Source organism: Pasteurella testudinis DSM 23072, assembly GCF_900176075.1.
In the GTDB taxonomy this organism is placed as follows: domain Bacteria; phylum Pseudomonadota; class Gammaproteobacteria; order Enterobacterales; family Pasteurellaceae; genus Chelonobacter; species Chelonobacter testudinis.
Map to the genome: position 1 here is coordinate 1 of NZ_FWWV01000012.1, position 40819 is coordinate 40819.

At 46.8% G+C, this 40819-nt stretch carries 42 protein-coding genes and 3 tRNA genes; 13 read left to right on the forward strand and 32 right to left on the reverse strand.

Features of this window, described 5'->3' with window-relative positions:
• Window positions 1–550 precede the first annotated feature (550 nt).
• Both pyrE and rph read right to left on the reverse strand, forming a co-directional pair.
• Window positions 551–1192 carry an orotate phosphoribosyltransferase gene (pyrE, locus tag B8880_RS05835; protein WP_084256688.1) on the reverse strand — a complete coding sequence of 214 codons (642 nt, stop codon included), beginning with the start codon at window positions 1190–1192 and terminating at the stop codon, window positions 551–553.
• An 8-nt stretch (window positions 1193–1200) separates the two neighbouring features.
• Window positions 1201–1920: a ribonuclease PH gene (gene rph / locus B8880_RS05840; protein ID WP_084256689.1), complete on the reverse strand. Its 720-nt coding sequence runs from the start codon at window positions 1918–1920 to the stop codon at window positions 1201–1203.
• Window positions 1921–2051: 131 nt separating this feature from the next.
• Here rph and B8880_RS05845 point away from each other — a divergent pair, with 131 nt between their 5' ends.
• On the forward strand, window positions 2052–2915 hold the full coding sequence (locus B8880_RS05845; RefSeq protein WP_084256690.1) for a YicC/YloC family endoribonuclease: 864 nt from the start codon (window positions 2052–2054) through the stop codon (window positions 2913–2915).
• 42 nt (window positions 2916–2957) lie between these two features.
• Here the strand turns inward: B8880_RS05845 and B8880_RS05850 are convergent, their stop codons facing one another.
• The 3 genes from B8880_RS05850 to epmB form a co-directional block, all read right to left on the reverse strand.
• Window positions 2958–3362: an MliC family protein gene (locus B8880_RS05850; RefSeq protein WP_084256691.1), complete on the reverse strand. Its 405-nt coding sequence runs from the start codon at window positions 3360–3362 to the stop codon at window positions 2958–2960.
• 74 nt (window positions 3363–3436) lie between these two features.
• The gene (locus B8880_RS05855) at window positions 3437–4582 is read right to left on the reverse strand and encodes a LysM-like peptidoglycan-binding domain-containing protein (RefSeq protein WP_244165609.1); all 1146 of its coding nucleotides are present in this window, start codon (window positions 4580–4582) and stop codon (window positions 3437–3439) included.
• A 113-nt stretch (window positions 4583–4695) separates the two neighbouring features.
• A complete protein-coding gene (gene epmB, locus B8880_RS05860; RefSeq protein WP_084256692.1) occupies window positions 4696–5709 on the reverse strand; it encodes an EF-P beta-lysylation protein EpmB in 1014 nt (337 codons plus the stop codon).
• A gap of 63 nt (window positions 5710–5772) precedes the next feature.
• Between epmB and efp the strand changes: the two genes are divergently transcribed.
• Window positions 5773–6339 (forward strand): elongation factor P, encoded by a 567-nt coding sequence (gene efp / locus B8880_RS05865; RefSeq protein WP_084256693.1) that lies wholly within the window; start codon window positions 5773–5775, stop codon window positions 6337–6339.
• A 45-nt stretch (window positions 6340–6384) separates the two neighbouring features.
• On the opposite strand, the gene folA is transcribed toward efp, so the two are convergent.
• The 3 genes from folA to B8880_RS05880 are packed head-to-tail and all read right to left on the reverse strand — an operon-like array spanning window position 6385 to window position 8152.
• A complete protein-coding gene (gene folA, locus B8880_RS05870; protein WP_084256694.1) occupies window positions 6385–6870 on the reverse strand; it encodes a type 3 dihydrofolate reductase in 486 nt (161 codons plus the stop codon).
• Window positions 6871–6891: 21 nt separating this feature from the next.
• The gene (locus tag B8880_RS05875) at window positions 6892–7359 is read right to left on the reverse strand and encodes a threonine/serine exporter family protein (RefSeq protein ID WP_084256695.1); all 468 of its coding nucleotides are present in this window, start codon (window positions 7357–7359) and stop codon (window positions 6892–6894) included.
• Window position 7360: 1 nt separating this feature from the next.
• On the reverse strand, window positions 7361–8152 hold the full coding sequence (locus B8880_RS05880; RefSeq protein ID WP_084256696.1) for a threonine/serine exporter family protein: 792 nt from the start codon (window positions 8150–8152) through the stop codon (window positions 7361–7363).
• 104 nt (window positions 8153–8256) lie between these two features.
• Here B8880_RS05880 and proB point away from each other — a divergent pair, with 104 nt between their 5' ends.
• Entirely contained in the window at window positions 8257–9405 is a 1149-nt protein-coding gene (gene proB, locus B8880_RS05885) for a glutamate 5-kinase (RefSeq protein ID WP_084256697.1), read from the forward strand.
• A gap of 68 nt (window positions 9406–9473) precedes the next feature.
• Window positions 9474–10736, forward strand: coding sequence for a glutamate-5-semialdehyde dehydrogenase (gene proA, locus B8880_RS05890; RefSeq protein WP_084256698.1), 1263 nt, complete (start codon window positions 9474–9476; stop codon window positions 10734–10736).
• Between the two features lie 61 nt (window positions 10737–10797).
• Here proA and rhaM read toward each other — a convergent pair whose 3' ends face one another.
• The 5 genes from rhaM to rhaB all read right to left on the reverse strand — a co-directional run bounded on the left by rhaM (window position 10798) and on the right by rhaB (window position 15813).
• A complete protein-coding gene (rhaM, locus tag B8880_RS05895; RefSeq protein WP_084256699.1) occupies window positions 10798–11112 on the reverse strand; it encodes an L-rhamnose mutarotase in 315 nt (104 codons plus the stop codon).
• An 18-nt stretch (window positions 11113–11130) separates the two neighbouring features.
• A complete protein-coding gene (gene rhaT / locus B8880_RS05900; RefSeq protein ID WP_084256700.1) occupies window positions 11131–12165 on the reverse strand; it encodes an L-rhamnose/proton symporter RhaT in 1035 nt (344 codons plus the stop codon).
• Window positions 12166–12255: 90 nt separating this feature from the next.
• On the reverse strand, window positions 12256–13074 hold the full coding sequence (rhaD, locus tag B8880_RS14580; protein ID WP_084256701.1) for a rhamnulose-1-phosphate aldolase: 819 nt from the start codon (window positions 13072–13074) through the stop codon (window positions 12256–12258).
• A 15-nt stretch (window positions 13075–13089) separates the two neighbouring features.
• Window positions 13090–14337 (reverse strand): L-rhamnose isomerase, encoded by a 1248-nt coding sequence (locus B8880_RS14585; RefSeq protein WP_084256702.1) that lies wholly within the window; start codon window positions 14335–14337, stop codon window positions 13090–13092.
• A gap of 18 nt (window positions 14338–14355) precedes the next feature.
• Entirely contained in the window at window positions 14356–15813 is a 1458-nt protein-coding gene (gene rhaB / locus B8880_RS05915) for a rhamnulokinase (protein ID WP_084256703.1), read from the reverse strand.
• Window positions 15814–16049: 236 nt separating this feature from the next.
• Between rhaB and rhaS the strand changes: the two genes are divergently transcribed.
• Entirely contained in the window at window positions 16050–16862 is an 813-nt protein-coding gene (gene rhaS / locus B8880_RS05920; protein WP_159460727.1) for an HTH-type transcriptional activator RhaS, read from the forward strand.
• A 51-nt stretch (window positions 16863–16913) separates the two neighbouring features.
• On the opposite strand, the gene B8880_RS05925 is transcribed toward rhaS, so the two are convergent.
• Window positions 16914–17348, reverse strand: coding sequence for a GNAT family N-acetyltransferase (locus B8880_RS05925; RefSeq protein ID WP_084256705.1), 435 nt, complete (start codon window positions 17346–17348; stop codon window positions 16914–16916).
• A 196-nt stretch (window positions 17349–17544) separates the two neighbouring features.
• Between B8880_RS05925 and tpiA the strand changes: the two genes are divergently transcribed.
• The gene (gene tpiA, locus B8880_RS05930) at window positions 17545–18312 is read left to right on the forward strand and encodes a triose-phosphate isomerase (RefSeq protein ID WP_084256706.1); all 768 of its coding nucleotides are present in this window, start codon (window positions 17545–17547) and stop codon (window positions 18310–18312) included.
• 70 nt (window positions 18313–18382) lie between these two features.
• Here the strand turns inward: tpiA and B8880_RS05935 are convergent, their stop codons facing one another.
• The 8 genes from B8880_RS05935 to B8880_RS05970 all read right to left on the reverse strand — a co-directional run bounded on the left by B8880_RS05935 (window position 18383) and on the right by B8880_RS05970 (window position 22314).
• Complete coding sequence (locus B8880_RS05935) at window positions 18383–18862, reverse strand: YchJ family protein (RefSeq protein WP_084256707.1); 480 nt, start codon at window positions 18860–18862, stop codon at window positions 18383–18385.
• Between the two features lie 60 nt (window positions 18863–18922).
• Window positions 18923–18999, reverse strand: a tRNA-Arg gene (locus B8880_RS05940).
• 63 nt (window positions 19000–19062) lie between these two features.
• Window positions 19063–19139 (reverse strand) — tRNA-Arg (locus B8880_RS05945).
• 10 nt (window positions 19140–19149) lie between these two features.
• Window positions 19150–19239, reverse strand: a tRNA-Ser gene (locus B8880_RS05950).
• A gap of 130 nt (window positions 19240–19369) precedes the next feature.
• Window positions 19370–21388, reverse strand: coding sequence for a DNA helicase Rep (rep, locus tag B8880_RS05955; RefSeq protein WP_084256708.1), 2019 nt, complete (start codon window positions 21386–21388; stop codon window positions 19370–19372).
• 3 nt (window positions 21389–21391) lie between these two features.
• The gene (locus tag B8880_RS05960) at window positions 21392–21604 is read right to left on the reverse strand and encodes a YceK/YidQ family lipoprotein (protein WP_084256709.1); all 213 of its coding nucleotides are present in this window, start codon (window positions 21602–21604) and stop codon (window positions 21392–21394) included.
• Window positions 21605–21653: 49 nt separating this feature from the next.
• The gene (locus tag B8880_RS05965) at window positions 21654–21968 is read right to left on the reverse strand and encodes a helix-turn-helix domain-containing protein (RefSeq protein WP_084256710.1); all 315 of its coding nucleotides are present in this window, start codon (window positions 21966–21968) and stop codon (window positions 21654–21656) included.
• Window positions 21958–22314, reverse strand: a complete 357-nt coding sequence (locus B8880_RS05970; protein WP_084256711.1) for a type II toxin-antitoxin system RelE/ParE family toxin — start codon at window positions 22312–22314, stop codon at window positions 21958–21960. Before B8880_RS05970 ends, B8880_RS05965 begins: the two co-directional genes overlap by 11 nt.
• A gap of 210 nt (window positions 22315–22524) precedes the next feature.
• Here B8880_RS05970 and B8880_RS05975 point away from each other — a divergent pair, with 210 nt between their 5' ends.
• Window positions 22525–22821, forward strand: a complete 297-nt coding sequence (locus B8880_RS05975) for a hypothetical protein (RefSeq protein WP_084256712.1) — start codon at window positions 22525–22527, stop codon at window positions 22819–22821.
• A 42-nt stretch (window positions 22822–22863) separates the two neighbouring features.
• Here the strand turns inward: B8880_RS05975 and B8880_RS05980 are convergent, their stop codons facing one another.
• Both B8880_RS05980 and B8880_RS05985 read right to left on the reverse strand, forming a co-directional pair.
• On the reverse strand, window positions 22864–23592 hold the full coding sequence (locus tag B8880_RS05980; RefSeq protein WP_084256713.1) for a nitroreductase family protein: 729 nt from the start codon (window positions 23590–23592) through the stop codon (window positions 22864–22866).
• A 217-nt stretch (window positions 23593–23809) separates the two neighbouring features.
• Entirely contained in the window at window positions 23810–24973 is a 1164-nt protein-coding gene (locus B8880_RS05985) for a mandelate racemase/muconate lactonizing enzyme family protein (RefSeq protein ID WP_084256714.1), read from the reverse strand.
• A gap of 169 nt (window positions 24974–25142) precedes the next feature.
• Here B8880_RS05985 and B8880_RS05990 point away from each other — a divergent pair, with 169 nt between their 5' ends.
• Entirely contained in the window at window positions 25143–26084 is a 942-nt protein-coding gene (locus B8880_RS05990) for a LysR family transcriptional regulator (RefSeq protein ID WP_084256715.1), read from the forward strand.
• Between the two features lie 72 nt (window positions 26085–26156).
• Here the strand turns inward: B8880_RS05990 and rplS are convergent, their stop codons facing one another.
• The 4 genes from rplS to rpsP are packed head-to-tail and all read right to left on the reverse strand — an operon-like array spanning window position 26157 to window position 28160.
• Window positions 26157–26504 carry a 50S ribosomal protein L19 gene (gene rplS / locus B8880_RS05995; protein WP_084256716.1) on the reverse strand — a complete coding sequence of 116 codons (348 nt, stop codon included), beginning with the start codon at window positions 26502–26504 and terminating at the stop codon, window positions 26157–26159.
• Between the two features lie 36 nt (window positions 26505–26540).
• Window positions 26541–27287, reverse strand: a complete 747-nt coding sequence (gene trmD / locus B8880_RS06000; protein WP_084256717.1) for a tRNA (guanosine(37)-N1)-methyltransferase TrmD — start codon at window positions 27285–27287, stop codon at window positions 26541–26543.
• A gap of 53 nt (window positions 27288–27340) precedes the next feature.
• Entirely contained in the window at window positions 27341–27865 is a 525-nt protein-coding gene (gene rimM, locus B8880_RS06005; protein WP_084256718.1) for a ribosome maturation factor RimM, read from the reverse strand.
• Window positions 27866–27911: 46 nt separating this feature from the next.
• Window positions 27912–28160: a 30S ribosomal protein S16 gene (gene rpsP / locus B8880_RS06010; protein WP_084256719.1), complete on the reverse strand. Its 249-nt coding sequence runs from the start codon at window positions 28158–28160 to the stop codon at window positions 27912–27914.
• 282 nt (window positions 28161–28442) lie between these two features.
• Between rpsP and B8880_RS06015 the strand changes: the two genes are divergently transcribed.
• The 4 genes from B8880_RS06015 to B8880_RS06030 all read left to right on the forward strand — a co-directional run bounded on the left by B8880_RS06015 (window position 28443) and on the right by B8880_RS06030 (window position 35006).
• Window positions 28443–28811: a YbaN family protein gene (locus B8880_RS06015; protein ID WP_084256728.1), complete on the forward strand. Its 369-nt coding sequence runs from the start codon at window positions 28443–28445 to the stop codon at window positions 28809–28811.
• A gap of 87 nt (window positions 28812–28898) precedes the next feature.
• Complete coding sequence (ushA, locus tag B8880_RS06020; RefSeq protein ID WP_084256720.1) at window positions 28899–30560, forward strand: bifunctional UDP-sugar hydrolase/5'-nucleotidase UshA; 1662 nt, start codon at window positions 28899–28901, stop codon at window positions 30558–30560.
• A gap of 84 nt (window positions 30561–30644) precedes the next feature.
• Window positions 30645–32477, forward strand: a complete 1833-nt coding sequence (locus B8880_RS06025; protein ID WP_244165611.1) for a protein-disulfide reductase DsbD — start codon at window positions 30645–30647, stop codon at window positions 32475–32477.
• Between the two features lie 198 nt (window positions 32478–32675).
• Entirely contained in the window at window positions 32676–35006 is a 2331-nt protein-coding gene (locus B8880_RS06030; protein ID WP_084256722.1) for a TonB-dependent receptor, read from the forward strand.
• Between the two features lie 92 nt (window positions 35007–35098).
• On the opposite strand, the gene B8880_RS06035 is transcribed toward B8880_RS06030, so the two are convergent.
• The 4 genes from B8880_RS06035 to pyrG all read right to left on the reverse strand — a co-directional run bounded on the left by B8880_RS06035 (window position 35099) and on the right by pyrG (window position 40425).
• Window positions 35099–36562 carry a catalase gene (locus tag B8880_RS06035; RefSeq protein ID WP_084256723.1) on the reverse strand — a complete coding sequence of 488 codons (1464 nt, stop codon included), beginning with the start codon at window positions 36560–36562 and terminating at the stop codon, window positions 35099–35101.
• 289 nt (window positions 36563–36851) lie between these two features.
• Window positions 36852–37259, reverse strand: a complete 408-nt coding sequence (locus tag B8880_RS06040) for a DUF2251 domain-containing protein (RefSeq protein WP_084256724.1) — start codon at window positions 37257–37259, stop codon at window positions 36852–36854.
• Window positions 37260–37349: 90 nt separating this feature from the next.
• Window positions 37350–38651 carry a phosphopyruvate hydratase gene (gene eno / locus B8880_RS06045; protein WP_084256725.1) on the reverse strand — a complete coding sequence of 434 codons (1302 nt, stop codon included), beginning with the start codon at window positions 38649–38651 and terminating at the stop codon, window positions 37350–37352.
• 142 nt (window positions 38652–38793) lie between these two features.
• On the reverse strand, window positions 38794–40425 hold the full coding sequence (gene pyrG / locus B8880_RS06050; RefSeq protein WP_084256726.1) for a glutamine hydrolyzing CTP synthase: 1632 nt from the start codon (window positions 40423–40425) through the stop codon (window positions 38794–38796).
• A gap of 195 nt (window positions 40426–40620) precedes the next feature.
• Here pyrG and B8880_RS06055 point away from each other — a divergent pair.
• Window positions 40621–40819 (forward strand): transposase family protein (locus tag B8880_RS06055; RefSeq protein ID WP_143933407.1); only part of this gene is annotated, 199 nt, incomplete at its 3' end.

Sequence of the window (40819 nt, forward strand, 5' to 3'; positions counted from 1 at the left end):
AACAAGAGCCCTTAGTAGTGATGCTAAGGGTTTTTTGCGTTTGGCGGATGGAAAAATAAGGAAAGGGCAAACAAGAAGAAAAGGAAAAGTCAAAGTACTGTTGATCGCCCTTTGATGTTGTTGCCGTTAATTTGATAATTCAAGCTCAAAAAAAACCGCACTTCAAACCCAGAAATAAAAGTGCGGTGAAAAAGGGGACGTTGAACGAGATTTCGTTTTCCGTCCCTGAGAAAAAGTTATGTTAATTCAGTTTGGCATACCGGATAGAAACGTTCTGATAAAGAGCGTTTGCAAGAGAAGGTTGCCATATATTGCTTTCCGAGAAATAAAAATTAAAAATAAATTACGCTTTATTTATATAATATCAAAACCAATTATTCAATGTTTTTCATAAGTATTGGCTAATGAATAGTTCTTATTGATATTTTAAATTCAATAAAATTGTAATTTTATTAAATAAATTTTAATTTTTGGAGTGAAATGAAAGAGAAAAAAGATTTGGATACTTTATCCAAATCTTAATCCGGTATTGAAAACATGAAAAGTGCGGTTAGACACCGTATTGTTGTTGGTATTGGCGCATCGCCGGTAGGTATTGTTGATATGCGGGATTGGTTGCCAAGAATTGCAATAAATCATGCAAGTTGATGATTGATAAAACTTGGCACTGGTAGTCGCGTTCAACCTCCTGAATGGCGGACAGCTCACCTTTCCCTCTTTCCTGTCGATTCAATGCGATCATAACCGCACTTAAACGGGCATGATTGGCGGCGATTAACTGCATTGACTCGCGAATTGCCGTGCCGGCGGTAATCACATCATCGACTAACAGCACATTGCCTTGTAACGGGCTGCCGATTAAATTGCCGCCTTCGCCGTGATCTTTGGCTTCTTTGCGGTTAAAACAGACCGGCTTGTCGCAGTCGAACAGATTGGCTAAGGCGATTGAAACGGTGGTTGCAATCGGAATGCCTTTATAAGCCGGACCGAATAGCACGTCATATTTGATTCCCGACGCTTGAATTGCCGCCGCATAAAACTCACCTAAGCGCGCCAGATCTTTGCCGGTGTTAAACAACCCGGCATTGAAAAAATAAGGACTTACACGGCCGGATTTTAAGGTGAATTCACCGAATTTCAAGACATTGCGGCTGAGGGCGAATTCAATAAATTGTTGTTTATAATCCTGCATAAATCACCTTAATTATCGTTTAAGGCCGCACGCTGCACGGCAAAAATCTGTGCGATTCCGCCCTGTGCCAACTCGAGTAACTGCAGCAGTTCTTGATGGCTGAACGGTTCGCCTTCCGCCGTGCCTTGCACTTCAATCATGCGCCCGTCCTCTGCCATGACCACATTCATATCGGTTTCGGCAGCGGAATCTTCCACATATTCCAAATCGCACACCGCCGTGCCGTCAACAATACCGACGGAAATTGCCGCCACCAAGCCTTTAATCGGATTGGTTTTTAAATCGCCATTGGCGAGTAAGGTGTTGACCGCATCAATCACTGCCACGCACGCACCGCTGATTGCCGCCGTGCGCGTGCCACCATCGGCTTGAATGACATCACAATCAACCGTGATTGTCCGCTCGCCAAGTGCGGTCAAATCGATCATGGCGCGCAATGAACGACCGATCAAGCGTTGAATTTCCAAGGTACGCCCGCCTTGCTTACCACGCGCGGCCTCCCGTTGCATTCTGACATTGGTCGAGCGCGGCAGCATACCGTATTCCGCCGTGATCCAACCTTGCCCTTGACCTTTTAAAAAACGCGGCACGTTGTTTTCCAAGCTGGCGTTACACAACACTTTGGTATCGCCAAACTCAACCAATACCGAGCCTTCGGCGTGTTTGGTGTAGTGACGGCTGATTTTTATCGGGCGGGTGGCTTGCAAAGGGCGGTCATTCGGACGCATTGGGATTCTCCATTTTTTATTCAGATAATTTATTTTCGTGCAGATTCTAACATGGAACCGCACTTTGCACACGACAGCATGCGTAAGAATCGGTAGAATAGCGGCGTTTAATCATCAAAATAGGAAAAAATATGATTTACAGTATGACCGCTTTCGCCCGTTTGGAGCTGAAGCAGGAGTGGGGCAATGCCGTATGGGAAATTCGTTCTGTCAACCAACGCTATCTGGAAAATTTTTTCCGCCTGCCGGAACAGTTTCGCGGCTTGGAAAATAATCTGCGTGAAAAAATCCGCCAACGGATTACGCGCGGAAAAGTGGAGTGCAATCTGCGTTTGGAATTGAAACAGCAGACCGCACTTGAGTTGCAATTGAATCAGTCGTTAGCGCAGCAGGTGCTGAAATCGCTCCAATGGCTGAAACAGCAAACCGGTGAAGGGGAGATCAATTTAACCGACGTATTGCGTTATCCGGGCGTGGTCGAAACGCCGGAGCAAGATCTGGAGCAAATTGCGCAAGATCTGCTAAACGGCTTTGATCAACTGCTTGATGATTTTATCGCCATGCGTGGGCGCGAAGGGCAGAAATTGCAAGAGATTATCCAACAACGCTTGCAGGCGATCAACGTTGAAGCGGACAAAGTGCGGTCGCAAATGCCGCAGATTTTGCAGTGGCAACGGGATAAATTGCAACAACGTTTTGACGAAATCCAATTGCAAGCCGATCCGCAACGGTTGGAGCAGGAAATGGTTTTATTAGCGCAACGGGTTGATGTGGCGGAAGAGCTGGATCGTCTGCAAATGCACGTTAAAGAAACCACGTCTATTCTGAAAAAAGGCGGCGCAGTCGGGCGTAAATTGGATTTTATGATGCAGGAACTGAACCGTGAATCCAACACCCTTGCCTCAAAATCAATCAATGCGGATATCACCAATTCGGCGGTGGAATTAAAAGTGTTGATTGAACAAATGCGCGAACAGATTCAGAATTTGGAATAAGTTGAGAAAGTGCGGTTATGCTGCTGAGGCATAACCGTAGAATTATTCTTTTACACAGCCACTCACAATCACTTCGCCCAAACTGTTGCTCAATACCGCACTTTCGGCTTTTTCCCACCAATTCCATTGGATATTGGCATAGCGTTTGCCGCTGTCGGAGACAACCGGTTGCAGATGTTGGCTGACGCCGTTCAACGTCAGTTGAATGGAAGGGTTTTTCGAGTGTTGCTTAATCGCCAACGCATTCAGCACAATGACTTTGATTTGCGTATCGTTTTCACAATGGTAAAGATATGCCTGATTGCTGCTCGGCAGCGTTTTGTTTGACGCTGTTGAGCCGGAAGTGCTTTGTTGTTGCGGCGCAGTCAGGCTGTTAATCGTGCTGGCGGACGTGTGGCAGGCGGTTAAGAAAATGATACCGGCGCCGAATAAAATGGTCTTGATCATGGAATAATCCTCATTGTGGCACGAAGAAATTCAAGTAAAAACGCCATTATCAGGAAGACAATGGCGTTTGATGATTATTTTTTATAGTTATAACTGCCGTCGCTGTTGCGGCTGAAGGTGCTGCCGTTTTGCAAGGTTAAGCGGCTGACCCGACCTTGTGAATTCAGTTGAATCGTCACTTTATCGCCCGGTTTGAAACTACTTAACGCTTTTTCACCGCCGTTGGCTTTGGTCATGGCGTTGACATCGGCAATGTTCAGGTTGTTGTTGCGGAACACCTGCATTAAGGTGACGCCTTGCGGAATCGTCAGGGTACGGCTGGAAGCCGGAGCGCTATCTGCGGCACTTTTGGCCGGAGCCGTTGTTTTCGGCTGGGTAGTGGTTCTTGTTTGCGCTGTTGTGGCGGCGGTCGTTCTGTTCGGTTCTGCTTTTCGGACAGGCTCTTTCACTGCCGTGCTACGTGTCGGTGCTGCTGTTGTTTGAGGTTGAGCCGTTGGTGTTGCTTGAGCGGCCTGTTGTGTTTGCTGCGCTTGTTGCTGCGCCAGTGTGGCTGCCGCCGCAGTATTGCTGACGGTTTCAGACAATGAAGCGCTGCTATTATCGCTTTGACTTGGTGCCGTAGCATTGATATTGCTGTCCGGCAGTAGGATATTTGTCTCCGAACCCGACTCGACAGGCTGGTTAACCATTTCTTCTTCCGATTGGTTTAACGGTTGGAACTCAATCGGTAACGAATTGGCATTTTGTGCCTGCAATGCATCGACGGTGGTGGTGGAACTTGGTTTCAACCAAAAGAAAATCAGCAGCACTAAAATTAGTGCCAGCAACGCAATAAACAGACGGCGGTGTTTAGCCGGCAAACGGTTGAGCAGTTCCCAAGTTTCCGGTTTTTTCAAGCGCTGGCTTAACGGCTCACGAGCGGTTGTTTCGCTGTTTTCATTCAGCTTTTCAACGCTGTCGTGTGTTGCGGCCTGTGCGGTATTTTCCGTGTCTGCGGGCGTTTGTGCAGATTGTTGTGGATTCGTCGGGTTCACGCTTTCCTCCTTGTGTTCACGTTTTGGCAACAGCCCTTTGGCTTTATCCAAAAATGAAGGTTTTTCTTCAATCGGTTTTTTGGGCGTAATTGGCTCCATATTGCTGAATTCGAATTTTAACTGGTTTTGTTTTTCGTTAGATGATGCGCCGGCATCGCCTGTTTTTGCCTGATTATCAGAAGTCACTTTACACCTCAAATGTAAAAATATGTTTTTATCAATAAAAATATCTGTCTATTCTAAAGGAATTAGACAAAATAAAAACCGTTTTTGCTGGAATTCAGTGCGAATTTTTTTGATTAAGGCGTTAACAGGGTTTTATTCGGCTCGCCGGCAATTTCGCGGGCTAATTTCGGCACCAGATAGCCGCTGCTGATTTTTTGCAGCTCGCGGTAAATTGCCAGCGCCTGTTGATCGTCAAGATAAAAATGGGCGGCACCTTGCACTTTGTCCAACACATGCAGATAGTACGGCAAAATACCGGCGGCAAACAGTTTATCGCTTAACTGTTTCAAGGTGGCGGCGCTATCGTTGACGCCTTTTAACAGCACTGATTGATTGAGCAATAACACATTTGCCGTGCGCAACGGTGCCAAATAATCCGCCAAAGTGCGGTCGATTTCATTCGGGTGATTGATGTGGGTGACTAACACCTTATGCAGGCGTGACTGTGCTAAACGTTGGCAAAGTGCGGTCGTAATCCGTTGCGGAATCACCACCGGCAAGCGGGTGTGGATACGCAGGGTTGTGACATGCGCAATCTGTTCAAGTGCGGTCAGCAGCCAGTCCAATTCATGATCTTTCGCCATCAACGGATCGCCGCCGGAAAAAATCACTTCTTCTATTTCCGTATGAGCGGCAATATAGTCAAGTGCGGTTTGCCAGTTCTGTTTATTGCCTTTGTTGTCTTGATACGGAAAATGGCGGCGGAAGCAGTAGCGGCAGTTCACCGCGCAACCGCCTTTTACCATTAACAGTACGCGGTTATGGTATTTATGCAGCAAATTCGGTACCGCACTTTGTTGCTCTTGCAGCGGATCACGGCTGAAGCCGTCCGCCTGAAAAAACTCCTGTTGCGACGACATCACTTGCAGGAAAAGCGGATCTTGCGGATTGCCTTTTTCCATTTTGTCGACAAACGATTGCGGCACGCGCAACGGGAATAAACGGCGCGCAAGGATATCGTTTTTAAACCGCTCTTTCGGCAGATTGAGCTGTTCCAGCAGTTTTTCCGGATCATTTATGGCGGTTGCGAGGTAATCTAGCCAGCTTAACGCTTCTCTAATCGGGGTGTTTTGGGTTATCATATGCAAGTTTTATTAAAAATTTTATGTGGTCTTGATTTCAGATCACTTTTTTCAAGTAATGAGGACATTATGGCAACCTATTCTACCAGTGATTTCAAACCGGGTCTTAAATTTATGCAAGACGGCGAACCTTGCGTGATCGTCGAAAACGAATTCGTGAAACCGGGCAAAGGACAAGCGTTCACCCGTACCCGTATCCGTAAATTGATCTCCGGCAAAGTGTTGGACGTGAACTTCAAATCCGGCACCAGCGTTGAAGCGGCGGACGTGATGGATACCAACCTGACCTTCTTGTATAAAGACGAAGATTTCTGGCATTTTATGAACAACGAAACCTTTGAGCAATTGTCAGCGGACGCCAAAGCGGTGGGCGACAACGACAAATGGTTGTTGGATCAAGCGGAATGTATCGTCACTTTATGGAACGGCGCGCCGATTTCCGTTACGCCACCGAATTTTGTTGAGTTGGAAATCGTCGATACCGATCCGGGTCTGAAAGGCGACACTGCCGGAACCGGCGGCAAACCGGCAACCTTAAGCACCGGCGCCGTGGTGAAAGTGCCATTGTTCGTACAAATTGGCGAAGTGATCCGTGTCGATACCCGTTCCGGCGAATACGTTTCACGCGTAAAATAATCTGTTGATTTAACATAGAAAACCGAGCAGATGCTCGGTTTTTTATTATCTTATTTTTTCTAACACCATAAAACGGCAGGCGTAGGCATTTTTCTCATCGGCAGGTACGATTTCTTCCTCAGCGATCTTCCATTGGTCTAAGTCAATTTCCGGAAAAAAAGTATCGCCCTCAAGTGCGGTTTGGATTTCGGTTAAATAGAGTTTATCGGCTAATGGCAAACTTTGTTTAAACAGTTCACCGCCGCCGATAATCATCACTTCTTCCGCCGCACGGCAGAACTCAAGTGCGGTTTGCAGGCTGTCCGCCCACTGTACCCCTTCATACACGAACGGCTGGCGCGACAGCACAATATTGCTGCGGTTCGGCAACGGGCGACCGATCGACTCAAACGTTTTGCGCCCCATAATCACCGGTTTGTTTAAGGTATTGCGTTTAAACCAAGCCAAATCGCGCGGCAAATGCCACGGCATTTGGTTATTTTTGCCAATAACGCGGTTTTGCGTGAACGCCACGATTAAGCTGATTTGCATAAACTTCCTTACTAAAAATGGCTAGATAACAGGCCGTTGGCGATAAAACAATAAGCCGGGCAATGCCAAACCGAATGCCAGCGCCCCAAGAATAAAACCGGATTTGACAAAATTATCAACGGCTTGTTGGAACAGGGCTTCAGAATAGCCGATATGGTGGATTTGCACAACGGCGATCATCGCTTTATAGGCGAATACGCCCGGAATCATCGGGATAATCGCCGCGACGGTGAACACTTTCGGGTGGGCGAGATAGCGCTGCGACAGATAGACGCCGATAAAGCCGATTAAGGCGGCGGCGAAAAAAGTGGCGAAAACCAACGGCATATCGACCGTAAGTAATAACAGCTTGCGAAAACCATGCCCCAACGCACCCAATAACGCACAATATTTCAGTGCGTTTTGCGGCACGTTGAACAATAACGCGAAACCGACCGCCGGAATGGCGGCGAAAAACATATCGTCCAGCAGGGTAAGTAGGAGATTCATCTTAACCTCCCCATTGCTGAATATTCAGCAAACTTAAGGCGAACACAATGCCGATACAGGCGCCGAAGGTCAGCACCGTCGCCAATGCCCAGCGCCCGATGCCCATATTGGTATAACCTTTCAGAATGTCGGACAAGGCGTTGATAAACGGAAAACCGGGCACCAACAGCAACACGCTGGAGGCAATCGCAATTTGCGAATCGTTACCGAGGTTAAAGCGCAGCGATAAGCCGGAAATGCAGGTCGCGACAAAGGCGGTGCAGGCAAACACAATTATCGGATTGTAGTGGCGTGCCGCCAATTCCTGCCGCACAAACATTGCCGCACACGCCGCCAAAAAGGTGATAAAGCAGATTAACGCATCGCCGCCGGCAAGGTGGGCGAACGAGGCGCAGGACAGCCCGACCATAAACAGCACATAATAACGGTTGTATTTGAACGGTTTAATCGCTTGCAGTTTTTTGCGCACGGTGTAGCTGTCATAAATTTTATGTTCGGCGGCAATCACAATATGCTGCACTTCGGTAACGACATGCATATTAATGCCGCGATCCTGATTGCGCCGTGCGGTGGTAATGCAATGCCCTTGATGTAAGGTGGTTAGCACCACCGCATTGGCGGTCAGCGCCACCTCGACGCTTTCCACTCCGAGCGCCTGCCCCAGACGGGAGGCGATTTGACTGACCAGCGTACTTTCCGCACCGTGTTGCAACAGTAAAAGTGCGGTATGCACGCACAGGCGGGTGATTTCCTGCTGTTCGGCATGGTCGAGATTTGAATGTCCAGACGCCATAATTTCTCCGTGTAGGGTGACGGTAAGCTGATTTAGTAAATGATTTTTCCGCCGATTAATGGTAACGTAACCCTCGTTTATCCATTTATTCTAGATCAATCATTATGCAAAAACATTCGCATTCTGCTACCGGAGAGAAAAAAATAGCGCGCGCTAAAACCATTGTATTGAAATTCGGCACTAGCGTTTTAACCCAAGGGTCGCCGAAACTGAACCGCCCGCATATGCTGAATATCGTGCGCCAATGTGCGTTGCTGCAACAACAGGGCTATCGGGTGGTGATCGTCACTTCCGGTGCGATGGCGGCGGGACGGAATTATTTGAACCATCCGCAGCTGCCGCCGACCATTGCCTCCAAGCAATTATTGGCGGCGGTGGGGCAGAGCCAATTAATTCAAACTTGGGAGCAACTGTTTGAAATTTATGGTATTTATATCGGGCAAATGCTGTTAACCCGTGCCGACTTGGAAGATCGCGAGCGCTTTTTAAACGCCAGAGATACCTTGAACGCACTGTTAGACAACAACATTATCCCGATTATCAACGAAAATGACGCGGTGGCGACCGCTGAAATCAAAGTGGGCGATAACGATAATTTATCGGCGCTGGTGGCGATTTTAGCGAATGCCGATCAGCTTTATCTGCTGACCGACCAACAGGGGCTGTTGGACAGCGATCCGCGTGCCAATCCGAAGGCGCAGCTGATTGCCGAAGTGGATAAAATTACCGATCATATCCGCTCGATTGCCGGTGGTAGCGTGTCCGGCTTGGGCACCGGCGGCATGAGCACCAAAATCACCGCCGCCGATATTGCCACCCGTTCCGGCATCGAAACCATCATCGCGGCGGGCGGACGCGATAATGTGATTGTCGATCTGGCGCACGGTGAAGCCATCGGCACTAAATTTACCGCACAATTATCGCCATTACAACGCCGCAAACAGTGGTTGTTTGCCGCGCCGTCAGCCGGCACTTTGGTGATCGATCAAGGGGCGCAAAGTGCGGTATTGGAAAAGCAACGTTCGTTGCTGCCTGCCGGAATCGTGCAAATCGAAGGGCGGTTCGCGCGCGGCGAAGTGGTACGCATTCGCACGCTGCAAGGAAAGGATATTGCGATTGGCGTGGCGTGTTACAACAGTGACGCACTGGCGCTGATCAAAGGCAAAAAATCGGCGGATATTGCCACGATTATTGGTTATGAGTATGGTTCAGTGGCGATCCACCGTGACGATATGGTGATTCTCTCGGTCTGAAATTTGTGGTAATGTCGTTGGAAAGGCTCGCTGAAGCCCGATGAGAATACAAAATAAAGGACAGAAAAATGACAACCGATTTAGTGGAAATGGGCAAACAAGCCAAGCAAGCGGCGTTTGAGTTGGCGCAATTATCCGGCGCGGAAAAAAATCAGGCGTTACAGGTAATTGCCGATCAGTTAGAAGTAAGAGTGGCGGAAATTTTGGCGGCGAATGCGCTGGATATTGCCGCCGCCGAAGCGCAAGGAATCAGCGCGGCGATTATCGATCGTCTGCTGCTCACGCCGGAGCGGTTAAAAGGGATTGCCGATGATGTGCGCCATGTGATTTCGCTTGCCGATCCGGTCGGGAAAGTGATTGACGGCGGCACGCTGGACAGCGGACTTTCGATTCAACGGCTGCGAGTGCCGTTGGGTGTGGTGGCGACCATTTATGAAGCGCGTCCGAATGTGACGATTGACGTTGCCTCGCTGTGTTTAAAAACCGGCAATGCGGTGATTTTGCGCGGCGGCAAAGAAACGCGCAATACCAATGAAGTGTTGTTACAAGTGGTGCAAGCTGCGCTGCAACAAGCCGGCTTGCCGGCAAGTGCGGTACAGGCGATTATCGATCCCGACCGCACTTTGGTTATGCAGCTGCTGAAACTGGATCGCTATGTGGATATGGTGATTCCGCGCGGCGGCGCAGGGCTGCACCAACTGTGCAAAGAGAATTCGACCATTCCCGTGATCGTTGGCGGCATCGGCATTTGCCATCTGTTTGTCGAACAAAGTGCGGATCGCACTCGCGCCTTGGCGTTAATCGACAACGCCAAAACCCAACGCCCAAGCGCCTGCAATTCTTTAGAAACCTTACTACTGCAACGCAGTATCGCCGCTGAATTTATACCGCACTTGGTACAATATTTGGCAAGTAAAAACGTCAACTATTTCGCCGACCAACAGGCGTTGCCGATATTGCAAAAGTGCGGTGCCAATGTTAGCGCGGTCAGCGATGACAGTTTGCGTAATGAAGCGTTGTGTAACAATATGAATGTGGTGATTATCGAGGATATTAATCAAGCGATTGCCCATATTCAAGAGTATGGCAGCCACCATTCCGACGGTATTTTGACCGAATCGCAAGCCTTGGCGCACCAGTTTGTCAAGCAAGTGGATTCGGCAACGGTGTATGTCAATGCCAGCACCCGTTTCACCGACGGCGCACAATTCGGCTTGGGCGCAGAGGTGGCGGTCAGCACGCAAAAACTACACGCCCGCGGCCCGATGGGCTTGGAAGCCCTAACCACTTATAAATGGGTGTGTTATGGGGATTATTTGAGCCGTAGCTAGTAAAAGATAATAAACCACCTCTTAACTTGAAGTGGTTTATTTTATATATAGTGCTGTTATCTTACTCCAGATAAAATACTTGCTCTAATTCTTGGGCTATAGGACTATTGTCCGGATTGGATGGCATGATGTCTTTCATAAAATCCCACCACTTTTGACAAGCTGTTGTTTGTGCTACCTGATCCCAACGTTCTTCTGACTCAATTTCGACATAACCGAACAATAAATTACGCTTTTTATCTAAGAATATTGAATAATTGTGAGCGCCGTGTTCCTTAAGTTCTTTGACTAACTCAGGGAAAATTTCATTATGACGTTTTTTATATTCTGCATAGCAATCGGGATTGACATGCATTAAGATACCTTTTCTTATCATTGTGTAATCCTTATGAACTTAGTTTGCCATACCTAAACCAACAATATTGGCGGCTAATACGATGATTAAACAGCCGATACAAAGTACACGCACTGGTTTAGTGCCCGTGTTCTTCCACTCTTTGAGGATTAACCCGACGATACCGCCGCATAGGACATAAAAACTCATATGTAACATCCAGCTCATAAAGCCGTAATCAGCAGGAATATTCGCATGTCCCCAAGCGTAAAAGAAAAATTGGAAGTACCACATAATTCCACCAAGAGCAGCAAATAATGCATTACTGATTAATAGGTTTTTAGTTACGCTCATATCTTTGCGGAAAGACAGTTCTGGTTTAATGATTAAACGAATAATACAATAACCAAGATTGATAATTGCGCCTCCTCCCATAATCACAACATAGCTTGGTAAAGCAACATAAAGTGGATCAACCCCCAGTTGAGCAGCAGATTCATGCATTGGCACTGCCGCTGCCATTGCAAATGACATACCTGCCGAGAAAATACCGCACATAATCGCTAAAATTAACCCCTTTTTTAAATTGAATTCTTCGGCTGCAATACCGCTAACGCGCTCTTTCAGCAATCCGGCATAGGAAACAACCCCAACCCCAATCAAAGCAACCAAAACGCCGATTAATGTCATTTTTCCACCGGTAGAGGCCAATAACTCTTCAAATCGCCCTTGTAAAATTGGAGTCATTAAGGTACCGAAAATTAGGGTGATACCGATAGCAATACCAATTCCCATCGACATGCCAAGATAACGCATCGTTAATCCGTAGCCGATATTGCCAATACCCCACATGGCACCGAATAGGAATACCGGGATTAATATATTGCTGCCAAATGAAGCATAGTAGGCGGAAAAATCAGGTAATAGCCAATAACTGATTCCCCAAGGCAGCAGTATCCAAGAAAATAGACCGGCGACTGCCCACATTGTTTCCCAAGACCAGTTTGTTACTTTTTTTAACGGTGCATAGAAGCAGGCTGCAGAGGTTGCACCAATAAAATGCCAAAATATACCTAAAAAAATTGAACTACCCATGTGGCTTCTCCTTTAAAAGATGAGATTTTTACACCGCACTTTTATGTGAGAACGAATTAAAAAGTGCGGTTAATTTTTCGAAAGATAGAACTACAAGACTCCGTCCATTGGTATTACGTCGAAACGTTCTGCCAATAGCTTGAACTCATCCTTGGTAATACCTTGTTTGCGCCCGCCCATAGCCATTACTTTGACTAAAATTTCTGCTGACTTTTCAGCCGTATCAATTAAGCCGAATGCTTCATCTAAAGTTGCGCCAGAGCCAAATACACCGTGGAATGCCCAGAGGACAAGTGAGTGAGATTTCATTTTTTCAGCAGTGGCATAACCGATTTCATCTTTCCCCGGTACGAGCCAAGGCAATATGCCTATTCCCTCGGGAAATACCACTAAACATTCGGTGCTCATTTGCCATAGTTCGTGAGTAAAGACTTTGCTATCTAATGGCAAAACATAAGTCAGTGCGATCAAATTTGTGGCATGGCAGTGCATAACAACGCGATCTTTACCGTCTGTTTTTTGCATTCTTACGATATGGGATTGTAAATGGGCTGCTAATTCGGAGGTTGCGACGCCTCCGTTGATTAATCCCCATTCAATGTAATAACCCTTACCCTGTTCATCTACCCGAACAACAGCAAGGTTATCGGCTGGATCTAAAATGATATTGCGGAAAAATTTACCCGAGCCGGTTACGATAAAATACTGTCCTGCCAATGCAGAGACATCTTGTGTTAATGCAATATGATGAGGTTTAGTATTAAATTCAGACAGGTAAGGTTCTACATCACTATCGAGTAAGCGTAAACTGACGTTACCACCGTTACGCTCATCCCAACCTTTTAGCCACATATCGTGAGTTGCCTTGATCATGCCTTGCACAAACCATGATGAAATAATATTTTGCATAGTTTTTTTCCTTTATTAACGTTGGTTCAATACGTTATTTTCATAACGATGAATATCCGCCAACCAACGGCTACCGACAGGTACGTTATGGCGTTCACAGTAAATATTCCAAACTGCCTGCCAAGGAAGTGACTTTTCTTCTTCTAATAGTGCTAAACGAGTGGTGAAATCACGTTTTTCTTCAGCTTGACGAAGAGCGGTAATCGGCTCTAATAAGGCTTTTAATAACGCTTTTTTCATATTTCTAGTACCGATAACCCAAGCGGCAATCCGATTAATCGAAGCGTCAAAGAAGTCCAATCCGATGTGAACACGGTTAAATAGTTTGTTGCGAATAATTTCATTGGCGATAGCTTGAGTTTCATCATCAAGCAGTACAACATGATCGCTATCCCAACGGACTGGGCGGCTAACATGGAGTAAAAGGTGTTCTACAAACGGCATAACGGCAGAAATTTTATCTGAAATGGTTTCCGTCGGATGATAGTGTCCCGCATCTAAGCAAAGTGCGGTTTTACGCGAAGTTGCATAAGCGACATAAAATTCATTCGAACCGACGGTATAGGACTCTAACCCAATACCAAACAGCTTGCTTTCAACTGCATCTAAATGATATTTAGGATCAATTTTTTCTTTGATAATTTCATCTAAAGATTCGACTAAACGTTGACGTGGGGCGGCTTTATCAATGACAAGATCCTTGCTGCCATCAGGAATCCAAATATTCATTACGGAAGCCGTACCTAATTCTTTACCAAAATATTCGGATATTTTTCGACTTGCTTTGCCATGTTCAATCCAAAAATTGCGAATATCTTTATCCGGGTGAGATAGTGTTGCTTCAGCACTTAACGGATGTGAGAAATAAGTTGGATTGAAATCTAAGCCCATTTGGTTTTGTTTTGCCCATTCCACCCAGTTTTTAAAATGTTCAGGCTTGACTTCATTCCGTTCAACTTTATATTCGGCTTCCAAATAGGAAGCGTGTAAATTTAAACGTTTTGCTCCCGGAATCAAGCTGATAGCTAAATCAAGATCAGCTCTTAATTCACCCGGTGTTCTTGCTTTACCCGGATAATTACCTGTCGCTTGAATCCCGCCGGTTAAATCTCCGCCGAGCTGTTCAAAACCGCCAACATCATCCCCTTGCCAGCAATGAATGGAAACCGGAAGTTGATCTAATAATGTCATTGCCGCTTCGGTATCAATGTCAAAGTCAGCAAATTGTTGTTTTGCAAGTTCATAGGCTTGTTGAGTGCTCATAATAACGTCCTCTTTTCGTTAATTTAGTTGGGAAAATTCTTGCCATTTGCGTTTTACGAAATCGGAATCAGCAAAGTGCGGTTGAAATTTAAAATGTTTTAATGGGAAGTTCTTGGTTACAATATTGCGGAATTCTTTTACGGTATGAATTTGATCTAATGCCATTAATTGGCAACCAATATTGCCTAGCACAGAGGCTTCAATCGGACCGGCAATAACATCTATACCGCAAATATCAGCACATAATTGGTTAAGAAATGCATTTTGACTTCCTCCGCCGACGATATGTAAATGCGATATAGGATGATGTTGTAATTTGGCAAGTTCTTCTGCTACTTGGCGATATAGCATGGCTAAGCTGTCAAAAATACAGCGCGCTAATTGCGCTGTTGTGGTAGGGATTGGTTGATTATGTAATTGGCAATATTGTTGGATGGCTTCAACCATTGAATTTGGGTTTAAGAAAACATCATTATTTGGATTAATTACACTGCGGAATGCTTGTTCTTGACTTGCTTGCTGCACTAATGCAGGAATATCGGTAATTTGGCGTTCGGTACATAAACGTTGGAACAACCATAATCCCATAATATTTTTTAAAATGCGGTAGTGACCATCAATTCCGCCTTCATTTGTAATATTTGCATTCATTGCATGGCTGTCATTACAAACTTGTTTACGATCAAGCCCCATTAATGACCAAGTGCCGGAACAAAGATAGGCACTATATTCATCAGATAATGGGCTGGCGATAACCGCACTTGCGGTATCATGGCTGGCAACGGACATAACTGATATGATTTGATTATTTTGTTGCCAATTACCAATTTTATGACCAGGGTGGCGAATTTGCCCGAACCAACTTATCGGAATATTTAAATAATCTAAAAGTTCGGTGTCCCAATTATCGGTATTGACATTTACTAGTTGTGTTGTGGTGGCATTGGTGTATTCACGATTAAGTACGCCGGTTAAACGGTAGTTCAAATAATCAGGTATCATGATAAAATCAGTGACATCCTCTAACCAATTTGGTTTATCGTTCATCATGGCTTTGAGTTGATAAAGCGTATTGAAGGTAAGGAATTGAATGCCTGTTTTTTGATAAATCTTTTCTTTACTCAAATCTTGTTGCACTTGCTGCATAATGCCTTCGGTTCGAGCATCTCTATAGGTATAACTATCACCTAGAATTTCGCCATGTTTATTGAGTAATACATAATCAACCCCCCAAGTATCGATGCCGACACTATGAAGCGTGATATTCTTCTCAAGAATTTTATTTAACCCCGTAATGATTTCGTGTTCTAAATAAAGTAAATCCCAACAATCATGTCTATTTCGATGATGAAGTTGATTTTTGAAACGATGAATTTCTTGCAGGCTGATTTGTTGGCTTTCCATTTGATAGGTAGCCAACATAACGCGACCGCTAGATGCGCCTAAATCAACTGCAGCAATATTCAAATTTGCCATATACCCCTCCTTCCTTTGTTAGATTTAGTCTAGATAAAGGTAGTCGGATGAACATTAATTTAGCTGCCGGTTTTAGAAAAATTTGGCAAAATATTCAAAGTGTATGTGCGAGAGATCACGAATTTGAAAAGTAGTCTTGGATAAGTTTGAAATCAGCTGGTGCATTGATTAGATATTGGCATAATTTATTGCAAGTGATTTTTTGAAATTTAAGTTTTTAAGGGGGAATAATGATAATGAAGTTATATGCAAAAGAATTTTTTCATCAAAGTTCTCAACCGCTTAGTATCGAGCCTAGAGCGCCACAAGATAATTTTCCTGAGCATACACATCATGATTTTGACGAGATTGTCCTAGTGACAAATGGTAAGGGGCGACATATCTTTAATGGTTACCCGCAAGAGTTGTATGCGGGTATGGTTTTATATGTAGAAGCGAAAGATCACCATTTATATGAAAATGTAAGTGGATTGCATTTAACTAATATCCTGTTTCGCTCGTTAGATAATTTTCATTTTATTCATAATATTAATCCATTATTAAAGACGATTAAACCTGAAAAGTCTAATTATCAAGTGATTAATAAAAAACAGTTAGTAAATCTATTGCCTTTGATTGATGTATTATCAGATTCATCAAAATATAATATTATCGAGCAAGAAAGTTATTTTTTCCAATTATTATCTTTATTACAACGCAATCAATTTAGTGATCATGGAATTGGCACCGTAATGGAGAAAGGCACACAGCTACTACATTATCTAGCTCACAATTTTAATGAACCGATAAACTGGGAACAACTTGCTGAACAATTTTCTTTGTCACTTCGTAGCTTACATCGGTATATTAAAGATCAAACAGGTGAGACACCACAAATTTACTTAAATAGATTACGTTTATCTTATGCCTATTATCAAATTCGCTATACTGATCAGGCGATCACTGATATTGCATATGACAGTGGTTTTAATGACAGCAGTTATTTCTCCACTTGTTTTAAGCAAGAGTTTAAATTGTGTCCGAGGAAATTAAGAGCGGTTAATTATTAATTATATTGCCAAAAAGCATATATTGAAGTGCTTTTATACCTTATGATATTTTTATAGTTTAACCTCAAACACCCCTTTATTCGGGTTGAGTTTAAAGCCTTGTTCATGCCAAAATTCGCGTTGGTTCGGCGCACTTTCCACCACCAATAAACTACTTTGGGTGAAACTGACAAACTCGCGGCTTTTGCGCAGTAATTCTTGTGTAATTGTTTGCTGTTGGCGGCTGTCGGAAACGAAAATATCGGTCAGTTGCCAATAACGTTGCAGGCGTAGCGAGGAGAGGCGGGGATAGAGTTGGACAAAGCCGACGGCTTGTTGTTGATCATTGACGGCAAGAAACAGAATACTTTCGCTGAAGCGGATGCGGTTTGCCAAAAAACTCAGCGCCCGTTCCGCATTTTCGCTCATTCCTTGTTGGCGGCGGTATTGTTCAAACAGCGGTAAAATCAACTCAAGGTTCCATAACTCGGCTTTAAAGATCCGCATAATTGCCTCTAAATTAATCAATTATTTTCGGAATTGTAGCGTTTTTATAAGCAATAATCATCTGTTGTTAAAGAAAAAACGCTAAAAAAGTAAAAAATGCAAAATTTTTTGGCGGATAAAAAGCAATTCAAAGCCAATTTTGCTATAGTGAAGGCACTTTTTTATTAATTAACCTTAAGTTTGCAAGGAGCAAAAAATGGCACGTCGTCCTTTAGTTATGGGTAACTGGAAATTAAACGGCAGCAAAGCAATGACCCGTGAATTGATCGCCGGTTTGAAAGCCGAATTAGCCGATGTGAAAGGCTGTGACGTTTCGATTGCGCCGCCGGTGATGTATCTGGCGGAAGCGGAAGCGGCATTGCAAGGCAGCAACATCGTGTTAGGTGCGCAGAACGTGGATACCAACGTTTCCGGCGCTTACACCGGCGATATTTCCACCGAGATGTTAAAAGATTTCGGTGCGAAATATATCATTATCGGCCACTCCGAGCGCCGTACTTATCACAAAGAAAGCGATGAATTTATTGCCAAAAAATTTGCGGCGTTGAAAGCGGCCGGTTTAATTCCGGTATTGTGTATCGGTGAAACCGAAGCGGAAAACGAAGCCGGTCAAACCGAAGCGGTGTGCGCGCGTCAAATTGATGCGGTACTGAACAGCTTAGGTGCGGAGGTGTTTAACGGTGCGGTAATCGCATATGAGCCGGTGTGGGCGATCGGTACCGGCAAATCGGCTACGCCTGCGCAAGCGCAAGCGGTACACAAATTTATCCGTGATCACATTGCCAAACAAGACCAAGCGGTTGCTGAGCAAGTGATTCTGCAATACGGCGGTTCGGTGAACGATGCCAATGCGGCGGAACTGTTTACCCAGCCGGATATCGACGGCGCACTGGTCGGCGGTGCTTCGCTGAAAGCGGCGGCGTTTGCGGTGATCGTGAAAGCGGCGGAAAAAGCGAAAAACTAAGTTAACCGCACTTTAGCCTAAAAAATAAAAACCGAATTCACTGGGATTCGGTTTTTTGTTGCCTGAATATTTAGAGAACAAATGGCGCACAGCATTGTTTAAATTTTTTACTTGAGCCGCATAGGCAGGGCTGTTTCATACTTGGATAGCGTTCTTGTGTCGGGTCAAGAAAATACCAACGTTGATTAATCCAAACAAAAGTGGAAAGCTCGTGATGTGCTTGTCGCCCTGCGGCGGTTTGATAAAACGCCTTGAATTCCACTTGCGCATGAATTTTGCCGATTTTCGGCTGGTGCTGCACAATCTCAAGCCCTGTCCATTGGGTTTGCTGCGCCCAGTGTAACATCGCCGCTTGATTCAAGTGCGGTTGTTGCGCCGGCACGGTGGTGGCAACCAAATACGCTATTTTTTGCAATACATAAGCCGCATAGCGTGAACGCATCAGTTGTTCGGCGGTTTGCGCAATGCTTGTTTCTTGATGTAATGGTTGACAGCAATCTTGATAGGATTGCGCGGATTGGCAAGGACAGGGTAAATCAGCACAAGTCATCAGAATAACATTATCAATAAACGGGAAATTTGCTGAAAAGCGAGAATTAAGAAGAAAAAATGGCGCATCCGAGAGGATTCGAACCTCTGACCGCTCGGTTCGTAGCCGAGTACTCTATCCAGCTGAGCTACGGATGCGTCGTTTGATATGTTAAACCTGTCATTTTTCCTTTGGCAAATTAACGAGAGTAAGCGTTAAAATGGCGCATCCGAGAGGATTCGAACCTCTGACCGCTCGGTTCGTAGCCGAGTACTCTATCCAGCTGAGCTACGGATGCGCAGAACAAATGGCGGTGAGAGAGGGATTCGAACCCTCGATACAGTTTCCCGTATACACCCTTAGCAGGGGTGCGCCTTCAGCCTCTCGGCCATCTCACCGCAATCGGTTTGAGCGCACATAATACGGTTTTCGGAAAATATGTCAATTGCTTTTTTAACCGAAACCGCACTTTTACCTTTTTTCGCATTCGTTTGCTTGATTTGCAAACAATTCTTGTCGAAAGTGCGGTCAGCTTTTGCGCTTTAACAGCGCTTTTAAATTGGAAACATGGCTGCTGGTTTTTTGCTCGATTTGCTGGCTGGTGAGCGGCGGTTTATCCCGCTCCCATTGCAGATCATCTTGCGGCAGTTCGAGTAAAAAGCGGCTGGCTTCGGGACGGATTAACTCGCCGTATTGCCGCCGTTCCTTGCATAACGAAAAAGTCAGCTCCTGCTGAGCACGGGTGATGCCGACATAGGCTAAGCGCCGCTCTTCTTCCACGTTGTCTTCGTCGATACTGGTCTGGTGCGGCAAAATCCCTTCTTCCATGCCGACCAGATAAACATACGGAAATTCCAAGCCTTTTGAGGCGTGCAGCGTCATCAGTTGCACCTGATCGCTGTCGTCATCGTCTTCGCCGCGTTCCAGCATATCGCGCAGGGTTAAGCGTGTTACCACCTGATTTAACGTCATGGCGTCGTTATATTCATCACCGCGCAACATACCGGCGACCCACTCGAACAGCGTGGCGACGTTTTTGCTTTGCATTTCCGCCTGTGCCGGGCTGGCGGCGTGTTCAAACAGGTATTCCTGATATTGCAAGGCGGATAACATCTCGCGCACCGCACTTTCCGGCTCGCTGCGCAGCGCTTGATCGTTCAGCTCGACAATCCAACGGGCGAAATTTTGCAACGCTTGATAAGCGCGCGGTGTCAGGCGTTGAATCAGTTCAAATTCGAAAACGGCGGCGAACAGGCTGATCTGTTTCTCTTGCGCCAGTTGTCCCAATTTTTCTAAGGTTGCGGTGCCGATTTCGCGTTTCGGGGTGTTCACAATGCGCAGAAATGCCGCATCGTCATCTTGATTCACCACCAAGCGCAGATACGCCATCATGTCCTTGATTTCCGCCCGTGAAAAAAATGACGTGCCGCCGGAAATTTTATACGGAATGCGATTCTGCATCAGCATTTTTTCCAGCAAACGCGATTGGTGGTTGCCACGATACAAAATGGCATAATCTTTATATTGGGTTTTGCGGATAAAACGGTGCGCCACCAGCTCGGCAACAATCCGTTCCGCTTCGTGTTCTTCGTTTTTCGCTTCGATTACCTGTAGTTTTTCGCCGTTATCCAAGGTGGAAAACAGTTTTTTATCAAACACATGATCGTTGTTATCGATCAAAATATTGGCGGCGTGCAAAATACGTTGGGTCGAGCGGTAATTTTGTTCTAATTTAATCACTTCCAACTGCGGGAAATCGTCACGCAGGCGGATCATATTTTGCGGACGCGCGCCACGCCACGAGTAGATCGACTGATCGTCATCGCCGACCACGGTAAAACGCGCCTGTTCGCCGACCAGCAGTTTGATCAGCTCATATTGGCTGGTGTTGGTGTCTTGGTATTCGTCCACCAACAGATAGCGGATTTTCTCCTGCCAGCGCAGACGAACGTCGGGATATTGTTGAAACAGCAAGGTCGGCAGCATAATCAAATCATCAAAATCGAGTGCATTGTAAGCACGGATTTGAGTGTGATATTGCTCGTAGCACAACGCAAATAAAATCTCTTTTTGCCCGTCGGCAATGCCTTTGGCACGTTCCGGCAGAATCAGATCGTTTTTCCAGTTGGAAATGGTATGCAGCAATTCGTTCAACAGATCTTTATCGCCCTTTAAATACGGTTCGGTCAGCTCTTTCAGCAGCGCCAGTTGGTCGTGTTGATCGAACAGGGTGATGTTGGCTTTATAGCCCAAAGTGCGGTATTCGCGTTTGATAATATCGAAGCCGAGCGTATGAAAAGTGGAAACCGTCAAGCCTTTACTGGCTTGTTTGCCGATCGAGTGCGCCACCCGCTCTTTCATTTCACGGGCGGCTTTGTTGGTGAAAGTTACCGCCGCGATCTGTTTCGGCAGATAACCGCACTTTGCAATCAGATGGGCGATTTTGTTGATAATCACCCGAGTTTTGCCCGAACCGGCGCCGGCAAGCACTAAGCAAGGCCCGTTGACATATTCGACGGCGTTTTGTTGTTGCGGATTGAGTTTCATCGGTTAATCCTGCGCAAGGGCATAAGGCAAAAGTGCGGTATCCAAAATAAACGACAGCGGCAGATCCAAAATCGGCAAGCCCCAACTTTTCGCCATTTCATAATCGTATTTCACGCCGGCATAGGCGCTATAGGGCTGGCTAGGATTGATCAAAGCCACAATCGTGCCGCAGCCGCCGAGAGACAGACAAAATAGTAGTAAAATCAGTTTATACATAGCGGTTTATCTTTGTTCAAAAACGGTATTATAAAGCAAAGTGGCTTTTTTAGCGTATTGAAAGATGCGCAGAGCGGTTGGTTTTTGCCAACATCATTAATAAACTGTCGAGGGTAAATTTTCCGATTTTCCGATTGACCATATCTGAAATCCTAGGGCGGCTGACGCCTAAAATTGCAGCGGCTTCAGCTTGTTTTAATTGATTTTCCCGAATCCAGTCGTCCATTGCCTCAACAAGCAGCAGTTTCATTTCGATAATAGCCCGACTATGCGCTTTTAAGGTTGCCGCTTCACCGGCGGAAAAGCCGAGATCAAGAAAAATATTGCCGTTGGCAGGGGTAATATGGCTAATTTTAGTGTCCATTTTCTATCTCCAGTAGAGCGTGATAACGTTTTTTAATTATATTGAGATCTTGTGGGCTCGTTTTTTGTGTTTTTTTCTGAAATACATGTAAAACGTAAATCCGTTCAGCGAATTTAGCGACATAAATTAATCGAAATGCGCCATGATTATCACGTTGTCGAATTTCAATGATGCCATGACCAAGATTTGACATTGGTTTGTAATCTCTAGGACTTAATCCTTGTTGCACAAGATCCAAATCGTGACCTAGCTCTGCTTTTATGCTATTGGGAAAGCGCCTTAACGTGTCTAATGTTGTTCCCAGCCAGGCAATATCTTTCCGTCCATTTCGCTTTTTGTATAAAATTTTATACCTTTATTCACTCAATACGCAAGTCAGTAAAGATTATTTATGGCTTCAAATAAAGTATTGGGCTGAAAAAGTGCGGTTTAGCTTCCATAAATGGACTTTAAAGCGGTTAAAACATGAAAGCAGATTCGGCGAGATAAGTACTTAAGCATTACTTAATTTCTTTCTGGTTTAATGTAGGCTAAGTTAATCGGAAAGGAGATAAAAATGAAAAATATTCAATCTTGGCTGCAAAACGGTAAGCAAAAAATGGCGGCGATGTGGCAGGCGCAGGTCGAGAAATTGCAAAAGAGCGGTCTTGCGGCAAAATTGCTTGGCGTGACGGGATTGGCGCTGACAATGGTGTTGCTGTTTACTTTTGGCGCGGTAGTATTTGTGTTGTCGGGATTGTTGCTGTTGATTGCCGCCGTGCAGCTGTTATTGGGTAAACAACCGGAGTTGGTGCCGAATGAGGTGATTATTGAGACCACGGCGGTGGAAAAGGAGCTCTACAAGTCGCCTTAATCAGCAACGGATTGGCTAAACCGCACTAAAGTGCGGTATGACTTAAATCTGACGATAAACCTGTGTAAACGGCAGGCGGAAGCGATCGCCCCAGATGCCTCTGTTTCCGTCACGGATACCGCAGACTACGATCATATTGATTTCGGCGCCGCGTGGTAATTTGAGGATCCGCTTGACCATGCGGCTGTCGAGCCCTTCCAACGGACAAGTGTCGTAGCCTTGTTCCGCCATAGCCAGCATAAAGGTTTGTGCGGCGAGGGCGCAGCTTTTGTGGGTGACGATGCGCAAATCGGCTTCGGATACGTTGGTGGTAATCGGGCGGAACAGTCCGATAGTGTGCGCGATCAGTTTGTGTAGGATACCCAACAGCCCGAAACCGCGCGCATACAGAAACGGCATCAGTTTTGCATAATAGCGTTCCAATTTTTGCAAGCGGCCGGCTTGGTTTTCCGGCGGCGTGTAGCGTTTTAGGTTGTCACGGTTGAATGCCAAGACGGTTTGCGCACGCTCGCGGTATAAATCCTGGCGAGTGGCGAACACCACCATTTGTTGCGCGCTGGTGGCGGCGTTCTGGCTGAGGCAGGCTTCGGCAAGTTGCGTAAGTGCGGTTTTGTCGGTGATGTGATAAAACTCATACAGTTGCATATTCGAGCTGCTCGGCGCCAGTTGTGCCAATTGCAGACAGTAGCGCACTTTTTCAGTGTCGAGTGCTTTATCGGCGGCATAATGGCGCACCGCGCGGCGGTGGTTCAGCATTTCGTGCAGTTGCATGACGTTTCCTCAGCAGATGATTAAGCGGACAAACCTGCGGCTATCTTACACGGCTTTGTTCTTTTCGGCTATCGTCGGTTGCGCAGACGGCCACCGCACTTTTAGCGTTGGCTGGCGGAGGCGAGGGCAGAGCGGGAGTATAAACGCTGATTCGGCAAAAAGGCTTCGGAAAAACCGAAGCCTGTCTGTTTTGCGTTGCAGCTGCGCTTTATTCCGCTTATTCCGCCAATTCCCGCATCACCTTAATCAAATCCGCTTTGCCTTCGAAACCGATGCCCGGTAATTCCGGCATGACGATATGCCCGTCTTCCACTTGGACGGAATCAGGGAAACCGCCGTAAGGCTGGAACAGATCCGGATAGCTTTCGTTTCCGCCCAATCCCAGACCGGCGGCGATATTCAATGACATTTGGTGTCCGCCGTGCGGAATGCAGCGTGACGGCGACCAACCGGCTTGTTTGACCACCTCTAACGTTCTGAGATATTCAACCAAGCCATAGGAAAGAGCGCAGTCGAATTGCAGATAATCACGATCCGGACGCATGCCGCCGTAACGTAACAAATTGCGTGCTTCATGATGTGAAAATAAATTCTCTCCGGTCGCCATCGTGCCGGGATAAAATTCAGCCAGCGCCGCTTGCAAAGCATAATCCAGTGGATCACCGGCTTCTTCATACCAAAACAACGGATATTCACGCAACATTTTGGCGTAAGCAATTGCGGTTTCCAAATCAAAGCGGCCATTGGCGTCAACAGCCAATTGGGCTTCATCACCGATTTCTTGCAATACCGCTTCAACACGGCGTTGATCCTCTTCCAAAGACGCACCGCCGATTTTCATTTTCACCACATTGTAGCCGCGGTTGAGATAGCCGCGCATTTCCTGGCGTAAGGCTTTCAAATCTTTCCCCGGATAGTAATAACCGCCTGCCGCATACACAAATACGCGCGGATTGGCTTGGATCCCTTCTCGTTCCGCCAATAAATGAAAGAGCGGTTTTTGCGCGATTTTTGCGACCACATCCCAAATAGCCATGTCCAACGTGCCGACTGCGACAGAACGCTCTCCGTGTCCTCCCGGTTTTTCATTCGTCATCATCACATTCCAGATACGGTGCGGATCGAGATTATCACCGTTATCATTCAGCAGGCTTTGCGGATCTGCTTGCAGAATCCGATTGCGAAAACGGTCGCGAATCAATCCGCCTTGCCCATAGCGACCGTTTGAATTGAAACCGTAGCCGACAACACGGCGGCCGTCGATCACCACATCGGTCACCACCGCCACTAAGCTGCTGGTCATTTGGCTGAAATCAATATAAGCATTCCGAATCGGAGAAGAGATCGGTTTGGTTACTTCGAGAATATCTACAATACGCATATTGCCTCCGTTTATTTCAATGATGTCATTTAAGAATCTAATGCATAATTTGCATAAAAAACGTTTGGCAGCGAGACAAGGTTGGATTTTATCTATCTTGTTTACTGCGCTATGTAAAAATATTAAGATTAAGCGAAAGATTCGTCCAATGTTAATCAGGAATATTGTAATGCAAAATCGTCATAACTTGGAGTTGGCATGGTTGAAAGATTGTATCGCGTTGGCCGATAAACTTAACTTTTCACAAGCGGCAGCGCTGCGCTATATTACCCAATCGGCATTCAGCCGCAGAATTCAATCGCTTGAGGAGTGGGTCGGCACACCGCTCTTTATCCGCAACCGGCGTAATGTGGCATTGACCCGTGCCGGTGAAATGTTCTGCAAAAAAGCGCCTGATTTGATTCGTGCAATCGAGGAGCTCCGAAGTGAAGCGTTGGATATTGCAGGTGCAGGGCAACCCGATGTCGTCATTGCTGCAACGCATTCCCTGTCTTTTTCCTTTTTCCCCGAATTATTGCGCCGCCACGATAAGCTGGCGCGTTTCGGTTCTTTCAGACTGCTCTCCGATACCTTCCAAGCCGGTGAAAGCATCTTGCAGCAAGGCAAAGCGCAATTTCTGCTTTGTCACTATCACCCAGCCATGCAGACGAGCTTGGACAACGCACGGTTTTCCTTTATCTGTTTGGGCGGGGAGCGCTTGATTCCTTACAGCAAAACCGCCGACGGCAGCGCCGAACCGGTGTGGAAAATCGCAAGCGGAGCAAAAATCCCGTATTTATCGTTTAGTAACGAATCGGGTATGGGGCGGATTGTAGCCAATGCCGCCGCGTTAAAGCGGATTAAAAATACAATGACGGTTATTTTTACCGCCGATCTGGCGGCGACGTTACTGGCTATGGTGAAGAGCGGTGAGGGCGTGGCGTGGTTGCCGGAAAGTCTGGTGCGGCAGGATATTAAAGACGGCAACATTGTGCCGGCAGCCGAGGATTCGGCACTTTGGCTGCCGATGCAAATCCGTTTATACCGTGCGAATAGCCACATGCCGCAAGCTGTTGAAACGCTTTGGGAGATTTTTATGGAAAATCAGTCGGCGGAATGTTGTTTTCAATAAATGCTGTTTTCAATAAAAGAAAAAGGCCTGGAAAATTCCAAGCCTTTGTATTTGCACTGAATGCCTTGCGGATTAGTTCAAACGCTCTTTGATACGGGCAGACTTACCACTACGCTCACGCAAGTAGTACAGTTTCGCTTTGCGTACCGCACCTTTACGTTTCACGCTGATGCTGTCGATAACCGGCGAGTGAGTTTGGAATGTACGCTCAACACCGACACCGTTTGAGATTTTACGCAGGGTAAATGCAGAATGCAGACCGCGGTTACGAATTGCGATAACCACGCCTTCGAACGCCTGCAGACGTTTTTTACTACCTTCAACAACCCATACTTTCACTTCCAAGGTGTCACCAGGACGGAAGCTCGGTACGTCTTGTTTCAATTGTTCTTGTTCAAGTTGTTTAATAATGTTACTCATAATAAATACCTTTTATTCCTAGATGTAACTGAATCTTTACTCTTGCCGTTTGATTTGATCCAACAGCACTCTCTGTTCGTCAGTCAGAGCTAGGCTCTCCAAGAGCTCAGGTCGGCGCGTCCAAGTGCGGTGCAATGACTGTTGTAACCGCCATTTGCGTATCTCCGCATGGTTGCCCGACATTAAAACCGGTGGCACAGCCACGCCGTCTAACACTTCAGGGCGGGTATAGTGCGGACAATCGAGCAATCCGTCGGCAAAAGAATCTTCTTCTGCGGAGGCTTGCTTGCCCAACACACCCGGAACAAAACGGGCAACGGCATCAATCAATGTCATTGCCGGCAGTTCTCCGCCGGTGAGGACATAATCCCCGACCGACCACTCTTCATCGATTTCCGCTTCAATCAAGCGTTCGTCAATGCCTTCATAACGTCCGCACACCAAAATCAAATTCTGATATTGCGACAACTGCTGCACGCCATGCTGGTCGAGTTTGCGCCCTTGCGGTGAAAGATAGATCACTTTCACTTCGCCTGCTGTTGCTGCCCGTGCCGCTTGTTTGGCGGCATGAATGGCATCACGCAACGGTTGTACCATCATCAGCATACCCGGTCCGCCGCCGTAAGGGCGGTCATCGACCGTGTTGTGCTTATCATGGGTGAAATCGCGCGGATTCCAACATTGCACTTGCAACAGCTTGTGTTTTACAGCTCGTCCTGTGACCCCGAATTCGGTGATTGCTTTAAACATTTCAGGGAAAAGACTAATAATCCCAATCCACATAATATGACCTTATGCTAAAAATGTTACCGCCAAAGCGCCCACTGTTGCTGAGGTTAGAAACCAGCGTCCCAATCCACTTCAATAGTCTTTGTGGCGAGATCGACTCTTTTAACTACTGTTTCTTCAAGATACGGGATTAACCGCTCTTGTTTGCCGAAAGCATCGTTCGGATTGGCTTTCACCATGAACACGTCATTCGAACCGGTTTCCATCATGTCGCTGACCGCACCCAATTGATAGCCTTGCAGGTTGACGATTTGGCAACCGATTAAATCGTGCCAGTAATAGCCCTCTTCCAGCGCAGGAAAATTGTCCGCACTCACCCCGATTTCCACGTTGGTTAATGCGTGTGCCGCATCGCGATCATCGACGTTTTTCAGTTTCACGATCAAATCGTTGCTGTGATAACGCCAGCTTTCCAGTTCGGTGGCTTGCCATTGGCCTTTGATATTGAGATACCAAGGCTGATAATCGAAAATACTTTCTTGCTGTTCTGTCGATGAATAAATCCGCAACCAACCGCGAATTCCGTAAGTTGAACCCAACTTGCCGACCGTGCTGATGTTTTGCGTACTCATATTCACCTACTTATTCGTTGCTTGTTAAAGCGTGTTTAAAAGCAGATTAAGCTGCTTTTTGCGCTTCTTTAACCAATGCGGATACGCGATCAGATAAAGATGCACCTTTTTCGATCCAAGCGTTGACACGCTCTAAATCTAAACGTAAACGTTCTGCGTTACCGGAAGCAAGTGGGTTGAAAAAACCGACACGCTCGATAAAACGACCGTCACGCGGGCTGCGGCTGTCCGCAACAACTACTTGATAAAATGGGCGTTTTTTCGCTCCGCCACGAGATAAACGAATGGTTACCATAGCGTCCTCTAAAATGATAGTAAAAATAAAACCCTCGTTCGAGGTGAGGGTATAATGACCTTTTCACGGCAATTAAGCCATAAAAAGTCGTCAGATTTTACTCTTTTCCTGAAGAAAAGCAAGTTTTACCGCCTGCGCAAGGCAAATTATCGGGTAGAACCGCACTTTCAATTGCAAAAGGCGTGCAAGTGCGGTCAGCAGTTGTCAAAGACCGCACAAAGCCTCTATAATGCGAACTATTCTTAATTGATAAGCGGGCAAAAGTGCGGTGAGATGAAAGTGGTGAAATGGGTTTATATTCTGCTGGGGTTTATTGCACTCGGCTTAGGGATTCTCGGGATTCCGTTGCCGGTGTTGCCGACCACGCCGTTTTTGCTGTTGGCGCTGTATTTCTTCGGCAAAAGCTCCGACCGCCTGCACGCATGGTTTTTACAAACCGCACTTTATCATAAATACCTGAAAACCTTTGATGAGCAGCGGGCACTGACCACAAAAAGCAAAGCCTATATTTTATTGCTGTCGACAGCGATGATCGCCACCAGCTTCTATTTTATGTCGTCGATTTACGGGCGTATTTTTATTATTGCGCTGTTGTTGATCGAATATTGGTTTTTCTTTTTTTGGATCAAAACCATTCCGGCAACAAAATGATAAAACGATAGCTTTTGCCGCTGTTTTTTAGCATACTGACTACGGCTTTTTTATCAGCAACTCTTCTTATTTTTAGGAAATATTAATATGAAATCTTTTTTTAAATTAAGTATTTGTACCACGTTAGTCACATCTGTCTTCGCCATTCCCACTTTTGCCCAAGCCTATGAACAAGACCGCACTTATCAATTGACCGTGTTGCATACCAACGATCTGCACGGCCGTTTTTGGCAGAATAATAACGGTGAATACGGTCTGGCGGCACAAAAAACCTTGATTGACCGAATTCGCAAAGAAGTAGCGGAGAAAGGCGGCGAGGTAGTGTTGCTGAATGCCGGCGACTACAACACCGGCATTCCGGAATCCGATTTGCAAAATGCCAAGCCGGATATCGAAGCGATGAATATCATGGGCTATGAAGCGCTGGCATTGGGCAACCATGAATTTGACAATCCGCTGCAACTGTTGGATATGCAGGAAAGTTGGGCAAAATTCCCGTTCTTGTCCGCCAACGTGTTTAATAAAAAAGACGGCAGCTTATTGGTTAAGCCTTATACCATTTTAGAAAAGCAAGGGCTGAAAGTGGCGGTGGTCGGCTTGACCACCGAAGATACGGCAAAACTGGGCAATCCGGAATTTATCTCGAACGTCGAATTTGTCCGTCCGGCGGAAGCGGCAAAAGACGCGCTGGCGGCGTTGAACAGCAACGAGAAGCCGGATATTAAAATCGGTTTGACCCATATGGGCTATTATCATGACGCCCAATATGGTTCGAATGCGCCGGGCGATGTGTCGATGGTGCGCGAATTGGAAAAAGGCGCATTCGATATGGTGATCGGCGGTCATAGCCACGATACGGTGTGTATTAATGACGACGGCAGCTTTAATGATAAATATAAACCGGGCGACGCCTGTAAACCGGCGTTTGAAAACGGCACTTGGATCATGCAGGCCGGCGAATGGGGCAAATATGTCGGGCGTGCCGATTTCGAGTTTAAAAACGGCGATCTGAAACTGGTCAATTATCAGTTAGTGCCGGTTAACCTGAAAGACAAAGTGAAAAATGCCGAAGGCAAAACCGAATATGTGCTGTTTCAAGAGGAGATTCCGGCCGATGCGGAATTGTTGGCGCACCTGAAAGTCTATCAAGACAAAGGCGATGAATTACTGGGCGTGGAAGTCGGCAGTGTCAACGAGAAGCTGGAAGGCGATCGCAATGTCATTCGCTTTCAACAAACCAATTTAGGGCAGTTGATTGCCCGTTCGCAAAAAGAGCGTGCCAAAGCCGATATCGGCATTATGAATTCCGGCGGTATCCGCGCTTCAATTGAGCCGGGTAAAGTGACCTACAAAGATATTCTGACCGTGCAGCCGTTTGGGAATATCATCAGCTATGTCGAATTGAACGGCGCCGAGCTGATTGATTACCTGAATGTGGTGGCGTTGAAAGAAGTCGATTCCGGCGCTTACGCTCAGTTTGCCGGTATCGCCATGACTGTTGACCGCACGGCGAAAAAAGTGTCGGAGGTGAAAATCAACGGCGAGCCGCTGGATCCGAAAAAAGTCTATCGCATTTCTTTACCAAGTTACACCGCAGCAGGCGGTGACGGCTATCCGCTGGTCAGCGACAATCCGACCTACGTCAACACCGGTTTTGTTGATGCGGAGAGTCTGAAACTCTATTTTGAGGAAAATTCACCGATTGACGCCGCACAGTTTAAAGCCAATGAAGAGATTATTTATAAATAATCCGAGACAGCAACAATAGATCTTATGTTTAAAATCCGATAAGGTACGCCATTATCGGATTTTATTTTTTGGTTAAACGGAAAAATGATGTTACGCAAACCGCACTTTATTCGCCCATTTCGTTATCAGCAGCTATTATTCAGTTTGTTGGTTTTTTTTGTTGTTGCATTTTTAAACGGTGCGTCTGCCAATAGCTTGTTCGGCGGCAAAAAAGAGCGGTTTTTACCGCCGCAGGAAGCCTTTATCTTTTCGGCGCAAGCGGATCAGCAAGGCTTAAACCTCGATTGGCGGATCGCCGACGGTTACTATTTGTATAAAAAAGAAATTTTGCTTGAAAATGAGCAAGGCAGCATCGCCGGTTTGAACTTGCCGCAGGCGGAGTTACATCATGATGAGTTTTTCGGCGAAGTCGAAATTTACCGTAATCAGTTAGCGTTTGCCGTGCCGCTACATAACCGCAACGGAAAAATTCTCGTTAACTATCAAGGTTGTACCAGCGGTTTTTGTTATCCGCCGGAGACACGGGAATTGGATTTGGCAGCGTTGCAAAGCGGGCAAGACGCAACGGCAACAGCGGCGGATAGCGCGGTACAAAGTGCGGTTGCAACGGACGGCGGTAAGGTTGACGACAGCCTATTTAACCGCAATAGCACTGAACAGCTGGCTTCTCATCTGGGCGAAAATAAATTCAGTATTCTGTGGTTTTTTGTGCTGGGATTAGGTTTGGCGTTTACCCCGTGCGTATTGCCGATGTTACCGCTGTTATCCTCAATCGTGATCGGGCAAAAGGAGCGCCCGCAAAGCCTACGCGCGCTGTTGCTGAGTTTGGTCTATGTACAGGGCATGGCATTGACCTATACCGCACTTGGCTTATTAGTGGTGGCGATCGGCTTGCCGTTCCAGATTGCGCTGCAAAGTCCGTATGTGCTGATCGCCTTCTCGATCCTGTTTATCGTGCTTGCCGGCTCGATGTTCGGTTTATTCACGCTGCAATTGCCGTCCGGTTTGCAAAACAAACTCAACCAGCTCAGCCAAAAACAGAGCGGTGGCGCATATTGGAATGTGTTCCTGATGGGTATGATTGCCGGCTTAGTCGCCTCGCCGTGCGTCAGTGCGCCGTTGTCGGGGGCGCTGTTGTATGTGGCGCAAAGCGGTGATTTTGTGGTCGGCGGCTTGAGCTTGTATCTGCTGGCACTGGGTATGGGGATTCCATTGGTGTTGGTGACGTTATTCGGCAATAAAATTTTACCGAAAGGCGGCGAATGGCAGGAAAAGGTCAAAATTGCTTTTGGTTTCGTGATGCTTGCCGTGCCGGTATTCCTGATTTCGCGTTTGTTGCCGGAAGTATGGGAAAACCGTTTATGGTCGTTGTTGGGCGTGGCCTTTTTTATCTGGTTGACTTCGGCAATCAGCGATAAAAAATCGATGTTGGGGATTAAATTGTTGCCGTTAGTGGCGGCAATTGTGGTGGCGCAACCGCTGGTCAACTGGCTTGCGCCGCTGGTGACCGGCAAAAGCGAAAGTGCGGTTGCGACAACGCAAGCACACGCCGAATTTGACGATATTGCCGATTACAGCGACTTACAAGCCGCACTGAAACAAAATCAAGGGCAGTTGGTGATGTTGGATCTGTATGCCGACTGGTGTGTCGCCTGTAAAGAATTCGAGAAATATACCTTCAGCGATCCGCAAGTGCAGCAGCAATTTGCCCAGATGAAACTGCTGCGTGCTGACCTGACCCGCAACAGCCCGCAAAACCGCACTTTGATGGAACAGCTAAATGTGGTGGGCTTGCCGACGATTATCTTCTTCGACCAAAACGGCAACGAGATCCCGCAAAGCCGAATCAGCGGATTTTTAGATGCCAAACAGTTTGCGGAATGGGTGCAACCGTTGTTGCAACAGATGGAAAAATAGGCGGGAAAGACAAAAGACAAGTGATTCGAACAAAAAAGTATAGCGGGAATTTTTCCGTAATGCGTTTTTTATAATCTTGATTCTTTTGGATTCCGTCTAATTCCGGATAAAGTGTGAGACTGATCACGGAATTTGAGATCGGTTCTCCGTATATTCAAGCTCTTTTTCTATTTATCATATTAAGTAAGAGAGCTTTTCATGAACAAGATAATCCTTCCCTTTGCGCTGTCGTCACTATCTTTGACAGCGCTGGCGGCGGACAATCCAACATCACCGACAGAGCAATTAGCGGAAATTACCGTTGCAACCCAACTTGAATCTTTCGTTTTGCCGGAGCAAAATACCACATCAATTTCAGGAAAAACCCTGACTGAACAATATCATAGTACGCTTGGCGATACCCTGAGTAAAATAAGCGGTGTGCAGAGCGAATCTTTCGGACCGCATGCCGGTCGTCCGCTGATTCGCGGACTTGGCGGGCAACGGGTTGAAATTTTGAGCAACAATTTATCGCTTAACGATATGGCGGCAATCAGCGGAAACCTGCCGACACCGCTGGAAAGCCAGTTGGCGGACAGTATTGAAGTGACCAAAGGGCCGGCGACAATCTTACACGGCGGACGGGCGATCGGCGGCACGGTGAATGTGAAAGACGGGCGCATTCCGAGCAAGATTGATGAAAAGCGTTTCCAAGGCAAAATCGAAGCGCAAACAGGGGAAAACACCCAGCGAATGCAGGGGTTCCGCCTAGATGTCAACGACGGTCAACATTGGGCGGGGCATATCAGTGCCATGTCCCGCCACAGCCGCTACACTAAAATTCCGGGTAGCAGCAAGGCTGCCGTTTGTCATGATGTTGACGAACTGAAAGCGGACAGTATGCTGCGTGATAAATGCCAAATTCAGATGAGTTCGTATAAAACCCGCAATGCCGCCCACTATCCTTACTTAAGCAAATTTTACGAGAAGTTTGCCGAAGAGTATGAACTGGAAGCCAGTGAAAAATACACGACTCGCGAACAAGATCGTCTTAGCTTTTTTGAAACCGTTGCCAATGATCCCAATCCGGCCTATGTGCCGGGCAGTCCGCAATACGTTGATGTTTACACCGAGCCGAAAGAGTTAGTGAAAGCGGAAAACGGGCGGATTCCGAACAGCCATTTTAAATCGAAAAATATTGCCGTCGGCGGCAGCTATATTGATGACTGGGGCTATGTCGGACTGGCTTATTCGCATTATCAAACCCGATATGGCGTGCCGGGTTTTGCTTATCGAGCTTCAAGCGTTGCCGCCGCAGGCGATCATTTCGGCGCAGTAGATGTCTTGAGCCAAGATCAGCGTTTTGATCTGCGTGCTGAAATAGATAAACCGTTTTTGATTCTGCAGAAAACCAAACTCTCTGCCAATTATGCCAAAGCGCGAAATATCGAGCAGATTAATCAAATCGATTCCAGCCGTTTTCACACGCAGCAGCGGCAAGTGCGGTTGGAGGCGGAACATCAACCGTGGGGTAACTTGCACGGTTTGATTGGGGTTGAAGCCAGTAAACGCAAAATAGCGCGCGACGGAGCGGACGCCTATCTGCCGGATGTTAATAGCGATGAGAAAAGCCTGTTTGTGTTGGAATCGTTGGTGCTTGATCCGTTTAAATTGAGTGCAGGCGGGCGTTGGGGCAGTGTGAAACACCGCTTAATCAAAGATTATGCCGGTAACGGCGGCGGTTCCGGCGAACGTGCCGACCGCACTTTTGATCTCTCTAATTACCATGTCGGTTTGCTGTACCAACCGCTTGATAGCTGGCATGTCAAATTGCAACGCTCTTTTTCGCAAAGAGCGCCGGAAGTAAACGAGCTTTATGCCAACAATAGCCACTATTCATTACTGATCGAAGAGAACGGTGATACCGATCTGAAAAAAGAAAAAGCCAACGGTTGGGAATTGAGCAGCGGCGTGGAGTTTAATAATTGGACGGCGGATATCACATGGTATCAAATCGATTTTTCCAACTACACTTATTTAGCTCAAACCGGAATTGCCAGACGCGGAACTATTGTGAAAGAGTGGCGGCAAACTCCGATTCGCTTGCAGGGGATCGAAACGGAATTGGGCTACCGTTTGCGCACGGATACATTCGGCGAATGGCAATTTAGCCTGCTGGGCGATGTGGTGCGCAGTAAGGCAAAAGACGGTTTTAACGGTGGCGAATATATCAGCGCCATGCCGACCTCGCGTTACGGTGCCGGAATAGACTGGAATTATAAAAATTGGTCAACTTCTTTTTCGGCATGGCACTATTTGAAGCAAGATAACGTCGGGGTGGATATCAATAAAGAGCTGGAATCGCCGTCGTTCACTTTGGTTGACGCCAGCGTAACTTATCAATTCCGCTTGCTGCACTCGGATATCGAGTTATATCTGATCGGAAAAAATTTAACCAATCGCGAAGCCCGATTGCATAATTCCACCTTGCGTTATCTTGCGCCGATGGCAGGACGTAGCATTGCCACCGGTGTGAGATGGACATTCTAACCGCACTTTGTTAAGCGATATCGCATCAGTATAAAACATAAAAAAACGGCTCAAATCCTTTTGAGCCGTTTTGCTGAACTATAATCTTCTGACTACAGTCCTAATGCTTTTTTCACCCCTTCGCCGTAGGCTGGGTCACATTTGAAGCAGTTGTCGATATGGCGTTGCTTGATGAAATCCGGTGCGTCGCCCATCGCGCGCGCGGTGTTGTCGAATAACACTTGTTGTTGTTCAGGGGTCATCAAACGGAACAATTCGCGCGGTTGGCTGAAGTAATCGCTGTCGTCTTCGCGGTAATCCCAGAAGTCCGCATCGCCGGTGATTTTCAACGGTGGCTCTTTATACTGCGGTTGCTCTTGCCAGTAACCGAAGCTGTTCGGCTCATAGTGCGGGGCGCTGCCGTAGTTGGCGTCGACACGACCTTGACCGTCACGATGGTTGCTGTAGACCGGACAGCGTGGTTTGTTGACCGGAATCTGGTGGAAATTCACGCCCAAACGGTAGCGTTGTGCGTCGGCGTAGTTGAATAAACGGGCTTGCAGCATACGGTCCGGCGAAACGCTGATGCCCGGCACTAAGTTGCTCGGCGCAAAAGCGGATTGTTCCACGTCTAAGAAGAAGTTTTCCGGATTGCGGTTCAATTCGAACTCACCGACTTCGATCAACGGATAGTCGGCGTGCGGCCAAACTTTGGTCAGATCAAACGGGTGGTAAGCAACTTTTTCCGCATCGGCTTCCGGCATGATTTGCACGAACATGGTCCATTTCGGGAAGTCGCCGCGCTCAATCGCATCGTACAGATCTTTTTGGTGACTTTCGCGATCTTTACCGACAATGGCTTCCGCTTCGGCATCGGTCAGGTTTTTAATCCCTTGCTGGGTTCTGAAGTGGAATTTCACCCAGAAACGTTCGTTGTCGCCGTTGATGAAGCTGTAAGTGTGCGAGCCGAAACCGTGCATATGGCGGTAGCTGGCCGGAATGCCGCGATCACTCATTACGATGGTGACTTGGTGGAACGCTTCCGGTAACAAGGTCCAGAAGTCCCAGTTATTGGTGGCGCTGCGCATATTGGTGCGCGGGTCGCGTTTTACCGCTTTGTTCAAATCCGGGAATTTGCGCGGATCACGCAGGAAGAAAACCGGCGTGTTGTTGCCGACCATATCCCAGTTGCCCTCTTCGGTGTAGAATTTCAGCGCAAAACCGCGAATATCACGTTCGGCATCCGCCGCACCGCGCTCACCGGCCACGGTAGTGAAACGGGCGAACATTTCGGTTTTTTTACCGATTTCGCTGAAAATTTTGGCACGGGTATATTGGGTGATGTCGTGGGTGACGGTGAAAGTACCGAATGCGCCGGAACCTTTGGCGTGCATACGGCGCTCAGGAATCACTTCACGCACGAAATTGGCGAGTTTTTCGTTTAACCATAAATCTTGTGCCAATAACGGGCCGCGCGGACCGGCAGTCATACTGTTTTGATTATCGACCACCGGCGCTCCGCCGTTAGTGGTTAAATGGCTGTGGGCATACGGGCATTTTTGATCTTTTTGACTCATATTGTGTATCCTTTTAAGTAAATTGTTAGGATTAAGTAGTACAGCAACGCACTAAGCAGCACGATTGGTAGGTATATTAGCAAGAAAGAAAAAAATAATCTTATATGGATTTGATAGTGTATGGCTATTATTTGATTTAGATCAATTAGTAAAACTTACCAAGATAAAAGCTATTATTGTTTTTATTTTAAGCAAAATCCGGTGATTTACATTCGGGTAGCTATAGTGGCGCAGTAAAGTGCGGTCGTAACAAGCGGTGAATTATCCGTCAAACCGCACTTTATGCTGGTTAGGCGCTCAGCCATTGTTTTACCAAATCATCGGTAATTTCTTTGCGTGACCACAGACTGCCGAAATCCGGTTCGGGGAATTTGCTGTGGTTATAAGCAATCAATTTGACGAAATCAAAGGCGGCGTGCGGATAATCGTTAATCAGCAACAGCGCAAAATTGCCGTCTTCTGACCAGCAGATTTGCAGGCTGCGCGCGGTTTCTTTTTCGTTGACCGCACTTGTGTTGTAGATATGCAGCGAATCGACAATCGGCATGTGTTGTTGACGGGTATCCAAAGCGTAGAAATAGCCGGTTTCGCCGTCGTCTTCAAACACCACCGACAGATAATCATTGCGGGTGGAGGGCGAACCGAGCTGTTTTTCTTGCCCGATAAACAGTTGATCTTCCAGCGTTAAATAGAACATGGCTATTTTCCTGATGAATAAAAGCAGATAAGAAAAAAGGTTGTCCGAATCGCTTCAAACAACCTTCTGTTTATTTAAGCAAAGCAAAAATTATGCTTGGCCTTTCACTTCTTTCAAACCGTTGAAAGGCGCTTTGCTGCCTAACGCTTCTTCGATACGGATTAATTGGTTGTACTTGGCAACACGGTCGGAGCGGCTCATAGAACCGGTTTTGATTTGACCTGCCGCAGTACCGACCGCTAAATCGGCGATAGTTGCGTCTTCGGTCTCGCCTGAACGGTGAGAGATTACCGCAGTGTAGCCAGCGTCTTTCGCCATTTTGATCGCAGCCAGAGTTTCGGTCAGAGAACCGATTTGGTTGAATTTGATCAAGATGGAGTTAGCGATACCTTTGTCGATACCTTCTTTTAAGATTTTGGTGTTGGTTACGAACAGATCGTCACCGACCAATTGTACACGGTCGCCCAATACTTTAGTTTGGTAAGCGAAGCCTTCCCAGTCGGACTCGTCCTGACCGTCTTCGATAGACACGATCGGATACTCTTTGGTCAGTTCTTCTAAGTAGTGCGTGAACTCTTGAGAAGTGAAGGTTTTGCCTTCGCCTTTCATTTCGTAGTTGCCGGTTTCTTTGTTGTAGAATTCGGAAGAGGCGCAGTCCATCGCTAAGGTAACGTCTTTGCCTAACACATAACCCGCTTTTTCGACCGCTTCTTTGATACACGCCAATGCGTCAGCGTTAGACGCCAAGTTAGGGGCGAAACCACCTTCGTCACCAACTGCCGTGTTCAAACCTTTGCCTTTCAATACTTTCGCTAAGTTGTGGAATACTTCCGCACCGATACGCAACGCTTCACGCAAGGTTTTCGCGCCAACTGGTTGGATCATAAATTCTTGGATATCGACGTTGTTGTCAGCGTGTTCACCACCGTTGATGATGTTCATCATCGGTAACGGCATGGAGTAAACGCCTGGCGTGCCGTTTAATTCGGCAATGTGTGCGTACAGTGGCAAACCTTTAGAGGCTGCAGCCGCTTTCGCATTGGCTAAAGAAACCGCTAAAATGGCGTTTGCACCGAATTTGGATTTGTTTTCAGTGCCGTCCAAATCGATCATAATTTGATCGATTTCAGCTTGGTTAGTCGCGTCTTTGCCGACAACCGCACTTGCAATCGGTCCGTTGACTGCTTCAACCGCTTTCAATACGCCTTTTCCTAAGAAACGGGCTTTGTCGCCGTCACGCAGTTCCAACGCTTCGCGCGAACCGGTAGAAGCGCCTGACGGAGCTGCTGCCAAACCGACAAAACCGCCTTCCAAATGCACTTCGGCTTCAACCGTCGGGTTTCCGCGAGAATCAATAATTTCACGACCAATTACTTTAACAATTTTTGCCATTGTATTTTCCTCTTGATGATTAAATTGAAATCAGTTCTAAAAATCTGAGCTATATACTAAAGGGATTTGTTTTATTTGTCTTGTAAAAAGTGCAGGAATGGCGATTCCCGCACCGAATTATTTTTATATTTTAACAAATTGCTTACTTTTTCTGATGTTCTTTCGCAGCTTTAACAAATCCGCTAAATAAACGGTGGCCGTCACGCGGGGTCGAGGTAAATTCCGGATGGAATTGCGCCGCCACAAACCACGGGTGGTTCGGGATTTCGATGATTTCTACCAGCTTTTTGTCCGCCGACAAACCGCTGACTTTCAGCCCTACCGCTTCGATTTGCGGCAACAGGTTATTGTTGACTTCATAGCGATGGCGGTGGCGTTCTTCGATGGTTTCCGCTGCGTACACTTCACGCGCTTTGGTGCCTTCGATCAGATGACACTGCTGTGCTCCCAAGCGCATGGTGCCGCCCAAATCGGAGCTTTCGCTGCGGGTTTCGACATTGCCGGTGGCGTCTTGCCATTCGGTGATCAGCCCGACTACCGGATACGGCGTGTTTTTGTCGAATTCGGTGGAGTTGGCATGGCTTAAACCGGCAACATTACGCGCATATTCGATCAGCGCCACCTGCATACCCAAACAGATGCCCAAATACGGAATATTGTTTTCACGGGCATATTGTGCGGTCATGATTTTGCCTTCGACACCGCGATAGCCGAAGCCGCCCGGCACTAAAATGCCGTCCAAGCCTTTCAGTAGATCCGTACCTTTCGATTCAATGTCTTGCGAGTCGATATATTTGATATGCACGCTTAAACGGTTGCTGAGACCGGCGTGTTTCAAGGCTTCATTCACCGATTTATATGCGTCCGGCAGTTCGATATATTTGCCGACCATACCGATGGTGACATCGCCGTTGCTCGGATTGCTTTCACGGTATAACACTTGTTCCCATTCGCTGAGATCCGCTTCCGGACAGTCGAAATGGAAACGTTGGCAAATATAATCATCTAAGCCTTGTGATTTCAACATCGCCGGAATTTGGTAAATCGAGCTGACGTCTTTCAGTGACACCACCGCTTTTTCCGGCACGTTACAGAACAGGGCAATCTTCGCGCGTTCGTTGGCGGGAATGCTGCGATCAGAACGGCAAATCAGAATATCCGGCTGAATCCCGATCGAGAGTAACTCTTTCACCGAGTGTTGGGTCGGTTTGGTTTTTAATTCGCCGGCGGCGGCGATATACGGCACCAACGTCAGGTGCATAAACAGCGTGCGCTCGCGTCCGACCTGCACCGCCAGCTGACGCAAGGCTTCCAAAAACGGTAACGATTCGATATCGCCGACCGTGCCGCCGACTTCGACAATCGCCACATCATGATCGGCTGCACCGTCAATCACCCGTGCTTTGATCTCGTTGGTGATATGCGGAATCACTTGAATGGTCGCGCCCAAATAGTCGCCGCGCCGCTCTTTGCGCAGCACTTCGGAGTAGATTTTACCGGTGGTGAAATTGTTGCGTTTGGTCATTTTGGTGCGGATAAAGCGCTCGTAATGACCCAAATCCAAATCGGTTTCGGCACCGTCTTGGGTCACGAACACTTCGCCGTGCTGAATCGGGCTCATTGTGCCCGGATCGACGTTGATATAAGGGTCAAGTTTCATCATCGTGACATTTAAGCCACGCGCTTCTAAAATTGCCGCGAGAGATGCCGCTGCAATACCTTTACCGAGGGAAGATACCACACCGCCCGTCACAAAAATATAATTGGTAGCCATTTGAAATCCAATATGTAATGAAATGAGATTGCAAGAAGTAGAATAAGAAATTCTTCTTATCAGGACGGGACAATAGTGTATATCAAAGCGACGTTGAACACAACAGATAGTCATGCGGCAAACAGGGCAAGATCGCACTTTTCCTCAAAATATGATCTAATAAGCCTTTAATACGTTAAAATACAAGGTAACGTCATGGACTTATTCCGCTTTTTCGGTCAATTGGAAGACCCGCGTAAAGATATCAACCAAAAATATCCTTTTCTTGAAATCATTTTTCTGACCATGAGCGCCGTCATTTCCGGTGCGGAAGGTTGGACGGACATTAAACGGTTCGGGGAATATCATTTGGCGTGGTTGCGTCAATATTTACCTTTTGAGCGCGGCATCCCGG

Coding starts and splice junctions, on each gene's coding strand:
- pyrE (WP_084256688.1), bottom strand. CDS start 1,192: ATGCAGGATTATAAACAACAATTTATTGAATTCGCCCTCAGCCGCAAT.
- rph (WP_084256689.1), bottom strand. CDS start 1,920: ATGCGTCCGAATGACCGCCCTTTGCAAGCCACCCGCCCGATAAAAATC.
- B8880_RS05845 (WP_084256690.1), top strand. CDS start 2,052: ATGATTTACAGTATGACCGCTTTCGCCCGTTTGGAGCTGAAGCAGGAG.
- B8880_RS05850 (WP_084256691.1), bottom strand. CDS start 3,362: ATGATCAAGACCATTTTATTCGGCGCCGGTATCATTTTCTTAACCGCC.
- efp (WP_084256693.1), top strand. CDS start 5,773: ATGGCAACCTATTCTACCAGTGATTTCAAACCGGGTCTTAAATTTATG.
- folA (WP_084256694.1), bottom strand. CDS start 6,870: ATGCAAATCAGCTTAATCGTGGCGTTCACGCAAAACCGCGTTATTGGC.
- B8880_RS05875 (WP_084256695.1), bottom strand. CDS start 7,359: ATGAATCTCCTACTTACCCTGCTGGACGATATGTTTTTCGCCGCCATT.
- B8880_RS05880 (WP_084256696.1), bottom strand. CDS start 8,152: ATGGCGTCTGGACATTCAAATCTCGACCATGCCGAACAGCAGGAAATC.
- proB (WP_084256697.1), top strand. CDS start 8,257: ATGCAAAAACATTCGCATTCTGCTACCGGAGAGAAAAAAATAGCGCGC.
- proA (WP_084256698.1), top strand. CDS start 9,474: ATGACAACCGATTTAGTGGAAATGGGCAAACAAGCCAAGCAAGCGGCG.
- rhaM (WP_084256699.1), bottom strand. CDS start 11,112: ATGATAAGAAAAGGTATCTTAATGCATGTCAATCCCGATTGCTATGCA.
- rhaT (WP_084256700.1), bottom strand. CDS start 12,165: ATGGGTAGTTCAATTTTTTTAGGTATATTTTGGCATTTTATTGGTGCA.
- rhaD (WP_084256701.1), bottom strand. CDS start 13,074: ATGCAAAATATTATTTCATCATGGTTTGTGCAAGGCATGATCAAGGCA.
- B8880_RS14585 (WP_084256702.1), bottom strand. CDS start 14,337: ATGAGCACTCAACAAGCCTATGAACTTGCAAAACAACAATTTGCTGAC.
- rhaB (WP_084256703.1), bottom strand. CDS start 15,813: ATGGCAAATTTGAATATTGCTGCAGTTGATTTAGGCGCATCTAGCGGT.
- rhaS (WP_159460727.1), top strand. CDS start 16,050: ATGAAGTTATATGCAAAAGAATTTTTTCATCAAAGTTCTCAACCGCTT.
- B8880_RS05925 (WP_084256705.1), bottom strand. CDS start 17,348: ATGCGGATCTTTAAAGCCGAGTTATGGAACCTTGAGTTGATTTTACCG.
- tpiA (WP_084256706.1), top strand. CDS start 17,545: ATGGCACGTCGTCCTTTAGTTATGGGTAACTGGAAATTAAACGGCAGC.
- B8880_RS05935 (WP_084256707.1), bottom strand. CDS start 18,862: ATGACTTGTGCTGATTTACCCTGTCCTTGCCAATCCGCGCAATCCTAT.
- rep (WP_084256708.1), bottom strand. CDS start 21,388: ATGAAACTCAATCCGCAACAACAAAACGCCGTCGAATATGTCAACGGG.
- B8880_RS05960 (WP_084256709.1), bottom strand. CDS start 21,604: ATGTATAAACTGATTTTACTACTATTTTGTCTGTCTCTCGGCGGCTGC.
- B8880_RS05965 (WP_084256710.1), bottom strand. CDS start 21,968: ATGGACACTAAAATTAGCCATATTACCCCTGCCAACGGCAATATTTTT.
- B8880_RS05975 (WP_084256712.1), top strand. CDS start 22,525: ATGAAAAATATTCAATCTTGGCTGCAAAACGGTAAGCAAAAAATGGCG.
- B8880_RS05980 (WP_084256713.1), bottom strand. CDS start 23,592: ATGCAACTGCACGAAATGCTGAACCACCGCCGCGCGGTGCGCCATTAT.
- B8880_RS05985 (WP_084256714.1), bottom strand. CDS start 24,973: ATGCGTATTGTAGATATTCTCGAAGTAACCAAACCGATCTCTTCTCCG.
- B8880_RS05990 (WP_084256715.1), top strand. CDS start 25,143: ATGCAAAATCGTCATAACTTGGAGTTGGCATGGTTGAAAGATTGTATC.
- rplS (WP_084256716.1), bottom strand. CDS start 26,504: ATGAGTAACATTATTAAACAACTTGAACAAGAACAATTGAAACAAGAC.
- trmD (WP_084256717.1), bottom strand. CDS start 27,287: ATGTGGATTGGGATTATTAGTCTTTTCCCTGAAATGTTTAAAGCAATC.
- rimM (WP_084256718.1), bottom strand. CDS start 27,865: ATGAGTACGCAAAACATCAGCACGGTCGGCAAGTTGGGTTCAACTTAC.
- rpsP (WP_084256719.1), bottom strand. CDS start 28,160: ATGGTAACCATTCGTTTATCTCGTGGCGGAGCGAAAAAACGCCCATTT.
- ushA (WP_084256720.1), top strand. CDS start 28,899: ATGAAATCTTTTTTTAAATTAAGTATTTGTACCACGTTAGTCACATCT.
- B8880_RS06025 (WP_244165611.1), top strand. CDS start 30,645: ATGATGTTACGCAAACCGCACTTTATTCGCCCATTTCGTTATCAGCAG.
- B8880_RS06030 (WP_084256722.1), top strand. CDS start 32,676: ATGAACAAGATAATCCTTCCCTTTGCGCTGTCGTCACTATCTTTGACA.
- B8880_RS06035 (WP_084256723.1), bottom strand. CDS start 36,562: ATGAGTCAAAAAGATCAAAAATGCCCGTATGCCCACAGCCATTTAACC.
- B8880_RS06040 (WP_084256724.1), bottom strand. CDS start 37,259: ATGTTCTATTTAACGCTGGAAGATCAACTGTTTATCGGGCAAGAAAAA.
- eno (WP_084256725.1), bottom strand. CDS start 38,651: ATGGCAAAAATTGTTAAAGTAATTGGTCGTGAAATTATTGATTCTCGC.
- pyrG (WP_084256726.1), bottom strand. CDS start 40,425: ATGGCTACCAATTATATTTTTGTGACGGGCGGTGTGGTATCTTCCCTC.